Annotated in this window: 64 protein-coding genes, 3 tRNA genes, 1 other RNA gene and 1 riboswitch (1 of these 69 only partly in view); of the genes, 25 read left to right on the forward strand and 43 right to left on the reverse strand. The window is 61.2% G+C overall.

What is annotated here, in order from left to right:
* Positions 1–209: 209 nt before the first annotated feature.
* Genes C8N42_RS00005 through C8N42_RS00025 form a run of 5 tightly spaced genes read right to left on the reverse strand, consistent with a single transcriptional unit; the run spans position 210 to position 4,615 of the window.
* The gene (locus C8N42_RS00005; RefSeq protein WP_107814502.1) at positions 210–728 is read right to left on the reverse strand and encodes a hypothetical protein; all 519 of its coding nucleotides are present in this window, start codon (positions 726–728) and stop codon (positions 210–212) included.
* Position 729: 1 nt separating this feature from the next.
* The gene (locus C8N42_RS00010; protein ID WP_107814503.1) at positions 730–2,457 is read right to left on the reverse strand and encodes a ShlB/FhaC/HecB family hemolysin secretion/activation protein; all 1,728 of its coding nucleotides are present in this window, start codon (positions 2,455–2,457) and stop codon (positions 730–732) included.
* A complete protein-coding gene (locus C8N42_RS00015) occupies positions 2,458–3,276 on the reverse strand; it encodes a tetratricopeptide repeat protein (RefSeq protein WP_107814504.1) in 819 nt (272 codons plus the stop codon).
* Complete coding sequence (locus tag C8N42_RS00020) at positions 3,273–3,755, reverse strand: invasion associated locus B family protein (RefSeq protein ID WP_107815027.1); 483 nt, start codon at positions 3,753–3,755, stop codon at positions 3,273–3,275. The genes C8N42_RS00015 and C8N42_RS00020 overlap by 4 nt, the downstream gene beginning before the upstream one ends.
* 56 nt (positions 3,756–3,811) lie before the next feature.
* Positions 3,812–4,615, reverse strand: a complete 804-nt coding sequence (locus C8N42_RS00025; RefSeq protein WP_107814505.1) for a tetratricopeptide repeat protein — start codon at positions 4,613–4,615, stop codon at positions 3,812–3,814.
* Positions 4,616–5,123: 508 nt separating this feature from the next.
* On the opposite strand from C8N42_RS00025, the gene C8N42_RS00030 reads away from it, so the two are divergent.
* Both C8N42_RS00030 and C8N42_RS00035 read left to right on the forward strand, forming a co-directional pair.
* Entirely contained in the window at positions 5,124–6,368 is a 1,245-nt protein-coding gene (locus C8N42_RS00030; protein ID WP_107814506.1) for a multidrug effflux MFS transporter, read from the forward strand.
* Between the two features lie 77 nt (positions 6,369–6,445).
* On the forward strand, positions 6,446–7,843 hold the full coding sequence (locus tag C8N42_RS00035) for a helix-turn-helix domain-containing protein (RefSeq protein ID WP_107814507.1): 1,398 nt from the start codon (positions 6,446–6,448) through the stop codon (positions 7,841–7,843).
* Positions 7,844–7,861: 18 nt separating this feature from the next.
* Here the strand turns inward: C8N42_RS00035 and C8N42_RS00040 are convergent, their stop codons facing one another.
* From C8N42_RS00040 to C8N42_RS00070, 7 genes are all read right to left on the reverse strand, one after another.
* Positions 7,862–8,719, reverse strand: coding sequence for a DMT family transporter (locus C8N42_RS00040; RefSeq protein WP_107814508.1), 858 nt, complete (start codon positions 8,717–8,719; stop codon positions 7,862–7,864).
* A 96-nt stretch (positions 8,720–8,815) separates the two neighbouring features.
* Positions 8,816–8,892: transfer RNA gene (locus C8N42_RS00045), tRNA-Asp, on the reverse strand.
* A 45-nt stretch (positions 8,893–8,937) separates the two neighbouring features.
* A tRNA-Asp gene (locus tag C8N42_RS00050) sits at positions 8,938–9,014 on the reverse strand.
* A 181-nt stretch (positions 9,015–9,195) separates the two neighbouring features.
* Positions 9,196–9,516, reverse strand: coding sequence for a hypothetical protein (locus C8N42_RS00055; protein ID WP_146168225.1), 321 nt, complete (start codon positions 9,514–9,516; stop codon positions 9,196–9,198).
* A 61-nt stretch (positions 9,517–9,577) separates the two neighbouring features.
* Positions 9,578–9,653 (reverse strand) — tRNA-Val (locus C8N42_RS00060).
* Between the two features lie 76 nt (positions 9,654–9,729).
* Positions 9,730–10,305 carry a thermonuclease family protein gene (locus C8N42_RS00065; protein WP_245889943.1) on the reverse strand — a complete coding sequence of 192 codons (576 nt, stop codon included), beginning with the start codon at positions 10,303–10,305 and terminating at the stop codon, positions 9,730–9,732.
* 303 nt (positions 10,306–10,608) lie between these two features.
* Entirely contained in the window at positions 10,609–10,851 is a 243-nt protein-coding gene (locus C8N42_RS00070) for an HP1242/YdcH family protein (protein ID WP_107814511.1), read from the reverse strand.
* Between the two features lie 187 nt (positions 10,852–11,038).
* Between C8N42_RS00070 and C8N42_RS00075 the strand changes: the two genes are divergently transcribed.
* A complete protein-coding gene (locus tag C8N42_RS00075; RefSeq protein WP_107814512.1) occupies positions 11,039–11,923 on the forward strand; it encodes a DMT family transporter in 885 nt (294 codons plus the stop codon).
* Between the two features lie 62 nt (positions 11,924–11,985).
* Here the strand turns inward: C8N42_RS00075 and C8N42_RS00080 are convergent, their stop codons facing one another.
* Together C8N42_RS00080 and C8N42_RS00085 are read right to left on the reverse strand one after the other, a co-directional pair.
* Positions 11,986–12,861 (reverse strand): glycosyltransferase family 2 protein, encoded by an 876-nt coding sequence (locus C8N42_RS00080; RefSeq protein ID WP_107814513.1) that lies wholly within the window; start codon positions 12,859–12,861, stop codon positions 11,986–11,988.
* Between the two features lie 126 nt (positions 12,862–12,987).
* The gene (locus C8N42_RS00085) at positions 12,988–13,593 is read right to left on the reverse strand and encodes a LysE/ArgO family amino acid transporter (protein ID WP_107814514.1); all 606 of its coding nucleotides are present in this window, start codon (positions 13,591–13,593) and stop codon (positions 12,988–12,990) included.
* 75 nt (positions 13,594–13,668) lie between these two features.
* Between C8N42_RS00085 and C8N42_RS00090 the strand changes: the two genes are divergently transcribed.
* A complete protein-coding gene (locus C8N42_RS00090; RefSeq protein WP_107814515.1) occupies positions 13,669–14,550 on the forward strand; it encodes a LysR family transcriptional regulator ArgP in 882 nt (293 codons plus the stop codon).
* A gap of 50 nt (positions 14,551–14,600) precedes the next feature.
* Here the strand turns inward: C8N42_RS00090 and C8N42_RS00095 are convergent, their stop codons facing one another.
* The 6 genes from C8N42_RS00095 to mgtE form a co-directional block, all read right to left on the reverse strand.
* Positions 14,601–15,341 (reverse strand): YebC/PmpR family DNA-binding transcriptional regulator, encoded by a 741-nt coding sequence (locus C8N42_RS00095; protein WP_107814516.1) that lies wholly within the window; start codon positions 15,339–15,341, stop codon positions 14,601–14,603.
* Positions 15,342–15,478: 137 nt separating this feature from the next.
* Positions 15,479–17,260 carry an SLC13 family permease gene (locus C8N42_RS00100; protein ID WP_107815028.1) on the reverse strand — a complete coding sequence of 594 codons (1,782 nt, stop codon included), beginning with the start codon at positions 17,258–17,260 and terminating at the stop codon, positions 15,479–15,481.
* A gap of 141 nt (positions 17,261–17,401) precedes the next feature.
* On the reverse strand, positions 17,402–18,214 hold the full coding sequence (locus C8N42_RS00105; protein WP_107815029.1) for a TIGR00282 family metallophosphoesterase: 813 nt from the start codon (positions 18,212–18,214) through the stop codon (positions 17,402–17,404).
* Positions 18,215–18,294: 80 nt separating this feature from the next.
* A complete protein-coding gene (locus C8N42_RS00110) occupies positions 18,295–19,065 on the reverse strand; it encodes an aldolase/citrate lyase family protein (protein WP_107814517.1) in 771 nt (256 codons plus the stop codon).
* Positions 19,066–19,101: 36 nt separating this feature from the next.
* Entirely contained in the window at positions 19,102–19,638 is a 537-nt protein-coding gene (locus C8N42_RS00115; RefSeq protein ID WP_107815030.1) for a 5-formyltetrahydrofolate cyclo-ligase, read from the reverse strand.
* Between the two features lie 26 nt (positions 19,639–19,664).
* On the reverse strand, positions 19,665–21,056 hold the full coding sequence (mgtE, locus tag C8N42_RS00120) for a magnesium transporter (RefSeq protein WP_107814518.1): 1,392 nt from the start codon (positions 21,054–21,056) through the stop codon (positions 19,665–19,667).
* 136 nt (positions 21,057–21,192) lie between these two features.
* Here mgtE and guaD point away from each other — a divergent pair, with 136 nt between their 5' ends.
* A complete protein-coding gene (gene guaD, locus C8N42_RS00125) occupies positions 21,193–22,485 on the forward strand; it encodes a guanine deaminase (RefSeq protein WP_107814519.1) in 1,293 nt (430 codons plus the stop codon).
* Here guaD and C8N42_RS00130 read toward each other — a convergent pair whose 3' ends face one another.
* The 5 genes from C8N42_RS00130 to C8N42_RS21455 form a co-directional block, all read right to left on the reverse strand.
* On the reverse strand, positions 22,486–22,998 hold the full coding sequence (locus C8N42_RS00130) for a CAP domain-containing protein (RefSeq protein ID WP_107814520.1): 513 nt from the start codon (positions 22,996–22,998) through the stop codon (positions 22,486–22,488).
* 20 nt (positions 22,999–23,018) lie between these two features.
* Complete coding sequence (locus C8N42_RS00135; RefSeq protein ID WP_107814521.1) at positions 23,019–24,362, reverse strand: 8-oxoguanine deaminase; 1,344 nt, start codon at positions 24,360–24,362, stop codon at positions 23,019–23,021.
* 39 nt (positions 24,363–24,401) lie between these two features.
* Positions 24,402–25,211: a histidinol-phosphatase gene (gene hisN / locus C8N42_RS00140; RefSeq protein WP_107814522.1), complete on the reverse strand. Its 810-nt coding sequence runs from the start codon at positions 25,209–25,211 to the stop codon at positions 24,402–24,404.
* Between the two features lie 182 nt (positions 25,212–25,393).
* Positions 25,394–25,777, reverse strand: coding sequence for a helix-turn-helix domain-containing protein (locus C8N42_RS00145; RefSeq protein ID WP_107814523.1), 384 nt, complete (start codon positions 25,775–25,777; stop codon positions 25,394–25,396).
* A 189-nt stretch (positions 25,778–25,966) separates the two neighbouring features.
* A complete protein-coding gene (locus C8N42_RS21455; RefSeq protein WP_170109148.1) occupies positions 25,967–26,134 on the reverse strand; it encodes a hypothetical protein in 168 nt (55 codons plus the stop codon).
* A gap of 31 nt (positions 26,135–26,165) precedes the next feature.
* Here C8N42_RS21455 and C8N42_RS00150 point away from each other — a divergent pair, with 31 nt between their 5' ends.
* Positions 26,166–27,125: an NADPH:quinone oxidoreductase family protein gene (locus C8N42_RS00150; RefSeq protein ID WP_425430508.1), complete on the forward strand. Its 960-nt coding sequence runs from the start codon at positions 26,166–26,168 to the stop codon at positions 27,123–27,125.
* Positions 27,126–27,271: 146 nt separating this feature from the next.
* Here C8N42_RS00150 and C8N42_RS00155 read toward each other — a convergent pair whose 3' ends face one another.
* Positions 27,272–27,547, reverse strand: coding sequence for a hypothetical protein (locus C8N42_RS00155; protein WP_107814525.1), 276 nt, complete (start codon positions 27,545–27,547; stop codon positions 27,272–27,274).
* A gap of 75 nt (positions 27,548–27,622) precedes the next feature.
* Positions 27,623–28,501 carry a LysR family transcriptional regulator gene (locus C8N42_RS00160; protein WP_107814526.1) on the reverse strand — a complete coding sequence of 293 codons (879 nt, stop codon included), beginning with the start codon at positions 28,499–28,501 and terminating at the stop codon, positions 27,623–27,625.
* Positions 28,502–28,624: 123 nt separating this feature from the next.
* Here C8N42_RS00160 and C8N42_RS00165 point away from each other — a divergent pair, with 123 nt between their 5' ends.
* From C8N42_RS00165 to C8N42_RS00175, 3 genes are all read left to right on the forward strand, one after another.
* Positions 28,625–28,837, forward strand: coding sequence for a YjiS-like domain-containing protein (locus tag C8N42_RS00165; protein ID WP_245889925.1), 213 nt, complete (start codon positions 28,625–28,627; stop codon positions 28,835–28,837).
* A 264-nt stretch (positions 28,838–29,101) separates the two neighbouring features.
* Positions 29,102–29,872, forward strand: a complete 771-nt coding sequence (locus C8N42_RS00170; RefSeq protein ID WP_107814527.1) for a Bax inhibitor-1/YccA family protein — start codon at positions 29,102–29,104, stop codon at positions 29,870–29,872.
* A 66-nt stretch (positions 29,873–29,938) separates the two neighbouring features.
* Positions 29,939–30,364: an EamA family transporter gene (locus tag C8N42_RS00175; protein WP_107814528.1), complete on the forward strand. Its 426-nt coding sequence runs from the start codon at positions 29,939–29,941 to the stop codon at positions 30,362–30,364.
* 4 nt (positions 30,365–30,368) lie between these two features.
* On the opposite strand, the gene C8N42_RS00180 is transcribed toward C8N42_RS00175, so the two are convergent.
* Positions 30,369–30,989, reverse strand: a complete 621-nt coding sequence (locus C8N42_RS00180) for a GNAT family N-acetyltransferase (protein ID WP_107814529.1) — start codon at positions 30,987–30,989, stop codon at positions 30,369–30,371.
* Positions 30,990–31,109: 120 nt separating this feature from the next.
* Positions 31,110–31,277, reverse strand: a complete 168-nt coding sequence (gene rpmG, locus C8N42_RS00185; RefSeq protein WP_009572866.1) for a 50S ribosomal protein L33 — start codon at positions 31,275–31,277, stop codon at positions 31,110–31,112.
* A 218-nt stretch (positions 31,278–31,495) separates the two neighbouring features.
* Positions 31,496–31,669: riboswitch (FMN riboswitch) on the forward strand.
* A 76-nt stretch (positions 31,670–31,745) separates the two neighbouring features.
* Between rpmG and C8N42_RS00190 the strand changes: the two genes are divergently transcribed.
* Positions 31,746–32,633 (forward strand): DMT family transporter, encoded by an 888-nt coding sequence (locus C8N42_RS00190; protein WP_107814530.1) that lies wholly within the window; start codon positions 31,746–31,748, stop codon positions 32,631–32,633.
* Between the two features lie 51 nt (positions 32,634–32,684).
* Here the strand turns inward: C8N42_RS00190 and C8N42_RS00195 are convergent, their stop codons facing one another.
* The 7 genes from C8N42_RS00195 to C8N42_RS00225 form a co-directional block, all read right to left on the reverse strand.
* On the reverse strand, positions 32,685–33,395 hold the full coding sequence (locus C8N42_RS00195; RefSeq protein WP_107814531.1) for a DUF533 domain-containing protein: 711 nt from the start codon (positions 33,393–33,395) through the stop codon (positions 32,685–32,687).
* Between the two features lie 164 nt (positions 33,396–33,559).
* An RNA gene (gene rnpB / locus C8N42_RS00200) (RNase P RNA component class A) lies at positions 33,560–33,956 on the reverse strand.
* Positions 33,957–33,969: 13 nt separating this feature from the next.
* Positions 33,970–34,662 (reverse strand): N-acetylmuramoyl-L-alanine amidase, encoded by a 693-nt coding sequence (locus tag C8N42_RS00205; protein WP_425430503.1) that lies wholly within the window; start codon positions 34,660–34,662, stop codon positions 33,970–33,972.
* Between the two features lie 7 nt (positions 34,663–34,669).
* Complete coding sequence (locus tag C8N42_RS00210) at positions 34,670–35,395, reverse strand: hypothetical protein (protein ID WP_107814533.1); 726 nt, start codon at positions 35,393–35,395, stop codon at positions 34,670–34,672.
* 34 nt (positions 35,396–35,429) lie between these two features.
* Entirely contained in the window at positions 35,430–36,917 is a 1,488-nt protein-coding gene (gene gatA, locus C8N42_RS00215; RefSeq protein ID WP_107814534.1) for an Asp-tRNA(Asn)/Glu-tRNA(Gln) amidotransferase subunit GatA, read from the reverse strand.
* Complete coding sequence (gatC, locus tag C8N42_RS00220) at positions 36,917–37,204, reverse strand: Asp-tRNA(Asn)/Glu-tRNA(Gln) amidotransferase subunit GatC (RefSeq protein ID WP_107814535.1); 288 nt, start codon at positions 37,202–37,204, stop codon at positions 36,917–36,919. The genes gatA and gatC overlap by 1 nt, the downstream gene beginning before the upstream one ends.
* Positions 37,205–37,236: 32 nt before the next feature.
* A complete protein-coding gene (locus tag C8N42_RS00225) occupies positions 37,237–37,899 on the reverse strand; it encodes a ceramidase domain-containing protein (RefSeq protein ID WP_107814536.1) in 663 nt (220 codons plus the stop codon).
* A 66-nt stretch (positions 37,900–37,965) separates the two neighbouring features.
* On the opposite strand from C8N42_RS00225, the gene C8N42_RS00230 reads away from it, so the two are divergent.
* Positions 37,966–38,670 (forward strand): metal-dependent hydrolase, encoded by a 705-nt coding sequence (locus tag C8N42_RS00230; protein WP_107814537.1) that lies wholly within the window; start codon positions 37,966–37,968, stop codon positions 38,668–38,670.
* On the opposite strand, the gene C8N42_RS00235 is transcribed toward C8N42_RS00230, so the two are convergent.
* From C8N42_RS00235 to C8N42_RS00255, 5 genes are all read right to left on the reverse strand, one after another.
* Complete coding sequence (locus C8N42_RS00235) at positions 38,671–39,099, reverse strand: periplasmic heavy metal sensor (RefSeq protein ID WP_146168227.1); 429 nt, start codon at positions 39,097–39,099, stop codon at positions 38,671–38,673. It abuts the gene before it with no gap.
* The gene (locus C8N42_RS00240; RefSeq protein WP_107814539.1) at positions 39,099–39,449 is read right to left on the reverse strand and encodes a hypothetical protein; all 351 of its coding nucleotides are present in this window, start codon (positions 39,447–39,449) and stop codon (positions 39,099–39,101) included. The genes C8N42_RS00235 and C8N42_RS00240 overlap by 1 nt, the downstream gene beginning before the upstream one ends.
* A 3-nt stretch (positions 39,450–39,452) precedes the next feature.
* A complete protein-coding gene (locus C8N42_RS00245; RefSeq protein ID WP_107814540.1) occupies positions 39,453–40,007 on the reverse strand; it encodes an RNA polymerase sigma factor in 555 nt (184 codons plus the stop codon).
* 128 nt (positions 40,008–40,135) lie between these two features.
* Positions 40,136–40,450: a hypothetical protein gene (locus tag C8N42_RS00250; protein ID WP_107814541.1), complete on the reverse strand. Its 315-nt coding sequence runs from the start codon at positions 40,448–40,450 to the stop codon at positions 40,136–40,138.
* 83 nt (positions 40,451–40,533) lie between these two features.
* Positions 40,534–40,941 carry an EF-hand domain-containing protein gene (locus C8N42_RS00255; RefSeq protein WP_107814542.1) on the reverse strand — a complete coding sequence of 136 codons (408 nt, stop codon included), beginning with the start codon at positions 40,939–40,941 and terminating at the stop codon, positions 40,534–40,536.
* Between the two features lie 220 nt (positions 40,942–41,161).
* Here C8N42_RS00255 and C8N42_RS00260 point away from each other — a divergent pair, with 220 nt between their 5' ends.
* Positions 41,162–41,410: a peptidase gene (locus C8N42_RS00260; protein WP_107814543.1), complete on the forward strand. Its 249-nt coding sequence runs from the start codon at positions 41,162–41,164 to the stop codon at positions 41,408–41,410.
* Positions 41,411–41,423: 13 nt separating this feature from the next.
* Here C8N42_RS00260 and C8N42_RS00265 read toward each other — a convergent pair whose 3' ends face one another.
* Complete coding sequence (locus C8N42_RS00265; protein WP_107814544.1) at positions 41,424–41,873, reverse strand: nucleoside deaminase; 450 nt, start codon at positions 41,871–41,873, stop codon at positions 41,424–41,426.
* 200 nt (positions 41,874–42,073) lie between these two features.
* On the opposite strand from C8N42_RS00265, the gene C8N42_RS00270 reads away from it, so the two are divergent.
* The 7 genes from C8N42_RS00270 (at position 42,074) to C8N42_RS00300 (ending at position 49,070) form a co-directional block, all read left to right on the forward strand.
* A complete protein-coding gene (locus C8N42_RS00270; RefSeq protein WP_107814545.1) occupies positions 42,074–42,694 on the forward strand; it encodes an OmpW/AlkL family protein in 621 nt (206 codons plus the stop codon).
* A 119-nt stretch (positions 42,695–42,813) separates the two neighbouring features.
* On the forward strand, positions 42,814–44,160 hold the full coding sequence (locus C8N42_RS00275; protein ID WP_107814546.1) for a pseudouridine synthase: 1,347 nt from the start codon (positions 42,814–42,816) through the stop codon (positions 44,158–44,160).
* 195 nt (positions 44,161–44,355) lie between these two features.
* Positions 44,356–45,258, forward strand: coding sequence for a 5-bromo-4-chloroindolyl phosphate hydrolysis family protein (locus tag C8N42_RS00280; protein ID WP_107814547.1), 903 nt, complete (start codon positions 44,356–44,358; stop codon positions 45,256–45,258).
* A 17-nt stretch (positions 45,259–45,275) separates the two neighbouring features.
* Positions 45,276–46,457 (forward strand): toxic anion resistance protein, encoded by a 1,182-nt coding sequence (locus C8N42_RS00285; protein ID WP_107814548.1) that lies wholly within the window; start codon positions 45,276–45,278, stop codon positions 46,455–46,457.
* A complete protein-coding gene (locus tag C8N42_RS00290) occupies positions 46,457–47,407 on the forward strand; it encodes a DUF2927 domain-containing protein (protein WP_107814549.1) in 951 nt (316 codons plus the stop codon). Before C8N42_RS00285 ends, C8N42_RS00290 begins: the two co-directional genes overlap by 1 nt.
* Positions 47,408–47,420: 13 nt before the next feature.
* Positions 47,421–48,530, forward strand: coding sequence for an SPFH domain-containing protein (locus C8N42_RS00295; RefSeq protein ID WP_107814550.1), 1,110 nt, complete (start codon positions 47,421–47,423; stop codon positions 48,528–48,530).
* A gap of 27 nt (positions 48,531–48,557) precedes the next feature.
* Complete coding sequence (locus C8N42_RS00300) at positions 48,558–49,070, forward strand: hypothetical protein (RefSeq protein WP_146168228.1); 513 nt, start codon at positions 48,558–48,560, stop codon at positions 49,068–49,070.
* A gap of 29 nt (positions 49,071–49,099) precedes the next feature.
* On the opposite strand, the gene C8N42_RS00305 is transcribed toward C8N42_RS00300, so the two are convergent.
* The gene (locus C8N42_RS00305) at positions 49,100–49,339 is read right to left on the reverse strand and encodes a hypothetical protein (RefSeq protein WP_107814552.1); all 240 of its coding nucleotides are present in this window, start codon (positions 49,337–49,339) and stop codon (positions 49,100–49,102) included.
* 104 nt (positions 49,340–49,443) lie between these two features.
* Between C8N42_RS00305 and C8N42_RS00310 the strand changes: the two genes are divergently transcribed.
* The 6 genes from C8N42_RS00310 to C8N42_RS00335 all read left to right on the forward strand — a co-directional run.
* The gene (locus tag C8N42_RS00310) at positions 49,444–50,565 is read left to right on the forward strand and encodes a TFIIB-type zinc ribbon-containing protein (RefSeq protein WP_107814553.1); all 1,122 of its coding nucleotides are present in this window, start codon (positions 49,444–49,446) and stop codon (positions 50,563–50,565) included.
* Positions 50,566–50,625: 60 nt separating this feature from the next.
* Positions 50,626–51,555, forward strand: a complete 930-nt coding sequence (locus C8N42_RS00315) for a carbohydrate kinase family protein (protein WP_107814554.1) — start codon at positions 50,626–50,628, stop codon at positions 51,553–51,555.
* Positions 51,552–51,992 carry a D-aminoacyl-tRNA deacylase gene (gene dtd / locus C8N42_RS00320; protein WP_107814555.1) on the forward strand — a complete coding sequence of 147 codons (441 nt, stop codon included), beginning with the start codon at positions 51,552–51,554 and terminating at the stop codon, positions 51,990–51,992. Before C8N42_RS00315 ends, dtd begins: the two co-directional genes overlap by 4 nt.
* Before the next feature lie 75 nt (positions 51,993–52,067).
* Complete coding sequence (gene tsaE, locus C8N42_RS00325) at positions 52,068–52,526, forward strand: tRNA (adenosine(37)-N6)-threonylcarbamoyltransferase complex ATPase subunit type 1 TsaE (RefSeq protein ID WP_107814556.1); 459 nt, start codon at positions 52,068–52,070, stop codon at positions 52,524–52,526.
* Positions 52,523–53,125, forward strand: a complete 603-nt coding sequence (locus tag C8N42_RS00330; RefSeq protein ID WP_107814557.1) for a hypothetical protein — start codon at positions 52,523–52,525, stop codon at positions 53,123–53,125. Before tsaE ends, C8N42_RS00330 begins: the two co-directional genes overlap by 4 nt.
* Positions 53,122–53,475: the 5' portion of an L-threonylcarbamoyladenylate synthase gene (locus C8N42_RS00335; RefSeq protein ID WP_107814558.1), read on the forward strand. The gene runs 240 nt beyond the window's last position; 354 of the gene's 594 nt are visible here — the first part of the coding sequence; the start codon lies at positions 53,122–53,124; its stop codon lies off the right edge, out of view. Before C8N42_RS00330 ends, C8N42_RS00335 begins: the two co-directional genes overlap by 4 nt.

Consider the following 53,475-nt stretch of genomic DNA (forward strand, 5'->3'; position numbering starts at 1 on the left):
TGTTTGAACTCGCGGCTGAACATCCTTCTTGTCATGTAGATTCTCCAGTTTCATTAACACCTTATCTCGGTGTCCACGAAACCGGCAGCAGCTCAGCGGGCTGAACCGTCAGGACCGCAATCAGGGACCAGGAGATGATCTTCTCTAAACACTTACCCATTTTAAAACCCACACATCCCCAACTCATCAAACACATTAAAATCCCGGTTTTACTCCACGCCCTGCACGGTAACGCTCATAATCCCGGGATATTTCCATGACGTGGAACCAGCGATTGCACCGCTCACAACCGCGGTGAGTATCGCTCCGCCGACCCCTGCATTCGTCGCCGTCTGCACCTGCTTGTCGGTCGCATCGAACGACGCAATCCCGGTGCTTCCAGCCGCCTTGCAAACGACACGCGCAGATGTCGGACGCCCCCGGCTGGCAAATTCCTTGCGTTGCCGGAACTTCGGCACGATGATCTCGGCCGGTGTTGTGAAGCTTGCACGGATTTCATCCGACTCCAAAACACACGCAGCCCCGGAAAACTCCTTTCGCTCCTTTTCCACGCCTGTGAAGCTTCGCACGGTCACTGCGCTCTCACCCGCGACCCTGTCCACGGAAAATCCCGGCTTGTAGTCTGCTTTGATCGGGGCCTGTGTCACTTCAATCGGTTGCACACATGCTCCAAGCAAGGTGACACTTGCCAGAATGCCTCCAAGAGACGCGCGTTGCTTCCACTTCATCTTAAAACTCCACCTTGAAACCAACATAACCGACCGTCTTGTCCGCCTCGAACGCAGGCTGTGCGTTCGGCGGGTTCTCTTCCGGTCGACTGAGTGCATGCGCCACTTGTAAGGTAAGCGTAGCCCTGTTCTGTATTTTGATATCCGCGCCAAGGCTCACCCCCACCAGATAATCCTGCGACCAGTTGCGCAGGGTGGAAGGCTCCACATAGCCGAGATCGAGCCCTGCATTCAGGCGTACTTCGACATCCGCTCCCTTATGGGCATCCCATTCGACCGTGTTGCGCAGGTATATGCCGCTGTCGCCATACATGCTGTCGTCATGGAAACCGCGCACCGAAGACCAGCTGCCGATGGAGAACTGTTCCGTGCCCGGCAGAATGTCGTCCGAGCGTTGCGCCACCAGCGTGCCCCTGTATAGCGCCCCTGCATCGTCCAGCGGATGCTCATAGGTCAGGCGCGCTTTCAAAAGACGGAATTCGGGATCGACAATGCTCTTGTCCAGCACATAGGCGTCGAAAGCATCCAGTCCGAATTTCGTACCGACATCCCAGGTGAGCTTTGCGCCCTGATCAAAATTCTTCTCGCCACGCAGGCCAAGAGAACCGATCGTCAGGCGGCGGCGCTGGGTTTCGATCTCCTGATCGTCGATGAAGGTGCGTGTGCGGGTCAGTTTCAGATCGCCATAGGCATAAACCCTGGCGCTCTGGTTGCGCATGAGCAATCGTTCCGCCGAGAAGGTTGTATAGTGCGAACGTCCTTCCACCGGATAGGACTGATTGAGCCCGGGCAGGATGAAGTAATAGCCGCTAGCCCCCGCGTTGACCCCGAAGGTCCACTTGCCGACCGGCACACCCCAGCTCACCGAATAGGCGTCGGAATAGTTGTCGGCGCGATTGTCGAAAGGTGTGCCCGTCACCCCGAAGCTCAACTGATCGTTCAGCCCCAGCACATTGTCAAAACCCAGGTTCGCCGTGGCCTTCACCACACCTGTCGTCTCGAACCCGGTGTTGTTGACGCTGAGATCGAAATGCCAGGGGCGCGTGTCCTCCACATGGACCTGCACAAAAGACCCTCCCGGCGCCTCGCCGGGGATCAGTTGAAAGCGACCGCTGGCGGATTTCGGCGCATTGATGTTGTCCAGCCCCTGTTCCAGATCGCGCAGGTTCAGCAGATCGCCCCGCTCTCCCGGAAAGGCTGCCGCAATCCGTGCGTCAGCCTGAGCACCATCCCCGTAAACATAGCCCTCAAGCCGTCCCGGAACGATGGTGATCTCCAGCGATCCGTCCATCACATCCTGTTCCGGCACGTAAGCCCGCGTGGTGATATAGCCCAGAGACTGATAATGCCGGTTGATCCGGTTGAGCGAGGCCGCGATATCCGCCGCCGTGGCGCAAGTGCCGATCAGATCGCGATACCCTTCCGGTTCACGTCCAAACGCCTCAAAACCGCTCAGAACGATGTCGCGGATTTCGAAGCAGGGACCGCCGGGAACCGGGGCCAGCGGATCGAACCCCATGTCGAGCGCGCCCTGTGTCGTCCCTGAGCGGCGCTGCTCCGCACGTCTGGCTGTCTCAGCCTCAGCCTGAGCCGATTGCTGTTGCTGAATCCCGCTTTCCGCTGCGCGCAAATCGGCAGGCGGAATACCTTGTGCATGAGCCGGCCCGATACACTGAATACATGCAAGACCAAAGGCCGTGCCCATGGAATATATGCGCGAACCGGCCATTTACTCCGCACCCTCATCGCTCAGGGCAACAAAAGCACGCGCCTTTTGCTGCGCCGCTTCCACATCCTCCTGCGTCATCGCCGCGGTCAGTTCCTGCAACGCCTCCGGCGCGTTCGGGTGCGAGCGTGCCGAGGCCAGATTGAGATACATATGCGCCTCGACCTGATGAGGCGCATCGGTGCCTTCTTCAAGGATCAGACGCGCCATTTCAAAAAGGCCGACCGCATTGCCGAAGGCTGCGGAGCGCTCGAAATATGCCCGTGCCCGCGCCGTATCCTCCGGGCTTTTCGCCCCCATCCGGTACAATGCGCCAAGGGTGTTCAGGGCAAGGATATGATCCTTTTCAGCCGCCTGCCGATAATAGGCGATCGCCTGCCCCGCATCCTTCTCGACCCCCTCGCCCTCGAAATAGAGCTTACCGAGGTTGAAGAGCGCATTGCGATCCCCCTGTTCCGCCGCCAATCCAAACAGACGTGCGGCTTGCTCATAATCCTGCGCCACACCCGCCTCGCCCCGATAATGCATCAGGGCCACACGGTTCAGCGCTTCGACATTGCCGCCTTCCGCCGATTGCCGGTAAAACTGCATGGCTGCAACCGGATCGGCTTCTACACCAAGTCCAAGCTCCAGCATCCGCGCGAGGTAATAGCCCGATGCGGCATCGCCAGCGCGAAATCCCGCGCTGAAAGACTGCATCGCGGCTTCATACTGCCCCGCGTCAAAGGCCGTCTTGCCGTCCTCAAGCGGTGCGGCCAGAGCACCGTGAGAAAAGCTGAGGCTCAGAATAAGGGCTAAGGAAAAAGAAAACGAACGCATCATCCGGAAACCTGTTCTTGGTAATGGTGGTAAGCTGCGGAAAAGCCGCGCAGAGAAACGGGGAATTCGACGGCTTGGGTTTTGGCGGTCCAGACACGCACCTTCGCGTCCAGCCCTTGCCGGAAAGCGTCCAGAACCGCGCCCGACAATTCGAACCCCGCATGACAGCTGGTCCGATCGCAAACCTCATAGAGCACTTTGAACGGGCGCCGCTGATCCACATGGATTTCAATGCCGGGAGCCAGATAAACCCCCAAGGGAACAGTCACCACAGCATAGCTTGCGCCCGCCTCCCGTCCCGGTGAGACACTCAGCAGAAACACCGCCGGACCGTCTTCCCCGGCCGCGGCGCTTTGCAGCATCTGGCAAGTGGAAGTCTCTCCCGGTGACTGGCACAGAACGCGCCAATCTGTGAAGTTTTGTTCATAGGGGCCATCGACAGCGATTTGCGCCGTTGCAACCTGACCCCAAAACACAAACATGGCACACCAATGCCAAAGGAAACCCAACCGCACCATGGTTTAACTGCTCAGTGGGCTTACAGGTTGATCGGGACGGCTTTCCAGTCCCGTGCGAACGCCTGAGCATTTTCCAAAGAGGCGGCATCAAGCTGAACCGCGATTTCATCGCGCAACACACGCGCCTCTCCCAGACCACGCACGGCCGCGAGATTGGCAAACCCGTGTGCCTTCACCAGATCGCGCTCTACGCCCGCCCCGGTCGCATAGGCCTTGGCCAGTTCATGCAATCCCATCGGATTGCCCGCAGCCGCCGTGATCGAGAATTGCGCAAACGCAGCGGTCGCGTCCTGTTCCAGCCCGTTGCCGGTTTGATACGCCTGACCGAGATAATTGATCGCCGCCACATGATCGGCTTCAGCCGCTTGCTGCCAATATTCAACGGCACGAAAGGTGTCTTGCCCCACCCCCTTGCCTTCGGAATACAGCAGACCGCAGTTGAACTGCCCGTTGGCGTCGCCCTGATCCGCAGAGGCACAGATCAGCTCCGCCGCTCGTTTGTAGTCCTGAAGCACGAACTCCCCGTTCAGATGCATCAGCCCCAAGCGGTTTTGTGCAAGCGCGCTGCCTTTGGACACCGCCGCCGCATAAAGCTCCGCCGCGCGACGCATGTCCTGATCCGTACCGAGACCCATCTCGAAAAGGCGACCGATGTAAAATGCGCCATCCGCATCGCCCGCTTCAAACGCCGCCTGAAATTCCTGGACTGCCCCTTGGACGTCGCCCGCTTCAAGCGTTTCAATACCTGTCGCAATATCCGCCATCACAGGCGCCACAAATCCCACACAGAAACCAAGCCCCAGAACACTCGACAACACGCGCATAACATAACCTTATTAACTCATCGCATCTTGCCGTAGTCCAAACAAACACTCCCTTTTAAGGGGAAAAACGTGAATGAAACAGCAGATGTCGCGAAATGATGCGGCTCCGGCATTCCTGAGAATTTTGTTGCATTTCCAAACCACATGAATAAGTGGCGAAACATCGCGCAAACCGAGATCCCCACAGTTCCCGAACCCGAGACCGGTGTGGTTTCCGTCAAAACCTCACGCCCAAGCATAGACGTTTTACGGCTCTGTATCGCCATCCTTAAAAGACCGTTCATGCGAGCGGCCTTTTTCTTGTCATGCTGGATTTTCTGCGGGTGATTATATGTCCCTAAATTAAGTAGCGTCACCGCCGCTCACACGCACTATACAAACAAATTCAATAGATTAAATTTTCCCTCTGAGCGGCAATTGCCTCCTCTGGCAAGGCTGTGCGAAAACGGCAGCGGGCTGCGGGAGATTCCTCGTAGACAGATCGAGACGTCTTTTCCATGGTGGCGCAATGTCGCAAAACCCCAGCTCTCCCTCTAACGGCAAGCCGCCGGTCCGTTTTCTTGACCGACGCACCCCGCCGCACATCCTGACCCTCGTCCTGATGGCCGGGGTTTCCGCCATGACGATGAATGTCTTCCTGCCCGCCCTGCCGGAAATGACCAGCTATTTCGACACGGAATACAGCGTCATGCAGCTCTCCATCGCGATCTTCCTCGCGGTGAATGCGGCGCTGCAACTGGTGATCGGCCCCCTGTCGGACCGGTTCGGACGCCGACCCGTGCTGATCGGCGGTATTCTGATCTTTCTCGCCGCGACACTGGGCGCGATTTTTGCCCCCTCTGCGGAATTCTTCCTTCTGATGCGCGCGGCTCAGGCCGGGATCGTCAGCGCCATGGTGCTTTCACGCGCCATCGTGCGCGACATGGTCCCCGGTGAAGAGGCGGCCCAGATGATCGCCTATGTCACCATGGGCATGTCGCTTGTCCCCATGGTCGCGCCCACAGTCGGCGGGTTCCTCACCCATCTCTATGGCTGGCAAAGCGCCTTCTGGCTGCTGTTCAGCGTTGGTGCCCTGCTTTTGACCATCGTTACATTCGATGCGGGCGAGACCGCGCCGAAGACCGGCGGTTCGATGAAGGATATGCTGCGCGGCTTTCCGGAATTGCTGAGCTCGCAACGCTTTCTCGGCTACGCGCTTTCCGCCGCCACCGCTTCGGGGGCCTATTTCGCCTTTCTCGGCGGCGCCCCCTTCCTCGGCTCGACCGTGTTCAACCTGACAGAGGACAAGCTCGGCCTCTACATGGCCGCCCCGGCGATCGGGTATTTCTTCGGCAACTTTATGGCCGGAAAATTCTCCGCCCGGCTGGGCATGAACACGATGATCCTGATTGGCGCAGGGATTTGTACCACGGGTGTCTGCATTTCGCTGCTGATCTTCCTAGCGGACCACGCGACCCCGCTGAATTTCTTCGCAATGATCTCGCTTGTGGGGCTGGGCAACGGGCTGCAATTGCCCAATTCCATTGCGGGCTCTCTCTCCGTGCGCCCGCATCTGGCAGGCACGGCGGCGGGGCTTGGCGGGTTCATGTATATCGGCGGCGGCGCGGTGCTCTCGGCTTTCGCGGGCGTCGCCCTGACCGAAGAGAGCGGCGGCACACCGCTTCTGGTCATCATGCTCTGCGCGTCGCTCTCCTCCATTGCCGCAGCCCTCTGGGTGGTGTTGCGCGAACGCAAACTGATCCGCGAGGGCTGAGCGCGCTTTCCCCTCTTGCCAGAACGGGTTTGCACTGGCAAACCTCGTTTTGCAAAAGCGAGAAGAGAGGGAAAAGCATGGCCCAGCAGAAACTCTATGCCGGCGCGAAACTGCGCGAGACGCGCACCCGCCTCGGGCTGACGCAGCGCGCTTTTGCCGAAAAGCTGGGCGTTTCCCTGCCCTATCTCAACCAGATGGAGAACAACAACCGCCCGGTGTCGACCGGCGTCGTTCTGGCTCTGGCGCAGGAGTTTGGCTTTGACGTCACCGAACTGTCTTCGGGCGATGCCGAACGCATGGTCACCGACATGCGCGAAGCGCTGGCCGATCCGGTATTCTCCGACGGCGCGCCACCGCTGGCCGATCTGCGGCTCGCCGCCTCCAACGCCCCCGCCCTCGCCCGCGCCTTCCTTGAGTTGCACCGCGCTTATCGCCAGACCACGGAGCGGCTTGCCTCGATGGACGAGGCACTCGGGCGCGAAGACATTCCGACACGCCCCTCGCCTTGGGAAGAGGTGCGCGATTTCTTCCATTACTGCGACAACTATATCGACGCGGTGGATCGGGCAGCCGAGAATATTGCCCGCGGTCAGGGTCGCGGGCGCGATGTGATGAAAACCGCACTCGACATGCTGGAGGGGCATGGCATCACCGTGCGCAGCGGCGAGCGGGAATTGCGCCACTTCGACCCGGAACTGCGCGAGCTGACGATTTCGTCGCGCGCTTCGAGCGCCACGCGGCGGTTCCAGATCCTGCACCAGCTTGCTCTCGTCACGCAGGGCAAGCTGCTCGACGCCACGCTCGATCTGGCCCGGTTCCACTCGGATGAGGCCCGCGAGATCGCCCGCATCGGGCTTGCCAATTATTTCGCGGGCGCGGCCCTTTTGCCCTATACCGCATTTCTGGATGCTGCGCAGGAGACCCGTCACGATCTGGAGATGCTGGCCGAACGTTTCGGCGCGTCCATCGAACAGGTCGCGCACCGGCTCTCCACCCTGCAACGCCCGGGCGCCAAGGGTATCCCGTTCTATTTCGTCCGCGTCGATCAGGCCGGCACGATCACCAAACGCCACTCCGCCACCCGGCTGCAATTCGCGCGCTACGGCGGCGCCTGCCCGCTCTGGAACGTGCACCAGGCCTTCGAGCGCCCTGGCCATTTCCTGCGACAACTGGCGGAGACGCCGGACGGGGTGCGTTACCTGTCGATTGCCCGTGACGTTTCGAAGCCCGGCGGCGCGTTTCATGCGCCGGTGCGACGTTACGCGATCTCTCTGGGCTGCGAGGTCACGCACGCCTCTGAACTGGTTTATGCCGACGATCTCGATGTCACCAAACCCGCGGCCTTTCAGCCGATCGGCATCTCCTGCCGGATCTGCGAGCGGCGCGACTGTCACCAGCGCTCGGTGCCGCCCTTGGAACGTCGCCTGACCATCGACCCGAACAACCGGGGCACACTGCCCTATCGGATTGATTAAAGCGTTTCGCGAAACGCTTCAAAGACGGCGCTTGCCCGTAAGATAAATCCCGCCAAGGATCAGCACGCTGGCGAAAAGAAAGCGCAAACCAAGCCCCTCCCCCAGAAACACCAGCCCGCCAAGGGCGGTGATCAGCGGCACGGAAAGCTGGGCACTGGCGGCCAGAGGCGCGCTCAGATGCGGCAGAACCCGATACCAGAGCATGTAGCCAAGTGCAGAGGTCACGCCGCCCGACAGCACAGCCATGAGCCAGCCGAATGCGCTCAGATGCGGCGGCACGATGAGAAACACCACCAGAACGAACGGCACCGTGCCAATGAAATTGCGCGTGGTCCGCCCGGCCTGTGCGCCCGCCCCCTGCCCCAAAAGACTGTAGATGCCCCAGGCCATACCCGAGAGCGCCATCATCACGGCCGCTGGCAAAGGCGGGGCCTCCAGACCCGGCAGCAAAAGCCAGATCAATCCTGAGAGCGCCATGGCAACACCGATGAGACCGAAAGCACCGATCCGGACACCACGCACAGAGGCCACGAACAGCATGGTCACCTGCACCACGGCGAACAGGATCAACGCGCCGCTGGCCGCCGACATGGCCCGGTAGGACAGCGAAAATGCCACGGCATAGCAGAAAAGCGCCAAAATTGCAGGGAGATCACGGGTTTGGGGCACGAAGCTCTCGCCTCGGATCATGCCGAGCCCCAGCAAGACAAGCGCACCGGAGACAAGCCGCACTCCGGCAAAGGCCAGCGCCCCGGTCGCAGGATCGGTGAGCGCCGCCCTGGTCAGCAATGAATTCCCGGCAAAGGCGATCAGCGTCAGAGCCAAAAGGCCAGATATGCGCAGCCATTCTGCGCCCCGGATATGGTTTTGCGCCATGGCACACCGCCCGTGTAATGCGTAAATCCATAGTGGCGGCCCGTACGGGAAGCACAAGGGACCAAGAGTCGGATGCCGGAAACGTTATGAGAAAAGTGGCGCGGTTGACGGGGCTCGAACCCGCGACCCCCGGCGTGACAGGCCGGTACTCTAACCAACTGAGCTACAACCGCGCAGTGCTTTTTCAAAAGCGGTGCCCCGAAGGGCTATGACAGCGATGGCGCGGTTGACGGGGCTCGAACCCGCGACCCCCGGCGTGACAGGCCGGTACTCTAACCAACTGAGCTACAACCGCTCGCTGCCGATCCGGGACTTGCGCCCCGAAGCGTGAGGGGCGTTCTATGGGGACCGCAGAGCCTCGTCAAGCATGGAATCGCGAAAAAGTGTCGGGGCAGGAGAAAAAACTGTGAACGCGCAATTGCACTCGTTGCGCTCGCTCAGGATGGGCGGGACATTCCCCTTACCGAACCGTGCATTCACCTTTTGCGCCGTCTTTCCTGAAGTCTCTTTTCGAACCCACCCCGAGTCGTTGGCATGGTCCAGATTCCCCAAGCAACGATGAATGGCATCAGGCAGGCACTGACATGTGCCAGATAAGGGATATACCGACGATCCTCGCGCCACCAAACTGGTTCGTAAAGCGTCAAGTAGAGATAGAAAATTTCAAGCGCAACACAGAGCAGGAGCGCTTTCACGACGCCTCCCCTGCTGACACGATTCCTGATCCGTATTCCTTCAACGATCCTGCGCATTCGTTTCTCTTCGATGTCGGGTCCCACGGTAATCTGCACGGTCATGAAATACGCGTAGAACGTCTGAGGCAAGTCAGAGCGTCATGGGCGTACATTTCAGAGAAAATGGTGGGTCGTGAGAGGCTCGAACTCCCGACATCTTCGGTGTAAACGAAGCGCTCTACCAACTGAGCTAACGACCCGGTGCGCTGTCGTCTAAGGGAAAACGCGCCGCCATGCAAGAGGGAGGGCATGTGGTTCTGCGGGGGTATTGCCGGATTATCCCTGTGCTTTGCGCCAGCCCGCCGCACGGGCTTCCGTCTCGGAACAGAACCAGCGTTCGCCCTGAGCCTCGTTGATCCGCGTCTCACCGTACCAGCGCCCTCCGGGCAGATGGTAGAGCTTGCCGGAGCCGGAAATATTGCCCTTGATCGCACAGCTATCGGGCGGGGTTTGTGCCGGTTGCGCGTCACGTTTCTCCGCGCGGTATTTTGCGGGCATCTCACTGCCCGCACGCCAAAGCCCCTGCCCTTCGGTACGGGCAACCGCCTCCAACGCAACATAATCGCGCGCGTATTTCGCATAGGCATAGGCAGCCCCGGCGGCGACCATCGCGGCGTTGATATCCTCCGCCTCCGAAGCACAGACGGCGACCGTGCGGCCATAGCGGTCGGTATCGCGGGCGACACAGCGCACTGTCCCGCTGGCAAGGTTCTCAAGCACCGCCTTCGACCACTGCCCACAGGACCAGCTGCGCCCGCGCATGTCGAAGCAGCTCTGCGACAGTTCCGGCGCGTCGATGCCGTAGAGCCGGATGCGAACATCCCCGATGGAGAACGTATCTCCGTCGATCACACGCAAATCACCGTCCCCGGGCGAGGACAGAGTGACAGGTGCTTGCGCAGATTTTTCTGCACCTTTAAAATCCAATCGGAGCGAGTTCGCGGCAGACACCAAGACCCTATCCTGATCGCTCACAGCCTCGGCCGTTTCGACAGGAAACAGGGTCACCCCAAGACCCATCACGGCCCAAAGAGCCGCAACATATGGTATTATACCCAACCTCACGCACGATTTGTGCGCGATTTGTTCTCCAAATACAAGAGGGCGCGCCTCTTTGCGAGTAACGCGCCCTCCGGTTTAAAAGCGAGGATGAAATCACGCCGGAGCGGTCAGCATCCGGTAAATCTCATCCTTGAGATGCATCCGTTTCTTGCGCAGTTCGGCGAGCGCCAGATCCTCCATCGGATGCACATCGGTTTCAGCGAGATGGACCTCATCGTTCAACGCCTCATATTCCGCGGCAAGGGCCGCAAAGCGCGGATCGGAGGCTTTGAGTTCAGAGATTTTCCCGGCAAGTTCCGGGAAATCGGCGGCGAGTTGGTGTGGCGTATTGGACATGCGTTTCTCCTTATGGCCCGGTCTCATATTCCAGTCTGGACGCAGAGGAGCGCCACCTGCTTTGACCCGGATCAAGAAAACCCCTGCTTTTCACCCCGACACCCGCTCGCTGAGGTGCAAATATGCAGCCGGGCGCTTGCGCTTTGAGTGAGTTGCCATCTTTGGGACGAACGACCACTCTCGCCACATGCGCACCCCCGGTTCCTTCTCCAAACCCACCGCATCCGTGACGGGCATCCTCTGGATGCTGTTCATGACGCTTTGTTTCGTCATGGTGAACGTCTTGGTGAAATATGTCGGCGACGGGCTGCCCGTGCTGGAAAGTGCCTTTCTGCGCTTCCTTCTCGGGCTTATTTTTCTCATTCCGACCCTTGGCGCGGTGCGAAAAGCGCGGTTCACGCCACAGATCTGGAAGCTCACCTTCGGGCGGGCGCTGTTTCATGCGCTGGCGATGTCCTGCTGGTTTTTCGCCATGACCCGCATTCCCATGGGGGAGGTGACCGCACTGAACTTCATGAATCCGATCTATATCACCATCGGGGCGGTGTTCCTGTTCGGGGAGCGCATCGCCCTGCCCCGGATCATGGCGCTGATCGTCGCATTTCTCGGCGGGCTCATCATCTTGCGTCCGGGCTTTCGCGCCATCGACCCCGGGCACCTGTCCATGGTGGTCTCTGCCATGGCCTTCGCGGGGTCTTACCTGATTGCCAGTCGGCTGGCAAAGCTACTGCCCGCCGCCGTGGTCGTGTTTCTCATGTCGGTGACCGTGCCCATCGTGATCGCGCCTTTCGCACTGCTGCACTGGGAGACGCCGACGCCGCATGAGTTGGCGCTGCTGTTTCTCACCGCCGCCTTCGCAACGCTCGGGCATTATTCCATGACCCGCGCCTTTGCCTGTGCGCCACAGACCGTGGTGCAGCCCGTGGTCTTCGTACAGCTGATCTGGTCGGTGAGCTTCGGCTATCTGCTCTTTGGCGAGGCAATTGATCCCTTCGTGATTCTGGGCGGGGCGATGATCATCGCCGCGATTTCCTTCATCACCTGGCGGGAGGCGCGCAAGAAGACTACGTGAGGAGAGCGCCCCAGGCAAAGCCTCTTCCGACACCTCTGTGAAAACGGCAAACTGTCCGGGTGTTATTCCCGTTTCGCACTCTCGCCGGATCGGATACGAAAATACTCGCGCAATTCTTCACGCCGTAGACGATAGTCCATCCGCCAAATTAAAAACCTCTGACGCCCGGAAATTCCGGGTTCCGCAAGAATGCGCTTCAGGGAAGAAAGCGCAGGAAAGAAATATTTCGGAGAAGGAATCCAGAGACGCTTCCTGTCCCGTCCCTTCATGCGGAAACGCCCACCGGCAACCCGAAAGTGCTTTTTTCTTAAAGTCGCGAAATCATTCCGCGCCGGATGTTCAACGCAGACGTTTTCTCCATAGAGAATACGATCTCCAAGGGCCGTGGCACGCTTGTTCCATTCCTTGTCACCGCTGGAAAAAAGCTCTTCGTTAAAGGGGCCGACCCGCTCGAAAAAAGGCCGCTTCACGATCAGGTTCGCCGTGGCCGCATAGCCATTTGGCACATAACGCTCCTGACGCAGATTGAAAATCCGGTCATACAGCTCCGGAACGCTCCATTCCGGGCCGACTGAGGTCATTTCCACATGGCCGCCGATCCGGTTGGCGTCCGGAGCGCGCGCGAACAGGTTTTCCGCCTGTTCCAGCCAGTCAGACTTCGGCCGACAATCGGAATCCGTAAAGCACAACAAAGCGCCCTGCGCCTGCGCCACCGCCGCATTGCGTGCCGCATAGGAGCCGGGTTTGGGCTGATGAACGACCTTGGCATTCGATGGAAGTTTGAAATCCGCAGGCAGATCCGCTGCGGGATTGTTGTTCCCGATCACGATCTCAAAAGCCTCTGCGCCCACTGTTTGCCGGGACAAAGCCTCAAGACATCCGGCCAGTGCGGACCAGTCCTGATACGTCGGCAGGATCACCGAAAAGCGTGGCGGCATTGAAACGACTTTCGTTTGGCGAGGAGGGGCGACCCGATCCACTTGGATACCGTAAAAACAGATCGCACTGCAAATGCCAAACTTCCATCGGCAATATGCCGATACTGTGCGGATTTGCGCCTGTTCTTAGCTGCCCCGGATCACTCCGAACGCGATTGTCCACATCACCAGCGCAATCGCCGCATCGAGCACACGCCAGGCCGTTTCGCGCGCAAAAACCGGGGCAAGCAGACGCGCCCCAAAGCCCAGAGAGAAAAAGAACAGGAAGGACGCAAGGATCGCCCCCATGGCAAACCCCGCCCGCGCTGCGGGAAATCGTGCGGAAATCGCGCCCAGGAGCACCACCGTGTCGAGATAGACATGCGGATTGAGCCAAGTGAGCGCAAGGGCCGTAAGCACCGCCGCTTTCAGGCTTTGCACGCTTTGCCTTGCCGCATCGAGATGCCCGCCGCCTCTATACGCGGCAAGGGCGGCCTTGCCCCCGTAGAAGATCAGGAAGGACGCCCCGCCCCAGCGTAAAATCGGCAAAAGGGGTGGAAAGGCTGCCGAAACCTGCGCGAAAGCAAAGACCCCAAGCGAGATGAGTATCGCATCAGAAAGCGCGCAGACCAAAACCACTGGCAGGACATGAGCACGTCTCACCCCCTGCCGTAACACAAAGGCATTCTGCGCCCCGATGGCGATAATGAGGCTGAGCCCCGTTAGAAACCCGGTAAGAACGGCGTGAAGCATGAGACATCCTTTCCCGGCGTGGATAACTGTCACAGAAAAATTAGACAAATTAATCTTTCTACGATTAAATTAGATATGCTTAATTCTTCCGATTACCCTTCGCTCGCCGCTCTCGCCGCCGTTCTCCGCCACGGCTCTTTCGAAGCTGCGGCGCAAGCGCTTTCCGTCACGCCCTCCGCGGTCTCGCAGCGCATCAAAGCGCTGGAGGAACGCATGGGCACGCCACTGGTGCTGCGCGGCACGCCCGCGCGGGGCACCGACACGGGGCGGCGACTGGCGCGTCACATGGAGGAAGTCGGACTTCTGGAGGCGCAACTTGCCCACGATCTCGGGCAGAGCGGCGGCCCTGCCACACCGGTGCCGCTTGCGGTCAATGCCGACAGCCTCGCCACATGGTTCACCGCCGCCATGGCCGGAGCCGGAGAGATGCTCTTTCAACTGACGCTCGACGATCAGGATCACAGCGCCGACTGGCTCAAACGTGGCGAGGTGATGGCTGCCGTCTCTGCCCGCGACAGACCAGTGCCGGGCTGTGATCTTCATCCGCTTGGCGCGCTGCGCTATTACGCGGTGGCGACGCCGGAGTTTGCCGCACGGCATTTCCCCGAGGGGATCACCCCCGAGGCCCTCATCAAAGCCCCCTCCCTTTTGTTCAACGAAAAGGACCGGCTTCAGGACAACTGGGTGATGGCGCAGACCGGTCGCAAACTCCCGCTCCCCACCCATCGCATTCCTTCGACGCATGGCTTCGTCGATGCGGCCCTTGCCGGGTTGGGTTGGGGGCTAAATCCGGAGGTACTTTTGACCCCACATCTGGAGGCTGGCCGGCTCATCACACTCGCGCCCGAGCCGGTCGACATCGCGCTCTACTGGCATATCTCCCGACTTTCCGCGCCCGTGCTCGCGCCGCTGACCGCCTCGGTCAAACGAGCGGCCCGGGCCGCGCTCATCCCATAAAAAACCCCGCAAAACGCGGGGCTTTTCAAACGCATCCGGAGCGCGCACCCTCAGAGCTGTTCGGCCACGTCGTCCGGCACATCGAAATTGGCCGTCACGGACTGCACATCGTCGTCGTCTTCCAGCGTCTCGACAAGACGCATCAGCTTCTGCGCGGTTTCAAGGTCCACCTCGGTGCGGTTCTGCGGTTTCCAGATCAGTTTGGATTCCTTCGACTCGCCCAGAACCGCCTCAAGCGCGTCCGACACGGCGGCCAGATCGCCATCGGCGGTGTAGATCCAGTGACCTTCCTCGTCGCTTTCCACGTCCTCGGCACCGGCTTCAATGGCGGCCATCATCACCGTATCGGCATCGCCCGCTTCCGGCCCGTAGGTGATCTCGCCCACCCGGTCGAACATGAAAGACACAGACCCCGAGGTGCCGAGGTTGCCACCAGCCTTGGTGAAATAGGAGCGCACGTTCGAGGCGGTGCGGTTCACATTGTCGGTCATGGTCTCGACGATGAAGGCGATCCCGTCCGGACCGTAACCCTCGTAACGGATTTCGTCATAGTTCTCCGCATCGCCGCCAAGCGCTTTCTTGATCGCACGGTCGATCACGTCTTTCGGACAAGACGCCGTTTTCGCCGTCTTCACCGCCAGACGCAGACGCGGGTTCTTCTCCGGGTCCGGGTCGCCCATCTTCGCCGCCACGGTGATCTCCTTGGCGAGCTTGGAAAAGAGCTTGGAGCGGGCCGCATCCTGACGCCCCTTGCGGTGCTGGATGTTTGCCCATTTAGAATGGCCTGCCATGTGGCGCCTCCGAAAATGTCGATAGAGTGAGCTTTCGCGCTTCTATAAAGCAGCCCGCGCCCCGCCTGCAAGGCCGCCACAGGCCTTTGCCCCCGTCTTTCTGATGGTTCAAATACTCAATTTCGCCCAAAATCACCTCAAAGTGGCCAGATCAGCGGGATCACCGCAGAGGCCAGAAGCCCGATGCTGAGGTTCAGCGGAATGCCGACCTTCATGTAATCGGTGAATTTGTAGCCGCCGGGGCCATAGACCATGGTGTTGGTCTGATAACCGATGGGTGTGGCGAACGAGGCGGATGCCGCAACCATCACCGCCACCACCAGCCCGCGCGGATCGAGCCCCATCGAGTGCGCAAGCCCGATGGCAATCGGCGTCACCACCACCGCCACCGCGTTGTTCGACACAAGCTCGGTCAGGAAGGAGGTCATAAGGAAAATCGCCCAGACCACGAAGAACACCGGCAAGCCGTCCAGAAGCGGTGCGATCACGTTTACGATCATCTCCACCGCACCGGAGGCATCGAGCGCCGCCCCCACCGCCAGCATGGCGAAAATCAGCGCAAGTAACCGCCCCTCGACAAAGGAAAACGCCTCGTCCGCGTCAATGCAGCGCGTCACCAGAACCACCGCGACGGCGATCACAGAAAGCATCAGGATCGGTGCCACACCAAGGGCTGCAAAGAGCACAATGGAGAACATCGCAGCCAGCGCAATCGGCGCGTGCGAGCGATGATAGGCACGTTCGGTCGGTTTCGACACATCGCCCATGTCCATATCCGTGGCAAGACGCTGAATATCGGCCGGCGCGCCTTCGAGCAAAAGCGTATCGCCGACGCGCACCACGAGGTCCTGGATCTGCTGGCCGAGGTTCTGATTGCGGCGATGCACCGCGAGCACATAGACGCCGTAACGGCGACGCAGGCGCATCGAAGAGAGCGACCGCCCGACCATCTTGCACCCCGGTGTGATCAGCACTTCCATCGTCGTCGTTTCGACTGCGGAGACCTGATCGACGCGCTTGAGGGATTTGTTGCGCTGAAGGCTCAGAAGTTCGGTGATCTTGGAACGCAACACGATCCGGTCGCCGACTTCGAGGGTCAGCCCCTCCAGCTCATGCCGATAGGATTTGTCGCCACGAACGACGTCGATCAACCGCACGCCATCGCGTTTGAAAAGCTGCACGCCAAGCACCTCGCGCCCAACGAGGTTGGACTCGGGCGGGATCACCGCCTCGGTGAAGAATTTCATCTTTGCCCGGTTCGAAGACAACATCGCCGCCAGACTGTCGCGATTGGGCAAGAGATGCCGCCCGAAGAAAAGCAGGTAGAGCATCCCCCAGGCAGTCACTACCAGCCCGATGGGTGCGATCTCGAAAATCGTGAAAGGCGCAATGCCCTGCGCCCGGGCCACACCATCGACGAGGAGGTTGGTGGATGTGCCCAGAAGCGTGATCGTGCCGCCCATGATGGCGGAATAGCTGAGCGGGATCAGAAGTTTGGACGGCGCAATTCCGAGCTTGCCCGATAATTGCACGAAGACCGGGATCATCACCACCACCACCGGCGTATTGGCAACGAAGGCCGAGAGCACCACCACCACACCCAGCAACATGGCGATGGCGACCGACGGGTGGGTTTCGGCATAATTTCCGGCTTGGCGGGTGAACCATTCGAGCCCCCCGGTCCGCACCAGAGCCCCCATGACGATGAACATCGCCGCAATGGTCCAGGGCGCGGGGTTCGACAGGACCTTGAGCCCTGCCTCATAAGGCAGGATGCCCAGAACGATCATCAGCGCCGCGCCCGAAATGGCGACGACCTCGGTCGGAAAAATCTCACGCACGAACATGGCGAACATGAGGCCCACGACGACAAGCGCGAGCACCGCCTCGGTCGTCTGGCTGAAATGAAACAGTTCCATGGGGCCCCGTGCGCTGTGTTCTATGCGTGCAATATGCCCGCCAAGCCCCTCTCCGCACAAGCGCCAAAACGCCTCGTTCGCAAAACGAAATCCCGGCCAACCGATCAGAAACACGAAGGATTTTCCGTCAGGGTGGCGACCTCAAGGCGCGCTCTGCTCCAGACGCCCGCCTACACGGATCTGTTTCACGCGTGTCGCCTTGCCGGAACGATCATCGGTTTCGACATACACGCCCGAGAGGGTCACTTCGCCCTTGGCAGGCTCGAACCGCCCCTTGCCCATACCCGTCACGAAGCGGCGCAGTGGCTCAGCCTTGTCCATGCCAATGACCGAATTGTAGTCACCGCACATGCCCGCATCGGTCAGATAGGCCGTCCCCCCCGGCAGGATTTGCGCATCGCCCGTGCAAACATGGGTATGCGTGCCAACCACCACCGAGGCTTTGCCATCGCAGAAATGTCCCATGGCCATTTTCTCCGACGTCGCCTCACAATGCACATCCACGAGGATCGCCTGCACCGCACCGCCGAGCTTGTGGTTCATGAACACCTGATCCATCGCCGAAAACGGATCATCGAAGGCGCGTTTCATGAAGACCTGCCCAAGGATTTGCGCCACGAGGATGCGCCGCCCGCGCCGGTCTTCGAATATCCGCACGCCGCGCCCCGGCGCCGCCTTGGCGAAATTGATCGGGCGAATGATGCGGGTCTCGCGTTCGCAGAACTGCATCATGTCCTTCTGATCAAAGGCATGGTCGCCCAGCGTCAGGCAATCGACCTCCGCTTCCAGCAATTCCTTGGCATGGTCGCCCGACAGGCCCATGCCATTGGTGGCATTCTCGCCGTTGACCACGACGAAATCGAGGCCCCAGTCCTTGCGCAACTGCGGCACGCGCTCCATGACGGCCTTGCGCCCGGCGCTGCCGACGATATCTCCGAGAAACAGGATTTTCATGGCGTCAGCCATAGGCCCGCACGCGCCCGCGTGCAAGCGGACCTGTTTCCTTTGTGCCCAAAATACTCGAAAACCCGACGTCAGGCGTCGCGAAACCGGCTCAGAAGCCCCTGCGCGCTGCGCATCAGCATCACCGCGTCGATGCCCAAGGCGGTGAAACGCGTGCCCGCCGCAATCGAGCGTTGCAACATCGCCTCGTCAAGCGTCACGATCCCCGAAGGCACGCCCAGCTCTTTGAGACGGGTAATCGCCCCTTCGACCGCCACCTGCACCTCGGGAGCTGCGAGATTGCCCGGGTATCCCATATCGGCCGCAAGATCGGCCGGCCCGATGAAGACCGCATCCACACCCTCGACCGTGGCGATCTCTTCAAGCGCGTCGAGGGCGGCACGGGTTTCGATCTGGACGATCAGACAAAGCTCGTCCTTGGCCTTGTTACCGTAATCCGCAATCGCACTGTACCGTCCGGCACGCGTCGCACTGTTGTAACCGCGCACGCCTTCGGGGGCGAACCGCATGGCGGCGACGGCAGCGCGGGCCTCCTCGGCGGAATTGATCATCGGCACCATCAGCGTCTGCGCCCCCTGATCGAGGTGGCGTTTGATCAGAGCCGTGTTGCGTTCGCAGACGCGCACCACCGCCGAACAGGTCGGATAGCCTGCCAGCGTCTGAAGACAGGGGCGCACCTGAGGCACGTCGAAGGCGCCATGTTCCCCGTCGATCAGAACCCAGTCATAACCCGCCGCGGCCAGAAGTTCTGTCATGTCCGGCCCGCCGAAGGTCTGCCAGATACCCCATTGCTGACGCCCTTCTTTGAGCGCCTGTTTGAACCGGTTGACGGGAAGTTCCATGGTGTTCTCTCTCAAAAGGTGAGCACGTCGCGCATTCTAAAACGTAAGCACTTCGCGCTCGGTCACGATTGCATCAAGCGGCGCATCGGTCGGCTCGACGGGCAAGTTCGGCAGTTCCTGCGCGGCATAGACCAACCCCACGGCGAAAACCGGGCCACGCGCGCGCAACATCGCCAGAGTGCGGTCATAGAACCCGCCACCATAGCCCAGACGATGCCCCGCACGGTTGAAGGCCAGCATCGGCACGATCACCACCTCGGGCACCACCGGCTCCGAACGTTCCGGGATCAGCGCGCCGAACGCTCCTTCGACCATCGCGAACTCCGGCGTCCAGCGGTCGAACCGCAGGGGGTGCGCTTTTGCCTCCACCACCGGGACGGCGACCGGGCCGCGCCCGTGCAGCACTGTCATCGCCGGGCGTGGGTCGATCTCACTGCCCAGAGGCATATAGCCCGCCGTCACCTTGCCCCGATGCGGGGTCAGAAAGCCCAGAAGCAGTTTCGAAGCCTGTTCGGCGGCCCCCATGCCCCGCGCATGGGCGCGATCACGCACCTCTCTCGCCTGCCGACGCATCTGCGCCTTCACATCCTGAATATTGTTCACAACAGCACCACACCCGCCAAACCAAGAAAAGCAAAGAAACCCACAACATCCGTCACCGTGGTCACGAAGGCGCCCGAGGCCAGAGCCGGGTCGACCCCCACGCGTTCGAGAAGGACGGGCACCCCGATCCCCGCCAGCCCCGCAATCACCAGATTGATCACCATAGCCGCACCGATCACCGCGCCTAGCGCCGGAGAGCCGAACCACAAAATCCCAACCGCCCCCATGATCACGGCAAAGACCAGCCCGTTGGCCAGCCCCACAAGCACCTCGCGTCGGATCACGCGCCAGACGTTCGCTCCCGTGAGGTCGCGCGTCGCGATGGCGCGCACCGCCACCGTCAGCGCCTGTGTGCCCGCATTGCCACCCATGGAGGCCACGATGGGCATCAACACGGCGAGCGCCACGAACCGCGCGATGGTATCTTCGAACTGCGCGATCACCATGGACGCAAGGATCGCCGTCACGAGGTTCACCGCCAACCACGGAAGCCGCTGTTTCACCGTGTCGCTCACCCGGTCGGCAAGAGAGCCCTCGCCCACACCGGCAAGTCGCATGATGTCCTCTTCATGTTCCTCGTCGAGCACGTTCATCGCGTCGTCGATGGTGATCACCCCGACGACACGGTCGTTTTCGTCCACCACGGGGGCGGAAATCATGTGATACTGGTTGAACGCATAGGCCACGTCGGTTTCGCTCTCATCGACGCGAAAGGTGCGAAACCCCGGTTCCAGAAGCTCGATCAAGGGCTGGCTGCGCGGCGCGCCAAGGATCTTGCCCAGCGTCACATGTCCCACCGGGTGCATTTTCGGGTCGATCAGCACCATGTGGTAGAAATCTTCCGGAAGCTCCTCGGCCTCGCGCATGAAGTCGATGGCCTGCCCGACGGTCCAGTGCTCGGGCCCCATGACAACCTCGCGCTGCATCAGACGCCCGGCGGAGAACTCCGGGTAGGACAGGGATTTCTCGACCGCGACCCGGTCGGCATCCTCAAGGCTTGCAAGGATCGCCTCCTGCGCGGCCTCATCAAGGTCCTCGACAAGGTCCACGACGTCGTCCGACTCCATGTCCCGGACCGCTTCGGCCAGAACCTCGGGCCTGAGGACATGGATCACCTCATCGCGGATGCCCTCATCGAGTTCCGACAGGATCTCCCCGTCGAATTCCTCGCCATAGAGCAGAATCAGCCGCCGCCGGTCATAGGCGTTCACCTGTTCGAGCATGTCGGCGATGTCGGCCGCATGCAGCGGTTCCATCAGCTCGATCAGCTTCGCCCGGTCTCCGGTATCGACCGCATAAAGAATGGCGCTGAGCACCCTGGCGCTCAACGAATAGCCATCTTCTTCGAGTTCGGCCTTCTCTGTGATATCCGCGTCTTCTTCGACCATGCCCTGCCCGTTTGCTCGTCACCGGCGACCTTATGACAGCTTGCCTGCGAGAAACAGGGGCAAGATTGATTTACCTTGCCCTTTCCAGCGCCTAATCTGCCCCTGAGGTTAAGAGCGGTTAATCAAAAGGACCCCGATGGACAAGCTGATTGCAGGACAGGTCGTCACCTATCACGGCAACCCTTTCGAGATTCCCGCCGAAGAAGCCGTTCAGGTGCTGTCCGATGCGGCGATCCTGATCCGGGACGGGCATGTCGTCTCGATCGGGGGGCGCGATCACATGCGCGCCAAACACCACGAGGCCGAGTTCTTCGACCATGGCCCGGCGCTGATCGTTCCGGGGTTCATCGACGCCCATGCCCATTATCCGCAAACCGCAATGATCGCGAGCTGGGGTAAACGGCTCATTGACTGGCTCAACACCTACACCTTCCCGGAGGAGGCAAAATTCGCCGATCCCGCCTATGCCCACGACATCGCAGGGCGCTATCTTGACCTGCTTCTGGCCAATGGCACCACCACGGTCACGTCGTTCTGCACGATCCATCCCGGTTCGGTCGAGGCGCTGTTTCAGGCCGCCGAGGACCGGAGCATGCGGATCGTGGCGGGCAAGACCTGCATGGATCGCGACACCGCGCCCGACTTCCTGCGCGACACGGCAAAGGCGGCCTATGACGAGAGCAAGGCCCTCATCGGTCGCTGGCACGGCAACGGTCGGGCCACCTATGCGATCACACCACGCTTCTCGCCCACCTCGACGCCGGAACAACTCGACGCTCTGGGGCGGCTCTGGGCCGAATATCCGGACTGTCTGATGCAGACGCATCTGTCGGAACAGCTCGACGAGATCGAATGGGTCAAGGGGCTTTACCCCGACGCACGCGATTACCTCGATACGTATGAGCAATTCGGGCTGGTGCGTGAGGGCGCACTTTTCGGCCATGCGATCCATCTGGAGCCACGCGAGATCGCCCATCTCAAGGCGATGGATTGTTCGCTGATCCACTGCCCGACGTCCAACACCTTCATCGGCTCGGGTCTTTTCGACATGGGCGCGCGCAAGGGCGAAGGGTTTCGCGTCGGCCTTGCCACCGATACAGGCGGCGGGTCGTCTTTCTCGATGTTGCGCACCATGGCGGCAACCTATGAGATCGGCCAGCTCACCCATACCGCAATCCACCCGGCACAGCTTTTGTGGCTTGCCACCTATGGCTCCGCCGAAGCCCTGCATATGCAGGACAAGATCGGCGCCATCGCACCGGGCATGGAGGCGGATTTCGCCGTCATAGACCTCGCCTCCACCCCCGCCATCGCTCAACGTGCGATCCGCGCGGAAACGATCTGGGAAGAAGTGTTTCCGACCATCATGATGGGCGACGACCGGGCGATCATCGCCTCCTACGTCATGGGCGAACGCGCAGCGCTCTGATCAGCGACAGGGTTTGGCAAACACAGCCACGAACAGGTTGTTCGGCCCGATGCCAATGCCCACGTCCTGCACCTCGCCATTCAGAAGATTGGCGCGGTGGCCTTTCGATTGCATCCAGCCCTGAACCGCCTGCTGTGCGCTCGGATAGCCGACCGACAGGTTCTCGGACACGTAACAATAAGAATAACCCGCCGCCCGAACCCGATCACCGACGGTGGAGCCGTTCCTGCCGGTGTGCGAGAGACCGTTTCGCGCCGCCAGATCACCCGTATGCCACTGCGCCGCCGTGGTGAGTGCTGCGTTGTAACTCAACGGGCTGCGCCCCTGTCTCGCACGTTCGGCGTTGATCAGGGCGATAATCTGCGCCTCCTGTTCCATCGCACCCGGCGTGGCAGTCGCGGCCGTTGTTACCGGGGTGATCGCGCCAAAGCCCGCGCCGGTCTCCGGCCCACAGGCTACAAGAGCCAGCGCCCCAAACATCAGAACACCTGCCCGCATTGTCTTATGTTTCATTCCTTCGATCCCTTTGCGTCTCAACTGTCTCTCAAACCCAGCGCCAGCGCCTTTTGCCGCGCGAGTGTCCCGGCCATGTCGATGGTCGTCACCCAACTGTCGGCGACCACATGGCGCCCCTCGACGAACAGGTCCTTCACGATCATCGGCCCCGCGAGCAAAAGCGCCGCCGGGTCCCAGCTTCCGGCCGCTTCCACATCCGACATATCCCAGACCGCGATATCCGCGCGTTTGCCGGGGGCAAGACTGCCGATGTCATCGCGCCCCAGAACCTCCGCGCCCCCGCGCGTCGCAATCTCCAGCATCTCGCGCGGGCTCATCTTGTCGGCACCGTAATGCACCCGCTGCAACAGCATGCCGGTGCGCGCCTCCATGATCAGGTTGCCGGTGTCGTTCGAGGCCGAACCGTCGACGCCGAGACCCACCTTGACGCCCGCGTCCCGCATCGGGCGGACTGGGGCGATGCCGGAGCCAAGGCGGCAATTCGAGCAGGGACAATGCGCCACGCCGGTCCGGGTCCGGGCGAAGAGGGAGATTTCTTCCCGGTCGAGCATCACACAATGGGCGTGCCATACGTCCGGCCCGGTCCAGCCCAGTTCCTCGGCATATTGACCGGGCCGCATCCCGAATTTTTCGAGGCTGTAGGCAATATCCTCGTCATTCTCCGCCAGATGGGTATGCATCATAACGCCCTTGTCACGGGCGAGGATGGCGCTGTTGCGCATCAGCTCTCGCGATACGGAAAACGGCGAACAGGGCGCGACGCCCACACGGATCATCGCACCGGGGTTCGGATCATGGAAGGCGTCGATCACCCGGATACAATCGTTGAGAATGTCCTCTTCGCGCTCCACAAGACTGTCCGGCGGCAGACCGCCAAGGCTTTCGCCGATGGACATCGAACCGCGCGTCGCGTGAAGCCGCAGCCCGATCGCCCGCGCCGCCTCGATCGTATCGTCAAGCCGTGCGCCGTTCGGGTAGAGATAGAGGTGATCCGAGGTCGTGGAACAGCCCGACAGCGCCAGTTCCGCCAGCCCCACCAGCGCAGAAATTCGCATATGCTCCGGGCCGAACCTGGCCCAGATCGGGTAAAGTGTCCTGAGCCAGCCGAACAACAGCGCATCCTGCGCGCCCGGCACCGCGCGGGTCAGGGTCTGGTAGAGATGGTGATGCGTGTTGACGAGCCCCGGCGTGACGAGGCAGCCGCGCGCGTCAACGATCTGCGCATCGTCGTCGTAAAGCCCCTGCCCGACCGCTTCGATCACCCCGTCCCGGACAAGGATATCGCCACCTTTGATCTCTCGCCGCGCATCATCCATGGTCAGGACGACATCCGCATTCCGGATCAGGAAACAGTGGTGCATCGGGGCCTCCCTGAAGGGCCGCCGGCGCCTCCGGCGGGCTCAATATGTCGACAGTACCGCCAATGCCGCCTCATGCAACTCTTTGCTGGCCGCCGCGAGCACTCGCCCGCCTTCGAGCACCGGTTTGCCCTTCCAGTCGGTGACGATACCGCCTGCCGCCTCGATCACCCCGATGGGGGCGAGGATGTCATAGCTTTGCAGCCCCGCCTCGACCACGAGGTCGATCTGACCGGCGGCCAGAAGCGCATAGGCATAGCAATCCATGCCATATCGGGTGAGTTTGCAGCGGGCAGCCAGATCGTGAAATGCCTTGCCCTCCACCTCGCTGCCCACTTCGGGGAAGGTCGAGAAGATCACCGCCTCTTCCAGCGCCACACCTTTGCGCACCGCCAGAATGCTTGTGCGTTGCGGGCCGGTCAGCGTGGCGGTGCCCAGACCACCGACGAAGCGCTCGCCGATATAAGGCTGGTCGATGACGCCATAGAGCACAGTGTTCGCATTGCGCACAGCGATCAACACCCCCCAGGTCGGCGTACCTGAGATAAAGCCGCGCGTGCCGTCAATCGGATCGAGCACCCAGGTGAGGCCCGACGTGCCCTCTTTGGGGCCGAATTCCTCGCCGATGATGCCATCCTCGGGACGACGCTCTTCGATCACTTTGCGCATCGCCTGCTCAGAACTGCGGTCGGCGACCGTCACCGGATCGAACCCGGCCTCCTTCTTGGATTCCGTACCAAGAGCCGCGCCCCGGAAATACCGGAGCGTGATCTCACGCGCCGCCTCTGCCGCCGCCGTCGCCGTTGCGATGATCTCCGCGCGCACCTCTGCGCTCAACTCTGACGCTGTCATGGTCTCTCCTGCCTCTGGCCTCTCTTGCGCACCGGCTGCGCGGCCCTTTCGCGGTAGACCCTCTGCCCCGGTGGGTCAAGCGAGGCGCCCCCGTTCCAGCACCCCAACCTGCACATCTGCCCAAAAAAGAAACGGCCCCGGCGTCGATGACGCGGGGGCCGGGTCTGGCAGATCGGAGCGGTTCAGGCGACGTCAGAGAGCACGCGTGCCAGTTCGAACAGACGACGACGCTGGTTTTCCGGGATCGCGTAATAAGAGCGCACCAGTTCGAGCGCTTCCTTGTCGGCCAGAATATCGGCCGGAACGGAACCTTCCTCGCAATCCGGGGCAACCTGTGCCGCCATGGGCATGTCCATCCCTTCGAAAAAGAACGCCACAGGAACAGAAAGCGCCTCGGCAATATCCCAAAGCCGGGATGCGGACACTCGGTTCATCCCGGTTTCATATTTCTGGATCTGCTGGAACTTGATCCCGACCTTTTCCGCAAGCTGTTGCTGCGTCATGCCGACCATCCACCGACGATGGCGAATCCGCTTTCCCACATGGACATCCACGGGATGTTTCATACTGACCGCTCCTTGTATCGTGCTGCACGCCCTTAACCTATGCGTGTATAACACGTTTCTTAGGACCGGCCTGATGTCTCAACCTGTCTTTTTGGGCAGGATTTGACCATACTCCCCCAAATAGCTGTAAAAATGAGATTTTGAGGGGAAGAAATAGCGGAAATACCCCCCTGTGACGATCTGGCGCGGTCAAGGCCCCACTAAACCTGCGCGTGTTTTTTGATCATTAATTGCGTTTTGCAATAATACTTCCATTCGAAACATCCCTTCCAAACACACGGAATCGGTTAAAATCGACTCGCCTCCGACACCTTTCGCATGGACAGAGACGCCTGCAATCGCCACAAATTGCGCCATGACACAGAGCCAGCCCCGCCCCTCACAGACCATCCGCGCCTGTCGCATCACAGATTTCGATCAGCCACCTATCCTTGCCGACATACCGCTCGCACCTCCCGCACCGGGCGAGGTGCGCGTGGCAATCCGGGCAGGCGCGCTGAACTTTGCCGATACACTGATGTGCAAGGGCCGGTACCAAGACACGCCGGAGCCGCCTTTCACGCTGGGTCTCGAACTTGCGGGCGAGGTCGAAGCGCTTGGCGAAGGTGTCGAAGGGTTCGAACCCGGCCAGCGTGTCGCGGTCTATTCCGGTCAGGGCGGACTGGCGGAGGCCGGGAATTTCTCCGCCGGGCGCTGCATTCCAATCCCCGAGGGCCTGGGATTTGCCGAAGCGGCAGCGCTTCAGATCGCATACGGCACCTCGCATATGGCCTTGGACTACAAGGCCCGGCTGCAACCGGGCGAGCGCCTTGTGGTCACCGGGGCGGCGGGCGGTGTGGGCCTCACGGCGGTGGAAATCGGCAAGCTGATGGGCGCCGAAGTGATCGCCATCGCCCGCGGCGCCGACAAGCTGGCCATTGCCCAAGCCGCAGGCGCCGATCACCTGATCGACGCGGAGGCCACCGACATTCGCGAGCAGATCAAGGCTCTGGGCGGTGCCGATGTGGTCTATGACGCGGTGGGCGAACCTTTATACGAGGCCTGTTTCCGCGCCACCAACCCGGACGGGCGCATCCTTTTGATCGGATTTGCGGGCGGCGAACTGCCGAAGATGAAACCGAACCATATGCTGGTGAAGAACATCACCGCCATCGGGTTTTACTGGGGCGCTTATCTCAACTTCAACCCCGCCCCCCTGCGCGCCTCTCTGGCCACGCTCTTCGACTGGGCGGCACAGGGCCGGATCAAACCGCATATCTCCCACCGCCTGCCTTTGGAACAGTTCGAGAACGCGCTCGATCTGATCCGCACAAGACAGGCGACGGGGAAGGTCGTTCTGGAACCGTGAAAAAGGCCGAAATGGACGGTCGGCACGCGAAGGGGCGCGAGCAAGCCAGACATCAGACGATTGAGGGAAAGAGAGAGTGGAAAGTATCTGCTTCAGTGATGCGAAGGACTGCTTTGCGGACAAAGTTGCCGTTGGTCAAAAACCGACTACGAGATACGTCCTGATATTTCGGCTAATGTCGCCCGTAAGTCTGGGGGCAACTGTATACCTGTTTCCTCAACCATGTAGTTCAGATGATCCAAGGCTAGGCCGATTTCACCATGATCCAAGTAATCACGCACAATCTTGTCTCCACCCAGTAGGTTAACTTGATTCAAAGGACTATCAGGTTTGGTGAGACCGCTGACCTTCGCATATTTCAGATCAACCAACTTCTGGATTTCAAACGTAGCTTTGTTTATTAATGCGATTACTTTTTCCATTCTCCCGAGATAGCTCCCTCCGCTGCCTTCTCAAAGCACAACATGGCCTCATTCCCGCCATTCGCCGCACCTCCCCTACTGCGCCGCGATCCTTGCACTCCCGTGACTGCGATATGCCTGCCGGATCAGGTCACGCAGGCGTTCCGCCGCCTCGCCCTTCATCTGTTCCGACATATAGAAGTTGATCTTTTTCGAGGCGAGTTCCGGCAAAGCCCCGCCATGCTGGATCGGTTCCGAATAGGGCGGCGCGGTGTTCTCCAGCATCACATGCACCGCGAGATCGGCCGACACGGACGCCTCGATGGTGCGGGACTGGTCGCTTTCAATCGACACCTCCCAAGGGATGCCTGCCCGGTCCAGCGCCTCCTGCACACCCTTGCGAAAGATGCAACGGTGCTCAAACGCAAGACGGAGCGGGCGTTGTCGCCAAGCCGAACCGTTCGGCGCCCCGATCCACACCAGTGGCAGTTCGACCAGCGTCTCGCCACCCGCGTCCAGATCGTCCTCCGTGGTCAGGATCATGTCGCAATCTCCACGGGCGAATTTCTCCTTGAGCTGCATGGTGAAGGAGGATTCGAGATTGACCCGCATCCGCGGATAATCGGCATGGAAATGTTGCAGCACCAGCGGGATCGACGGGTAAACGATGTCATGCGGCACGCCGAGCACGATCTCGCCCTCGAATTCCGTGGCAGTCAGGCGGCTGAACGCCTCGTCGTTCAGTTCCAGCATCCGCCGCGCGTAGGATAAAAGCTGCTCCCCCGGTGCGGTCAGCGCAATCTTGCGCGCACTGCGGTCCAGTAACCGCACGTCGAGGCTTTCCTCCAGCCGCTTGAGCTGCATGGAGACGGCGGATTGCGTCAGGTTCAGCGTCCCCGCCGCACGAGTGACCCCACCGCAATCGGCAACGGTGACGAAGGAGCGCAGGGCAGTGAGATCGAGATTGCGCGGCATATCATGTCCTGTGATGTGTTATTCAACAATCATTCATTTCACTTATTGATCATGATCGGCGATACATATCAAGGGAAATGATTCATTCCCTATCAGAATTCACTATTTGTTAAGGACGACACGATGCCCATCCTGACCCTGCCCCGCCTCTCCGGCGCGCGTCGCGCGCCCTCCCTGTTTTCCCGCTTCATGGCCGCCCGCGAGATCGCCCGCCAGCGTCGCGCCCTCGCCGCGCTCGACGACGCGTTGCTCGACGACATCGGACTGACCCGCGAAGAGGTCCGCGCCGAAAGCCAGCGCCCGGTCTGGGATGCGCCGCGTCACTGGACCAAGTGACCCGGATCACATGACCGCGACAGCTTGTCCCGCCTCCTCGCACCTGCCCCGACAAACCTGACCGCGATGCGCCCCTGCATCGCGGTTTTTCATTGGTTTTCCGATCTTTTCCCGGTTTTCCCACAAATCAGACATAGCTGACAAAAACAGATCGTTTCCTGCCCCGCATGGGTTGAAATCCGCCCCCGGCCTGCCAATATCGAAAGGGACACCTCCGCATGTCGCGGAGGCACAGGGATTTCGACGCACAGGAGACAACATTCAATGGCTGACTACAGAACGATCCACGCTGGTGTCGGCGCACGCTCGGCTGAGATCGACGCCGGCCTTCGCGCCCATATGAACAAGGTCTACGGCACCATGTCCGTAGGCCTTCTGGTGACTGCGCTTGCCGCATGGGCGCTCTCCAACCTTGCCGTGACCTCGACCCCGACCGAATATCAGATCGGCGCGGGCGAATACCTGTCGAGCTTCGGCTATGCGCTTTATGTCTCACCGCTGAAATGGGTGATCATGTTCGCACCGCTCGCCATGGTCTTCGGCTTCGGTGCGGTGATCAACCGTCTCTCGGCCGCTGCCGCGCAGACCTATTTCTACGCCTATGCGGCGCTGATGGGCCTGTCGATCAGCTCGATCTTCCTGGTGTTCACCGGGATTTCCATCACCCAGACCTTCCTCGTGACCGCCGGTGCTTTCGCGGGCCTGTCGCTCTGGGGCTACACCACGAAGAAAGACATCTCCGGCTGGGGGTCCTTCCTGATCATGGGTGTGATCGGCCTGATCCTCGCCTCGATCGTGAACATCTTCCTCAAGTCCACCGGTCTTGAGTTTGCGATCTCCGCCATCGGCGTGCTGTTGTTTGCGGGTCTGACCGCCTATGACACGCAGCGCATCAAAACCGATTACATTGCCCATGCACATGCGATGGACGGTGAGTGGCTGGCGAAATCGGCAATCATGGGGGCACTGAACCTCTACCTCGATTTCATCAACCTCTTCATGTTCCTGCTGCAATTCCTTGGCAATCGCGAGTGATCCGGGCATGATCCGACATATTGAAGGGCCGGTTTCGACCGGCCCTTTTCTTTTGGAGCATGAGACATGACTGACAACTGGCAATTCTGGGCCCTGCTCTCCGCGCTTTTCGCGGCCCTGACCGCGATCACCGCAAAGGTCGGAGTATCGGAGATCAACTCCAACTTCGCCACCTTCCTGCGCACCGGCGTGGTGTTTCTCGCCTCAGGCCTCTTCGCATGGTCGCTTGGCGACATCGAGCCACTGTCCAAGATCAGCCCGAAAGGCGCGGGCTTCCTCGTTCTCTCCGGTATGATGACCGGCGCGTCCTGGGTCTGCTATTTCCGCGCGCTGCAAATTGGCAAGGCTTCGCAGGTCGCTCCGGTCGACAAGCTCTCCGTGGTCTTCGTGGCGATCCTCGCGGCGCTTGTGCTGGGCGAGGAACTGAGTCCGCTGGGATGGGTCGGCGTCGGCCTCATTTCGACCGGCGCCGTGCTTATGGCCATCGCCTGAGCCGTTAAACCAGATCGCGCGCCATCTGGATCGCAGGCAGGTAAACCCCCGGCTTCAGCGCCAGATCGACATCCCCCGAGGCCACGAACCCGTGAGCCTCGTAGAACTCACGCGCCGTGAGGGTCGAGAGGCAGCACATCCGCTCCACTCCCGTCAGTCGCGCATTCTCAAGGATATGCTCCAGCAAAACCGAACCGATGCCACACCGCACGTGATCCGGATGCACTGCGACCCGGCGCATGTGACCGATCTCACGCGGACCGACCCCGCCAAAGGGCGTCGCCTGCGTCCAGCCCCCCGCCGCGATGATCTCGCCCCCGCCGGTCTCAGCCACAAAGAACGTGCCGGAGTTCAACAACCTCGGAGAGGTATGCAACAGCGCCGGCAAGGCGGCATCCAGAATGGCGGCTGCGTAATGCTGTTTCAGAAGCTGACCGTAGGAGGCACGAAAGAGCGCGTCGATCTCCGCGGTATCGGCCGGCATGGCGGCTCGCACGGTGAAGGGCACGCTCTTGCGAATCTCCTGCGCGCCCACCGCCAGAGCTTCGCTCAGGCTCGAAGGGAACGAGCAGGAGCTGTCAGGCCGCTCCGGCTCTCTGAAGTCATCGTCATAACATCCGAACATCTGTTCTCTCCTTTGTTGGATGGTGTAAACCTGATCCGCGGGAGAGAGGGGCCGGTCAAAGAAAAACCGCGCTTCCCTCTCGGGTCACGCGGCTTGCCTGTTCCGGTATTCAAGAAGGTCTTACTTGATCTTGCCTTCTTTATACTCGACGTGCTTGCGCGCGACCGGGTCGTATTTCTTTACGACCATCTTTTCGGTCATGGTGCGGGCGTTCTTTTTGGTCACGTAGAAGTGGCCCGTGTCCGCGGTCGAGTTGAGACGGATTTTGATCGTCGTCGGCTTCGCCATTTTCGTTACTCCAGTTATCTCGTGCGACGGGCGGTCGGGCCAACCCGTGGAATCCTTGAAGCCCGCCTTTTAAGCCTTTGGGCCTCCGAGTCAATGGGCTTTTCTCAGAAAACCACGGCGAGCGCCAGTCAAAAACACCGCACATTGGCCCTGCATCTCTGGGCGATTGCGCAGTTCCGCCTTTGCCCCTAAACGGATCGGGCGGTCAATGAGGCCGCACAACCTCTCAGGGCGGGGTGAAATTCCCCACCGGCGGTGTTTCGGGAGCTTCGTTTCGGAGCCTGCCCCGATCAGCCCGCGAGCGCTCGCGCATCCTTTCAGGATACGCTTGGACAGCAGATCCGGTGCGATCCCGGAGCCGACGGTCACAGTCCGGATGAAAGAGAGATGACAGGACCGCGACCGGGCTTTTCCGAACGCGAGCGCCTGCCCTCGTGCCTTGAGTTATGTGCGATGAAAGGACGACACATGACTCTTATGACAAATCTCGGCCCGGCCCGTTCCGGCGCTCTTCTGATGATCGCGGCAGGTATCCTGTTTGCCATCATCAACCTTCTCACCCAATACGCCACGATGATGTTGCATGTGCCGCCCTCGCGTATGGCCTTCTGGCAATATGCCATCGCCTTGCTGTTTTCCCTGCCATGGGTGATCCGTCACGGCCTCTCCGCGATGAAAACCGGGCATGTCGCCCTGCATCTCACTCGCGTCGGTGCGGGCGTGGTCGGGGTGCAACTCTGGATCGCGGGCCTCGCCCATGTGCCGATCTGGCAGGCGATTGCCCTCATCATGCTCTCACCCTTCTTCGTGACTTTCGGTGCGGGGCTGTTCCTCGGCGAGGAGACCGGTGCAGCCCGCTGGCTCGCCGTCACCGCCGGGTTCATCGGCGGCATGATCATCCTCTCCCCCTGGTCAGACGCGTTTTCACTCTATGCACTTTACCCGGTGGGCGCGGCACTGTTCTGGGCGATCACCTCGCTCGTGACCAAGCACCTCACCCGCAGCGAAAGCCCGGAGAGCCTCACGGTCTATCTGCTTTTGCTCCTCAGCCCGGTGAACTTCGTTCTGGCCCTGAGCGAGGGGGTGGCGTTCAGCGGCGGGACAACCGCGCTGATCCTGATTGCAGCCGGACTTTTGACCGCACTGGCGCAATATGCCATCGCCAAGGCCTATACGGTCGCCGATGCCGCCTATTTGCAGCCCTTCGATCACCTGAAACTACCCCTCAACGTCGGTTTCGGCGTACTCGCTTTCGGCTTTGTCCCGCCGGGCTCCATGTGGCTCGGGGCGGCGCTGATCCTCTCGGCCTCTTTTTACCTGTTGCATCAGGAACGTCGCGCCGAACAGCCTGCGTGACGCAAAAGGGCGGCCAGAGGGCCGCCCTTCTTTATCCAGATCGCGTGAAATTCAAATCACCGGCTTGCCCATCGACTGATGAATCTCCGCCTGTTTCGCCTCATCCAGCATCAGAGATTGCGCCAGCCCCTTGAGGAAGGTTTTCTCACCCTCTGTGTCCACAGAAATCGCCATCAATGCCGCCGCATAGACCTGCGCCGCCGCCATGGTGCCCGCGTCTTTCGCAAGCGCCATCGGGTCGACCGGTGCGTCCAGCTCGGCCTGCACGAAAGCGATCTCTTCCTCGGACGCATCGCTCAACTGATCGAGGATTTTCGTGCGCTCTTCGGCGTCGATCTCCCCATCGGCCTTCGCCGCCATGATCATCGCGCGGATCATCAGCCTGGCGTTCTCTTCCGAAGCTGCGCCCACCGCCGTGCCTTTTGTCACGGATTCGAACATATCCGACATCGAAGTCATCCCCGTCGCCGCCGCCCCCGACATTGCGGAGAACAGCGAACCGAGCCCCGCCTCGGTCGCCTCCGACATATCCGCAGCCTGATTGCCCATCTTGCCCATCATGTCGCGGACCGCTTCGGCGCCACCGGGAAAACCGAACTTCTCCGCCATCTGTCCCATCTGATCGGCCATGCTTCCGGGCGCACCGGACTGGCGCATCGCTTCGCGTACGCCTTCCATACCCCCCATTTTTTTAACTTTTTCGACACCTTTCGCTGCGGCAAAGCCGATCGCGAGCGTGGTCAGGGTCTTAACGAAACTCATTGGGGAAACTCCCTCATGCTGACAAATTCTCCCCGCATAGTGCGACGAAACAGGCGCTCTGCCAACAGGGCAAAACCCGCGCTTTCTTTTGTCTCCAAATATCCTCGGGTGAATTGGCCAAAGGTCAAGAGGGGCAAAACCCCTTCACTGGTCAGAAGTAAATACGACGCGGACGGCCTGTAAGCCGGATTCTGTTCCGAGGCTTGCGCCCCTTCGATAACCATTCCTCTAGGCCGCCTGTTGCCAGACGGCTCAAGCTGCCAACCCGGGTTTCTCGGGCTTGAGCGACCCTGCGGGCGGTCTGCTTGCGCACCCGACCCCGCGCGAAACCCCTATTTGGCATTGCTCCCGGTGGGGCTTGCCGTGCCGGTCCGGTTGCCCGTCCCGCGGTGGGCTCTTACCCCACCGTTTCACCCTTACCCCGACGTGCGGGGCGGTCTGTTCTCTGTGGCGCTGTCCCTGGGGTTGCCCCCGCCGGGCGTTACCCGGCACCGTTGCTCAAGGGAGTCCGGACTTTCCTCCCCTCCCCATAAGGGAAGCGGCGATTATCCGGCCATCCGCGTCGGAATGCGACTTAGGCGGTCGGGCCCTGGCGGTCAATGGGAAAGCGGGTGGCAAGATCGCGGGCAAGCGCCATGTCGCGCCCGTCGAGCGGGCCGTGGTGGCGTGGACGAAAGCGGCTGCGAAACGCCGGGAGAAGCGCTTCAAGCGGCGTTTCCGGGTAGCCGAAGGCGCGTAAATCCTGCACAAATCGAACCTCATTGGGCGTAATTTCATCCGAAACCGGTGGAAACACGGACAATCCCTGCAAACCGAGCCTTTTCCAGTCGAACCGCGGGCCGGGGTCGATTTTGCGTTCGGGTGCCATGTCGGAATGGCCGATGACGCGCTCCGGCGGAATTGCATGACGATCGAGAATATCCGCGAGCAAAAGCTCCAAAGCGTCCATCTGAGCGGCCGCGAAGGGCGCGGTGCCGGGATTGGCCAGCTCGATGCCGATGGAGCGGGAGTTCACATCCGTCACTTCGCCCCATTGCCCGGCGCCTGCATGCCAGGCGCGCATCCCCTCATCGACGAGGCGGAAAACCCGGCCCTGTTCGCAAATCAGGTAGTGCGCGGAAACCTCATGCTCCGGGTTACACAGCCGTTCCAATGCCTCATCGGCGGAGGGCATCGCCGTATAATGAATCACCACGAGATCGGGCCGCGCACCGTCACGCCGTTCCCCGAAGTTCGGAGAGGGCTGATCGTGGATCATCAAAGCCATAGCCGTATTACTGGCGCGCTTTGGCGGCCAGACGGAAGGGGGCCGGGTCCCAGCTACAGGCAAAGCCATCGCCATCCGGGTCAAGACCCTGCGGATTTTTCTCCGGACCGCCGTTTTTCAGGAAATATTCCTGCGCCAGATCAGGAGAGGCGTATTTCGCACAGTTGCGCGCCGCACGCGCATCCGCGCCGGGGATCAACCGGGAATAGAGCGCCTGACCGACGGTATTCGTGGTCGAAAGCGCGAATTCCACGATCGTCCCGGCGTCCGACACCGGTCGTGACGGCAGGTTGGTCGGCTGGATCGTGACATAGGCTTCCTTGTTGGCCTCGACAAAGGCCTTGTCCTCTTCGATGGAGCGTTCGGAGGCGACCGCATCGAAGCTGTTTTCCGCGGAAATCCCCATGGCGTTCGAGACCGCCGAGGGGGTGGCTGTCGAAGAAGGCGTTGACGTCGCTGCGACCGGCGTACTGGCGTTTGCAGGCGTGGTCGCCCCACTTTCCGCTGCGGCGATACCTTCAAGCGCCTCGTTCGAGATCGCCTGCGTATCGAGCCCAGAGGTCGCTCCAGAAACGCGGCTCGTGCCTTCGCCGTTGGCAATGAGTTCGGCCTCTCGCTGGGCCTGATACTCGGCATAGGAGCCAAAGCCCACCCCCGCGCCACTGTCGGGCACGGCGGTTTGGCAGGCGGCCAGAGCGGCCAGTGAGATCAGCACAAAAGAGGCACGACGCATCGCGAAGCTCCGTAAGGGTCAGTCAAACTGTCCCTTACCACCATTTTTCAGGCTTGGAAACAAAGCCCGCCGCGCCCTCAAGCGAATGTGCGATATTCAGCAAATCGCCCTCTTCCCACGGCTTGCCGATAAGCTGAAGCCCAAGCGGCAGACCGGTGGCGGACAGCCCGGCCGGAACCGAAATCCCCGGAAGCCCCGCGAGGTTCACCGTCACGGTGAAGACGTCGTTGAGATACATCTGGATCGGGTCGCTGTCGGAGACCTCGCCCAGACCGAAGGCCGGGGACGGCGTGGCGGGCGTCAGGATCGCGTCCACGCCCTGCGCGAACACATCCTCGAAGTCGCGCTTGATCAGTGTGCGCACCTTGCGCGCCTTGTTGTAATAGGCGTCATAGAACCCGGCGGAGAGCACATAGGTGCCGACCATCACGCGGCGCTGCACTTCCTTGCCAAACCCTTCGGCGCGGGTTTTCTCGTACATCTCGTTGATGCCTTCGCCCTCGGCGAGCGTGGCGCGGTGGCCGTAACGCACCCCGTCATAACGCGCGAGGTTCGAAGAGGCCTCGGCAGGCGCGATGACGTAGTAGGTCGGCAGGGCGTATTTGGTGTGCGGCAGCGAGATATCGACGATCTCCGCGCCTGCATCCTTGAGCATCTCCGCGCCATCGTCCCAAAGCTTAACGATTTCATCCGGCGTGCCGTCGAGGCGGTATTCTTTCGGGATACCGATTTTCTTGCCGCGGATGTCGCCCGTCAGCATGGCCTCGAAATTCGGAACCGGCAGGTCGGCGGAGGTACTGTCCTTCATGTCGTGGCCGCACATGGTCTCCAGCATGATCGCCGCATCGCGTACGGATTTGGTCATCGGACCGGCCTGATCGAGCGAGGAGGCAAAGGCCACGATGCCCCAGCGCGAGCAACGGCCATAGGTCGGTTTGATGCCGACGATGCCGGTGAAGGCGGCGGGCTGGCGGATCGAGCCGCCGGTGTCCGTGCCAGTGGCGGCAAGGCAGAGATCGGCGGAAACGGCGGCGGCGGAACCACCCGAGGAGCCGCCCGGCGTGAGCGGCGTATCTTCATTGCCACGACGCCACGGGCTGATGACGTCGCCATAGGTCGAGGTCTCGTTCGAGGACCCCATGGCAAACTCGTCCATGTTGAGCTTGCCCAGCATAACCGCGCCCGCATCGAACAGTTTCGAGGTTACGGTCGACTCGTATTCGGGCTTGAACCCTTCGAGAATTGCGGAGGCCGCCTGCGTCGGGACGTGTTTCGTCGCGAACAGGTCCTTGATCCCGATCGGCAGACCGCACATGGCGGGGGCGTCGCCGGCGGCAAGACGGGCATCGGCGGCTTTTGCCTGTTCGCGCGCGATCTCGGGCGTGTTGTGGACAAAGGCGTTCAGAACGCCCGCACCTTCGATGGCGGTGAGGCAGGCTTCTGTCAGCTCGACAGAGGTGTAATCGCCATTGCGTAGCCCGTCGCGGGCGGCGGAGAGCGTGAGTTTATTGAGATCAGACATTATTCAACCACCTTCGGAACCGCAAAGAAGCCCTCACGCGCATCGGGCGCATTCGCGAGAATCTTCTCCTGCATCTCGCCATCCGTGACCCCGTCCTTGCGGCGTTTGAGGCGCATCGGCGTGACGGAGGTCATCGGTTCGACGCCCTCGACATCCACTTCGGAAAGCTGTTCGATGAAGCCGAGCACAGCGTTGAATTCCGAGGCGAGCGCGGGAAGCGCGTCTTCCTCGACGCGGATGCGGGCGAGCTTGGCAACCCGGCGGGCGGTATCAATGTCGATCGACATGGGCGGCTCCGTTTTAACTGTCGTCTGAGGCTTTATCGCGCGGACGCTCCGTCTTCAAGGCGGGTTTGACGCATATGCCGGACATAAACATGGATCATCCAACCCAGCATGGTGGCATTGAGGATATGCCAGAGAAAATGCGTACCCAAGGGAAAGGCGTCGCAGATCGGTTCATCGAGCCAGCGCATCGCAATGGAGAGACAGAGGATCGTGGCCCCTATCGCGAGCCCCCGCGCGGTAAAAGGCGCGCGAGTTCGGAGCAGCGCCGCATAGATGAAAATCAACAACGGCACGGAACTGTAGGCGGCACTGGAGCCGAGGCCGAGGTGGGAAAACAGCAGCGTGCAGACGAAGGCGAAGGGAAAGAAGGCGAGACAGGCCAAGACCGAACGCCACAGCCCAAGCCCGAGAAAATCCCGCGACGCCCCGAAGAGATAGAGCAGAACAAACCCCAGAATCGGCAGCGTGTCCGCCATAGCCCCCCAACGCGTCGCCGTGGTGTGAAAGGCAAAGGACCCGAGACCGATCACAAACAAGACCACCGCCAAAGCCCGCGCCATGGGGACATCTTTCGTGCGCGGCCAGATCACCAGCGCGGCAATCAGAAAAGCTGCATTGGTCAGCGCATTGACGGGTTCCGACCAGAAGGTGAAATCCGTGCGCTCGCAATAGGCGTCGATCTGTTCGGCAAACATGGACCTCTGGCGTTCCCGTGCTAGTCTCTGGGCAAATCACTGGGTCAAACCATAGGGAGTCTTTTCATGAAAATCACCTGGCTCGGCCATTCCGGCTTTCGCATCGAGATCGCGGATCAGATTCTGCTGATCGACCCGTGGCTTCAGGGCAACCCGGCCTTTCCCGAAGGCCGCGAAAACGAGGCCATGGAGGGCACAACCGCGATCTTCCTCACCCATGGCCATGGCGATCATGCCTCATCCACCCTGCCCGTCGCCCGCACCACGGACGCGATGATCTATTGCATCCACGAGTTGTCGATCATCCTCGGCGCCGAAGGCGCTCAGGTGACGGGCTTTGGCAAGGGCGGCACGATCACGCTGGGCGAAGGCGAAGATACGGTCGAAGTGACCATGGTCAACGCCGTGCACAGTTCCTCCATCGACTTCAAGGACGGCGCACCGGCCTATGCGGGACAGCCCGCGGGCTTCATGATCTCCGGCGAGGGGCACACGATCTATGTCTCTGGCGACACCGACATCATGGCCGACATGGAATGGTTCGCCGATCTGCATCAGCCCGACATCGGCATCCTCTGTGCCGGCGGGCATTACACGATGGATATGAAACGGGCCGCTTACGTCTGTCAGAAATTCTTCGATTTCAAGACGGTGATCCCGTGTCACTGGGGCACCTTCCCGCTTCTGGCGCAGAGCTGCGACGAACTGGTCTATGCGCTGGAAGACGGTGTGGTGAAGGTGCCCGAGGTGCTGGTGCCGATCGAAATCTGATCAATCGGGGCTCTCCCCGGCCTGTTCTTCGAGCACATCGAGCACCATGGCCTGCATCTGATCGAAGCTTGCGATGAACCGGGTGCGGAACTCGGCCATCGCGGCCTCGGTCGCGGCCTTGTCAAATGGCGCTTCGGTGCTCACGGTCACGACCGCGCGGCGGGCTTCGATGACGTCGCGCAAGCTGGCGTGAAGCGCCGTGTCGCCGACAAAACGACCACGAAGCTCTTTGCGGATTTCGCTCGGGAAAGCGGGCATGTGAACGGCCCCGTCGCCCATGACAACGGCGCGCACCTGCTGGAAGCGCCAGATCACGCCGAAGGTCACGGCATTGCCCAGAAGCGACAGGCCAAGAACCGCGATCAGGGCCATCCGCCCCCAGGCCCGGCGGGGAGAATGGCGATGAGGTTGTGTAACTTGTGCAGACATCAGAACCCTCCCAGCAGGCCAAAGACATCGCCCAGTGCGAGCAACGCGAGGAAACTGTCCCCGACCGCGCCGGAGGACAGGAGATAGCCAGTCCCCACACAGAGCCCCATCAGCCCGGCAAAGCCCATGGCCCATGGCAACGGCTCGGAAAGCACCTCGGCAAGGTGATGTTCGGCCCCCGACGGGGCCTCCGCCAACTGGTTTAGAACAGAGCGCGACAACAAGGCGACATCCTCGTCGCCGGGTGTTTTCAACAACGCAGCGAGGTCGCGGTCGATGGCCTCATCTGCGGTGACATCCGCAGACAGGTTGGGGTTCGTTTTCTGATCCGACGTCTTTTGATGTGTCATGGGTCAGTCCTCCTTTTCCAGTCTGGCCCGAAGCGCGGCACGCGCCCGCACCAGCAATTGTTCCACCGCCCCTTCACTTGTATTCAGCGCCGCCGCGATCTCCGCGCCCGACAGCTCTCCGACCGCCTTCAGCAAGATCGCCTGACGCTGACGTTGTGGCAACGCCCGGATCGCCGCACGGGTCAAGGCAAGTCTCTGACGTGCGTCCAGCCCGGCCTCCGCCCCCGGCGTATCGTCTTCGGGTTCTGCGATACTGTCGATGCCGACGAAGCGCCGAAATCTCCCCCTGCGATTGTGGTCGATACAGAGATTGACCGCGATCCGGTAAAGCCAGCTCGACACCGCGCCTTTCGCGGGATCGTAACTCGCCGCCTTGCTCCAAGCCCGCAGAAACACCTCCTGCGCCACGTCCTCGGCCTCGGTCGCGTTGAGCAGCACTTGCGCCGCATAGCGCCGGATGCCCGCCCCATAAAGCGCGATCAGACGAGCCAGCGCCGCGCGCTCGCCCCGCACCATCGCAGCCATCGCGGCGGCGGCCTCTGCCTGACGTGGGTCCATACCCGATCTCTCGACTCTTTCAAACGGGGCCGCCTAGCCCTGCCCTGTTTTACCAAATACACGTTTCACCGTTCTGAAAAACGGCCCGATCCGTCAGGGGGGGATGGGCGGACCGGGCCTTCCCCGCCTTAGCGGGTGATCTGGACCGTGCGCGAACAGGGACCGGGTTCCCCAGTCGGTCCGACACAGTTCATGGTCGAGGTGGTGCCCTCGCTGGTGGTGGTCCGCTGACGGTTTTTCGATACGGTCTGGCCCTTCGCCGTGGTCGCAGTCGTTGCTGTCTGGCAGACCACCTTGCCGTTTTCGCGCGCGCAATCGCGGTTTTTCTCGACGGTGCCGCCATTACCATTGGTGATCGTCACGTTCTGAGCGAACATCGGCGTAGCGAAAGCCATTGGCAAGACAAAGGCAAGAATTTTGGTGGTTTCGGTGACGTGTCTCATCGTTACGGTCCTTATCAAAGTCAGAGGGGCGATCCGGTTTTCAGGGTGGATCGGCAGGAAAGGGGAAGCAAAACGCGCAGGGCTTAAAAACTGCCCTTTGCCAAGAACTTGTTCACACGTGCCAGTTCATTGCCCGCCAGCACGCCATCGTTGTTACGGTCGGCCCGGTCAAAGCCCGGCGCCTGCGACAGGAACTCGGCCTCGCTCACCATGCCATCGCCATTCCCGTCACGCGCAAGAAGCCGCTTGCCCGTCACATTGCGCCCATCGGATGCAGGCAAGGCCTGCACTTCGGCCACGGTCACGAAGTCGTTGCCATCAGTGTCGAGCGCCTTGAAACTGTCCTTTTGCAGCGCCTGAAATTCGGCGCGGGTGATGGTGCCATCGCCATTGCCGTCATAGGTCAAAACGTCGCTGGCAGCGAAAACCGGCCCGCTCAAACCGCCGGTGAGGCCAAGCGTACAGAGAGCGACAAGATATCGGGTGCGCATGTGATGTCTCCTTTGTGTCGTCGATTACCCTTCATTACGGGGCGCAAAGGCGCGTCCTACGCGACCACGCGTATTTTTCGAATTTTGCAAAAGGCCCGTGACTTGCATGCCCGTGCGGATTTCAGGTACTCCTGCCGCAAGGCGACAATGCCCGACACCCGACATATCCGAAAATCGCACCGCGCCGTTGTGACGCGCCGGTGCCCGCAAAGGTCTTCCCATGCTGGAACGCTTTCTGCTGCGCCATGAGCAGTCGTTCAAAAATCTCGCCCTGATCCTCGGCATCACCTCGACCGTGGCAATCGTGCAGAACTGGTATCCGCTGAACCTGTTCCTGTCCCTGCCTTTCTGTCTGATCTGGATCGCCATGGGATGGCTGCACAGCGAGCGCCAGTTGAAATGGATCAATATCCTTTTCACCGGATTTTACGTCTACGGCATCGGTCGTTACATGGTTCTGGGCGCCTGAGGTTTCGGCCTGATCAGCGCCGGGCGGCAAAGAAATCCTTGAGCAGCGCTTCGGCCTCGGCCGCGGCGATCCCGTCGTAGATCTCCGGCACATGGTGGCATTGGGCGTGGCTGAAGACTTTTGCACCATGGGCGACGCCGCCGGATTTCGGGTCCTGCGCGCCATAATACAGCCTGCGGATGCGGGCGTTCGACATGGCGGCGGCGCACATCGGGCAGGGTTCCAGGGTCACATAGAGATCATACCCCGGCAGGCGCTCGACTCCCAGTGTGCTACAGGCCTGACGCAACGCAACGATTTCGGCATGTGCCGTTGGGTCATTGTCCTGTCGCGTGCGATTGCCGCCCCGGGCCACAACCGCACCGTCGGGCGAAACCACCACGGCCCCCACGGGCACTTCGCCACGCAAGGCTGCGGCACGCGCCTCTTCCAGAGCGATATCCATATAAGAGCGAAACGACATGCTCTTTCCTGCCGCGATTTTCCGGACAAAGGCAAGCCGCTTCCTGTGCAGGTCTTGGCAGGTGTGCGGAAGGCGCGATGACACAGTGTCGCAGAGGCGTCCGATTTGACGCAAATCAAAGTGCCTTCTTTCAGGCCACGGCAACTCTGCCCGCACGCGCGGACTCACCCCACGCAGAAGACAACAATGGGACTTGAATTATGACAAAGACTTCCGTTCTCGCCGCGACAGTGGCCCTTGCCCTCGCTTTGCCGACCCTCGCCTCGGCTCAGGATGCGGGCACGATGACTCTCGGCCTCGGCCTTGGCGGCGTGATGCCGAAGTCCGACAACGGCGGCCTCGACGGCGGCCCCGGCCTTGATGTCGGCGACAACGTGCGCCCGACCATCACCTTCGAATATTTCATCCGCGACAACCTCGGCATCGAAGTGCTCGGCGCATGGCCATTCAAACACGACATCAAAGCCGACGGCATGGGCAAAATCGGCACCACGCAGCACCTGCCGCCGGTGATCTCCCTGCAATATCACTTCGACACCGGTTCGACCTTCACCCCCTTCCTCGGCGCCGGGATCAACTACACCGCCTTTTTTGACGAAACCGCCAAAGGCGACATCGCAGGCCATGATCTGGACCTGAGCGACTCCTGGGGCGTCGCACTTCACGCCGGTTTCGATTACAAACTCAGCGACCGCGCCGCGCTGCGGACCGACGTGCGCTGGATCGACATCGACAGCGATGTGAAACTGGACGGCGTGAAATCCGGCAAGGCCGAGATCGACCCCTGGGTCTTCGGCGTCTCCTACGTCATGTCCTTCTGAAACGCCCCGACAGCGTTCTGAACCTGTATTCCCGGCCTGCATCGCTGCGGGCCGGTTTTCTTTGCCCTTTTCATGTGTCCTGTCTCAGAGTATGAGCGCGCCAACGAAAGGCCATTTCCATGACTGACACGCCCAATTCCCCGAAACCCGCCGCGAAAAAGACCCCTCCGGGTGAGCGCATCGCCAAGGTGCTGTCGCGCGCGGGCATTTCCTCGCGCCGCGAAGCCGAGGAACTGATCGAAGCGGGGCGCGTCACGGTCAACGGGCGCGTCGTCGCCTCCCCCGCGCTCAACGTCTTGCCGAAGGACCGCATCACGGTCGATGGCAAGGAGGTCGGCGAACCGGAACCGCCGCGTCTCTGGCTCTATCACAAGCCCGCCGGTCTCGTGACCTCGGCCAAGGACGAAAAAGGCCGCGAGACGGTGTTCGATCAGCTCCCGAAAGAGCTGCCACGCGTGATGTCGGTCGGGCGTCTCGATCTGAACTCCGAAGGCCTGCTTTTGCTCACGAACGATGGTGAGATCAAGCGCCGTCTGGAACTGCCGGACACTGGCTGGCTGCGCAAATACCGGGTGCGGGTCAAAGGCACCGCGACCGAAGCCATGCTTGAACCGCTGCGCAAGGGCGTGACCATCGACGGCGAGGAATTCCAGCCGATGGAGGTCATGTTCGACCGTCAGCAAGGTGCGAACGCCTGGCTCACCGTCGGGCTGCGCGAGGGCAAGAACCGCGAGATCCGCCGCGCCATGGAGCATATCGGCCTGACCGTGAACCGATTGATCCGCATTTCCTACGGGCCCTTCCGGTTGAACACCCTGCAACCGGGACAGGTCGAAGAGGTGCGCGGGCGCGTGCTGCGCGACCAGCTTGGGCTTGAGACCGGCACAGACGGGCATGGCGCGGCGAAGGCCCGGCGCGAGGTGTCGCGCGGTGGCAAGCCGGGCGGTCCGCGCAAGGAAACGCTGGGCCGCGATGCGCGCCCGAACCGGCCCGTAAAAGACGGAAAACCCGGCGACAAACCGGCGTTCAAAGGCAAATCCGGCGGCTTCAAACGCCATGACGACACCGAGGGAGGACGCCCCGCGCGCGGCGGCGATTTCAAGCCGCGTGGTGAAGGGTTCAAGGGGAAACGCGACGGGGATCGCGATGGCGATTTCAAACCCCGCGGCGAAGGTTTCAAGAGCAAACCGCGTGACGGAAAACCGGGCGGGAAACCCTTTGGCAAGCCCGGCGGAAAACCCGCAGGCAAGCCCTACCGCAAACGCGACGACCGCGAGGGAGATCAGCGTGGCGGCAAGCCCGCTGGCAAACCCGGCAGCTTCAAATCCCACGGCTTCAAATCCCACGGCGGCGGCAAGGGCGGCAAACCGCGCTCGGCCGGGTTCAAGTCTCATGGGAACTCAGGCAGCAGCAAACCCTCCAGCGCGCGCCCGGGTGGCGGCAAACCGCCGAAATCCCGGGGCTGAGTCGGTGTGACGGGGAAAGCGTCTGCGCTTGTCCCCTTAACCCTTTCAAGCGGTGCGATTCCTTTCTATATCTGAAGGCGGACAAGCGCTTTGAGCCGAAAGGGTGATCATGAGTAACAGCGTGTTTTCGAAACTCGCCTACTACCTTCTGGTGGCGCTGACCTTCTATGTCACGATCAAGGCGCAGGGGATGTGATGGCCAAGCGTTACGGCTCCACCTATTCGCCTAAAGGCGATGCCTCGCAAACGGCAGGGCCCGTCGCCCCCGCTCCGCGTCCTTTCGATGGCAAGAAACCGACCCGTGTCGGCGCACGCTCGAACCTGTTGTTTTTCGCCGCCCTGCCTCTGGCATGGAAGGCCTTTCGCGCGGAACCGGTTGTCATGGTCGGCTATCTCGTGGCCTTGGGCGCACTTGTTGGCGCGGCCTTTCTCACCCGCGAGGGGCTGAAAGCCGAAGAGGCCTACGAGTCGCGCAAGGTCGCCCGTCGCCCCGCCATTCCGCGCAAAATCTTTGGTTCCGTTCTGACCGGCCTCGGGCTTGGTCTCGTCGGCTGGTTCGGTTGGGGGCCGATGGAAACCGTCATTTTCGCCGTGCTTGGCGTTGTGCTCCACAGCCTCGCCTTCGGCATTGATCCGCTCAGGAACAAGGGTTTTGATGAGGTCGACCTGTTCCAACAGGACCGCGTCGCCAAGGCCGTAGAAGAGGCCGAGGCGCATCTCAAAGCCATGCGCGAGGCGCTCGATCGCACCGGCGACCGTCAGGCCGAGGACCGGCTGGAGAAATTCATCGCAACCGCCCGCGCCATGTTCCGTACGGTCGAGGACGATCCGCGCGATCTGACGGCGGCGCGCAAATATCTGGGCGTTTATCTGCTGGGCGCACGCGATGCGACGATGAAATTCGCCAATCTCTGGCAAAAGACCCGGAACACGCAGGCGCGGGACGACTGGTTCGCGCTTCTGGACGATCTCGAAGCCAATTTCGACGCCCGTCACAAAGCGTTGCTTTTGGATGATAAGACCGATCTCGACATCGAGATCGAAGTGCTCCGCGACCGGCTGGCGCGCGAGGGCGTTACAAGTAACTTGAAGAATTAATGATCAGGGGAAGTACCATGTCAGATACCGTGCGCCAAAAGGCCGAAGCCGCCTTGAAAGATGTTGAGGAGCTCACCGCCGTCGTGTTGCCCGAACCAAAGGGCGAGTTGATCGACCCGAATGCCGTGGCCGAAGTGCCGCAGGCCGCCGAAATCGCGAAGGCCAAGGCCGAGATCGACATGGGCGACACCAATTCCATCGTGCGCTTCGGCTCCGCCGCCCAGGCCGAATTGCAGGTGATCTCGCAGGCCATGTTGCAGGACGTGAAGAACAAGGATGTGGGCCCTGCGGGCGACAGCCTGCGTTCCATCGTCACCACGATCCGCGGTTTTTCGGTCTCCGAGCTCGACGTGCGTCGCGAACGCAGCTGGTGGGAGAAACTTCTGGGCCGCGCCGCGCCGATGGCGAAATTCGTCGCGCGTTACGAGGATGTCCAGAGCCAGATCGACAAGATCACCGACAACCTTCTGGAACATGAGCACAAGCTCATGAAGGACATCAAGTCGCTCGATAACCTCTATGAGAAGACGCTCACCTTCTACGATGAACTGGCGATCTACATCGCCGCCGGTGAGCTGAAACTCAAGGAGCTTGACGAGACCGATATCCCGGCGCTCGCCGCCGCTGTCGACGCCGCCCCCGAGGCCGATCAGGTGATCAAGGCGCAGGAGCTGCGCGACCTGCGCGCAGCGCGTGACGATCTCGAACGCCGTGTGCATGACCTGAAACTGACCCGTCAGGTGACCATGCAATCCCTGCCCTCGATCCGTCTGGTGCAGGAAAACGATAAATCCTTGGTGACCAAGATCAACTCGACGCTGGTCAACACCGTGCCGCTCTGGGAAACCCAACTGGCACAGGCCGTGACCATCCAGCGCTCGTCGGATGCCGCGAAAGACATCAAGGCCGCGACCGATCTCACCAACGAGCTTCTGACCGCCAATGCCAAGAACCTGCGCGAGGCCAACAAGATGGTGCGCGAGGAAATGGAACGCGGTGTGTTCGACATCGAGGCGGTCAAGACAGCCAACGAGGAACTCGTCGCGACCATCGAGGAGAGCCTGCAAATCGCCGACGAGGGCAAGCGCAAGCGCGCCGAGGCGGAAAAAGAGCTCAAGGACATGGAGGCCAAGCTGCGCGACACGCTCGCCGCGGCCAAGGCCACCGGTAATGCTTCCGGCCCGGCGGTTCCCAACTGATGAAGGGCACGGGACGACAGATTGCGGGATGGAGCGCGGGGATTTTCCTCGCGCTCTCTGCCTGTACGCCCGTCCCGGACATCAAACCGCAGCCCCGGCCCTATTCGCCGGTGCAGCCGACCGTCATGGCCCCTCCCCAGCGCAGCGAAATCAGTTTCGCGCTGGAAAAATACTACGCCCGGATGCAGGCCGATCTTCTGGCGAACAATCTCCTGCGCACCGACCGAGGCGGACCGGACACACCGTTCAACGCCCGGCAACTGGCCGCAAATTTCGAGGCCATCGCGCTCAATGACGAATACACCTCGCTCAATGGGCAATATGTGGCGCAAACCACGCCTTCGAACCTGCATCGCTGGCAGGTGCCGGTGCGGATCGAACTGGAATTCGGCCCGACCGTTTCCGAGAGCATCCGCGCCACCGACCGCACGACGCTGAACAGCCTCGTTTCCCGCCTCGCTCAGGCGTCCGGGCATTCGATCGCAGTGACCTCATCGCGACCGAATTTCCATGTGCTCGTGCTCAACGAAGACGAACGCCGCCAGATCGGCCCACGTCTCGCGGAAATGATCCCCGGCATCGGGCAGGATGCGATCCGCTCGGTGGTGAACATGCCGCGCTCCTCCTATTGCCTCGTGCTGGCCTCAGATCCGGCCAATGACGGCGCCTATCGCTCCGCCGTCGCCGTGATCCGGGCCGAACATCCTGATTTGCTGCGCAAATCCTGTTTTCACGAGGAAATCGCACAGGGGCTTGGCCTTGCCAACGACAGCCCCTATGCCCGACCCTCGATCTTCAATGACGACGAGGAATTCGCACTCCTGACCCGGCATGACGAGCTCTTGCTGCGTATCCTCTACGACCCGCGCCTTGCCCCCGGCATGCACCCCGAAACCGCCCGCCCGATCGCCACGGCAATCGCTTATGAGCTGATGGGCGAGGATATTTAACAAGGAGGCCCCCATGGGTATTTTCGATTTTCTCTCCGGCGAATTCATCGACGTCATCCACTGGACGGACGACAGCCGTGACACGATGGTCTGGCGGTTCGAACGAGAAGGGCACGAGATCAAATACGGTGCGAAACTGACCGTACGAGAAGGTCAGGCCGCCGTGTTCGTCCATGAAGGCCAGCTTGCCGATGTCTTCACCCCCGGTCTCTACATGCTTGAGACCAACAACATGCCGATCCTGACGACGCTCCAGCATTGGGATCACGGTTTCAAATCGCCCTTCAAATCCGAGGTGTATTTCGTCAACACCACGCGGTTTGGCGATCTGAAATGGGGGACGAAAAACCCGATTATCTGCCGTGACCCGGAGTTCGGTCCGGTGCGTCTGCGCGCCTATGGCACCTATACCGTGAAGGTCGCCGATCCGGCTCTGTTCCTCACGGAAATCGTCGGCACAGACGGCGAATTCACCATGGACGAGATTTCCTTCCAGATCCGCAACATCATCGTACAGGCGTTTTCGCGCATAGTCGCGGGCTCCGGCATTCCGGTTCTGGACATGGCCGCGAACACTGCCGACCTCGGCAAGCTGGTGGCCACAGAAATCTCCAAAGTGGTCGCGGACTACGGCCTGACCATCCCGGAATTCTACATCGAGAACATCAGCCTGCCCGAAGCGGTCGAGGCGGCGATGGACAAACGCACCTCAATGGGCATTGTCGGCAATCTCGACAATTACATGAAATTCAACGCTGCCGAGGCCATGGGCGCGGAAAACTCCGCCATGGCCGCTTCGATGGGGGCGGGAATGGGCGCGGGCATGGGGATGGCCATGGCTACGCAGGCGGGTCCCTGGGGCGCCCGCCCCGCGAGCGCGGCCCCTGCCACCCAAACCCCGCCGCCTCCGCCCGTCGAACACGTCTGGCATCTGGCCGAGAATGGCGAGACCAAAGGCCCTTATTCCAAGGCAGAGATGGGCCAGATGGCCGCTAGGGGAGCGTTGAAACGCGAGACCTATGTCTGGACCCCCGGTCAGGACGGCTGGCTCAAGGCCGAAGAGGTCACGGAACTGGCGCAGCTTTTCACCATCGCGCCACCGCCCCCGCCGCCGGGCGTGTGAGCCATGGGCAAGGCCCGGAGACAGGGCGTGCAACACCCGGAGGCGGCTCCAGAGCTGCCTCTTTGGTCTGTGCATGACGCCTCACACGATGGCGGCCTTTGCAACGGACCAACCAATCAGGCACATGTCGCGACCGCCTCGAACAAAGCACGGCAATCGCCGCGACCGACACATCTGCGCTATGCCACGGACACTCCTCCAACAGGGAACGACCGCGCCCTCGCCACGCTGGCGCTTCACTTTCTCGGTGTCGGCACTCTGGAACCCGGACGGCTTGCGGAAAGCGCAAGCTGGGACAGGAGTGCTGCGCAGACCACGGTCGGGCGTGATGAGATTTTGCACCAGCTACAGGCGCTGACACCACCGATCAGTCTCGCCGTCACCCAAATCGTCGCACAGGGCAAGACCACCACCGTCTCCGGACGGCTGACGCGGGACGGCCAGCCTCCCGCCCTGTTCTGCCATGTGCTGCGCTTCACCGATCCGGCACAGGGCCAGATCGCACAGGTGGTCAGCTTCGAACAGGAGGAGAGGACATGACACAGGTCCGTCTCGTTCCCCTGTGCGCCTCAACGGCTAAGGCTGTCCCTGACATACTCGCGCCAGTCGTTGAGATTGAATATCAGGGAGTTGACCACCCGCCGAAACGAAGAAAGATCGGGAGACAGGCCAACAAGCCATTGCCCGGAGGCGCATTGATCGTTGCGCGCAATCTCTTCCGCGGTTTTCTCAAGCATTCCCTTGTCGATACAATCGGCCAAACCTCTCGTCCAATCCACATGGGCACAGATCGCATCACGAATCTGCACATCCGCTTTCGTTTCCGTAACCGTCCTATTCCGCTCTCCGCCGCCATGTGCATTCACGCTCACGATGACACGACACCTTTAATATCCGGTTAAATCTGAAAAATATGGACCCCCAAAGCGTCACCGCCACCGAAGAACACCGCTTCCCCTGCCATACCTGCGGGGCCGATCTGCGTTTCGATCCGGACACGCACATGCTGGTCTGCGACCATTGCGGCGCCCGGGAGGAGATCGACAGCGGCGGTGCGCCAAAGCCCCGCGAGCTCGATTTCCATATGGCGGTGTCCGGTGGGCTGTCTTCGCATGGCGATCTGATTGACGCGGATCAGACCGAGGAGTTTCGCACCTCCACCTGTCCCAATTGCGGCGCTGTTCTGCATTTTGACGACACGGTCCATGCCACCGAATGCCCCTATTGCGCGACCCCCGTGGTCACCGACACCGGCAACCGTCGCCAGATCAAACCCCAGGGCGTCCTGCCCTTTGCCGTGACCGAAGCCGAGGCGCAGGGGGCACTGAAACACTGGCTCGGCTCGCTCTGGTTCGCGCCCAACGCGCTCAAGAAATACGCCCGCAAGGGGCGTCGTCTGAATGGCGTCTACATGCCCTACTGGACCTTCGACGCCCAGACCCAGAGCAGCTATTCCGGCGAACGCGGCACGGATTACCATGAAAGCGTGATGGTCAACGGCAAACGTCAGACGCGTCGTCGGACCCGCTGGCGTCATGTTTCGGGCCAGGTGAGGCGGTTCTTCGACGACGTGCTGGTCGTGGCCTCGACCGCGCTGCCGCTGCAATATGTGCGGGGCCTCGCCCCTTGGGACCTTTCGGGGCTCGAACCCTACCTGCCCGATTATCTCGCGGGCTACACCTCCGAAGCTTACACCTTCACCTTGGAGGAGGGCTTTCGGGACGCGCAGGACCAGATGGCCCGCGTCATCACCCGCGACATCAAGTTCGACATCGGCGGCGACCGTCAGCGCATTCACAATGTCGACACGCGCTATTCCGATGTGACCTATAAACATATCCTGCTGCCGGTCTGGTTCGCCGCCTACAAATTCCGGGGCAAGACCTATCGTTTTGTCGTCAACGGCCGCACCGGGCAAGTGCAGGGCGAGCGGCCCTATTCAGCATGGAAAATCGCTTTCGCCGTCGTGCTCGGCCTGATCGCTGCCGGGGTCGTCGGTTACTTCTACGCACTGCAAAATCAGGGCGGTTATTGAGGCTGTTTTTCCTGTGTCGATAGCGCTATCAATTCGAGAGTTACATCGGAGGAGAAAGCCATGATCCTTTGTGCGGGCGAAGCCCTGATCGACATGTTGCCACGCCAGTCCACCCAAGGCGAGGACGCCTATGCGCCTTATGCGGGTGGGGCCGTGTTCAACACGGCCATCGCGCTCGGGCGACTGGGGGCGGATGTGAGTTTCTTCTCCGGCTTCTCAAGCGATTTTTTCGGCGATCTGCTCAAGGACAAGCTCGCGGAAAGCCATGTGGACACGCAACTCGCCGTCACCACGGATCGTCCCTGCACGGTGGCCTTCGTCAAGCTGGTTGATGGCCACGCGACTTATGCGTTCTACGACGAAAACACCGCCGGGCGGATGCTGACCGAGACCGATTTGCCAGCGCTCCCGGACACGGTGGAGGCGGTGTTCTGCGGCGGCATCTCCCTGCCGGTCGAGCCCTGTGGCGCGGCCTATGAGACGCTCTTCGTGCAGGCTTCCGAACGCTGTGTCACCATGATGGATCCGAACATTCGTCCCGGATTTATCCGCGATGAAGCGCGTTATCGTGCACGAATCGAACATATGCTGGCGCATGCCGATATCGTGAAACTGTCCGACGAGGACCTTCTCTGGCTGATGGGCGACGGCGAGATCGACGCCCATATCGCCGCTCTACTGGACAAGGGTGTCAAGATCGTCTGCCTCACCATGGGGGCCGAGGGCGTCAAGGGCGTGACCAGACATGGCACCACCTTCGTGCCCTCGCAAAAGGTCACGGTCGTGGACACCGTCGGCGCGGGCGACACGTTCAACGGCGGTTTCCTCGCCGGGCTGCAACGGGCGGGCAAGCTGACGAAAGCGGCCATCGCCGATCTCGATGAAGACAGCCTGCGCGCGGCCCTCAGCCTCGGAGCCCAAGCCGCCGCCGTCACGGTCAGCCGGGCGGGCGCGAACCCGCCCTGGTCACATGAATTGGAGGGAAAATGAGAGCCCTTATCCAACGCATTTCCGAGGCCGCCGTGCGCGTCGACGGCGAGGTCGTGGGCCAAAGCGGCCCCGGTCTTCTGGTGCTCGTCTGCGCCATGCGCGAGGACACAGAGACGCAGGCCGCGAAACTCGCCGCCAAGATCGCCAAGATGCGGATTTTTCGGGATGAGGCGGGCAAGATGAACCTGTCCGTGCGCGACATCGGCGGCACAGCGTTGGTGGTCAGCCAGTTCACGCTCGCCGCAGAGACCAAAGGCAACCGTCCCGGCTTTTCCACCGCCGCAGCCCCCGAGATTGGCAAAGCGCTGTACGAAAGCTTCACGCAACGCCTGATCGACGAAGGTGTGCCTTGTGAGACCGGAATTTTCGGGGCGGATATGAAAGTCTCGCTGATCAATGACGGGCCGGTGACGATCTGGCTCGACACGGAAACGTAACCGTGCCTCCGCAAGCCCCCATGGACCTTTCGCCCGCTTTGTCCTAAAGCGCTCTCAACTTGTGAGAGGTCGACCGTGACGGAAAAACACATCACCATCGCAAACGAGGCGGATACGGCGCGGATTGCTTCCGCGCTGGCCGATCATCTGCGCCCCGGCGATGTGATCCTGCTCGATGGCGCCCTGGCGGCGGGCAAGACGTTTTTCACCCGTGCTCTGGTGCGCGCGCTCGGCTCCGACGAGGCGGTGACCAGCCCGACCTATACCATCGCCAACATCTACGAGACCCCGCGCGGGCCGGTGTTGCATGTCGATGCTTACCGGCTCAAGGGCGCGCAGGAATTCTATCACCTCGGTCTCGAAGACTATTTCGACAGCGGTATTTCAGTGATCGAATGGGGCGAACGGATCGGTGACTTTTTCGATGCGCCGCTCTCGATCCGGATCGGATTTGGCGAGACAGACAGCGCCCGTGTTCTGACTCTGACGGCTTCGAACCCGCGCTGGACCCCGGTTCTGGAGGCGCTGACATGACACTCACGCTTTTGATTCAGGCCTCGAACGGCGTGCCCTCTTTGGCGCTCGGGCGCGGGGATGAAATTGTTTTTGATAGCGCCGCAGAAGAGACTCTGAGCGGTTCGCGCGATTACCGGCTGATGTTGGAAACCGGGCTTGCAGCCATTGGCAGCGATCTCTCCGAAATCACGCTCATCGCCTGCGACATCGGGCCCGGGGGCCTCGGCGTCACCCGCACCGCAGCCGCCTTTGCCAACGGTCTGAGCTTTGCCCGCAGCATCCCGGTTCTGCCCCTCCCCGCGTTCGAGTTGCTCGGTGCCGAAGTGGCGCGGGACAAACCGATCGCGATACTGCGCCGCGCGGCCCGTCCGCATGTGCATTTCGGCATTTATGCCGATGGAAAACTTGCACTTTACGAACACTGTACCGAGCAAAATGCGCTGGATCAGCTCTCCGACATGGAGGATTACGATCTTGCCGGCAACATCGAGGTGGCAGGGCATATAGCCCCCGTGACCAACAAGGCGACGATGGAAACCATGTTGCGGCTGGCTCTGAGCGCCCCCACACCCGGTCCTGAATCGCGGGCCTGGCCGATTGTGGAGGTGCTGGAATGATCCCGTCAGCCGAAGATATTGCCGAGGTATTGGGACAGGGCGGCGTGGTGCTTTTGCCGACGGATACCGTTCTCGGTCTTGCCGCCTCCCCCGCCTTTCCTGAGGCGGTCGACAAGATTTATGCACTCAAGAAACGGCCCCGGCAAAAGAATCTGCCGATCATGGTCGCCGATGCGGACCAGATTTTCGAACTCGGCGGCGATGTCTCCTTTGAGGCCGCGAAACTACTGGCGAGCCGCTATGTCCCCGGCGCGCTGACACTGGTCCTGCCAGTCGATGCCCAACGCGCGCCCGACTGGCTCGACGGGCGCAAGGAAATCGCGGTGCGCATTCCGGACAACGATCTGCTT

Origin of the sequence: Celeribacter persicus, assembly GCF_003050785.1 — a bacterium.
In the GTDB taxonomy this organism is placed as follows: Bacteria; Pseudomonadota; Alphaproteobacteria; order Rhodobacterales; family Rhodobacteraceae; genus Celeribacter; species Celeribacter persicus.

Excerpts from the sequence above, each read along its gene's own strand:
- C8N42_RS00005 (WP_107814502.1), bottom strand. The coding sequence starts at position 728 with ATGAAGTGGAAGCAACGCGCGTCTCTTGGAGGCATTCTGGCAAGTGTC.
- C8N42_RS00010 (WP_107814503.1), bottom strand. The coding sequence starts at position 2,457 with ATGGCCGGTTCGCGCATATATTCCATGGGCACGGCCTTTGGTCTTGCA.
- C8N42_RS00015 (WP_107814504.1), bottom strand. The coding sequence starts at position 3,276 with ATGATGCGTTCGTTTTCTTTTTCCTTAGCCCTTATTCTGAGCCTCAGC.
- C8N42_RS00020 (WP_107815027.1), bottom strand. The coding sequence starts at position 3,755 with ATGTTTGTGTTTTGGGGTCAGGTTGCAACGGCGCAAATCGCTGTCGAT.
- C8N42_RS00025 (WP_107814505.1), bottom strand. The coding sequence starts at position 4,615 with ATGCGCGTGTTGTCGAGTGTTCTGGGGCTTGGTTTCTGTGTGGGATTT.
- C8N42_RS00030 (WP_107814506.1), top strand. The coding sequence starts at position 5,124 with ATGTCGCAAAACCCCAGCTCTCCCTCTAACGGCAAGCCGCCGGTCCGT.
- C8N42_RS00035 (WP_107814507.1), top strand. The coding sequence starts at position 6,446 with ATGGCCCAGCAGAAACTCTATGCCGGCGCGAAACTGCGCGAGACGCGC.
- C8N42_RS00040 (WP_107814508.1), bottom strand. The coding sequence starts at position 8,719 with ATGGCGCAAAACCATATCCGGGGCGCAGAATGGCTGCGCATATCTGGC.
- C8N42_RS00055 (WP_146168225.1), bottom strand. The coding sequence starts at position 9,516 with ATGACCGTGCAGATTACCGTGGGACCCGACATCGAAGAGAAACGAATG.
- C8N42_RS00070 (WP_107814511.1), bottom strand. The coding sequence starts at position 10,851 with ATGTCCAATACGCCACACCAACTCGCCGCCGATTTCCCGGAACTTGCC.
- C8N42_RS00075 (WP_107814512.1), top strand. The coding sequence starts at position 11,039 with ATGCGCACCCCCGGTTCCTTCTCCAAACCCACCGCATCCGTGACGGGC.
- C8N42_RS00080 (WP_107814513.1), bottom strand. The coding sequence starts at position 12,861 with ATGCCGCCACGCTTTTCGGTGATCCTGCCGACGTATCAGGACTGGTCC.
- C8N42_RS00085 (WP_107814514.1), bottom strand. The coding sequence starts at position 13,593 with ATGCTTCACGCCGTTCTTACCGGGTTTCTAACGGGGCTCAGCCTCATT.
- C8N42_RS00090 (WP_107814515.1), top strand. The coding sequence starts at position 13,669 with ATGCTTAATTCTTCCGATTACCCTTCGCTCGCCGCTCTCGCCGCCGTT.
- C8N42_RS00095 (WP_107814516.1), bottom strand. The coding sequence starts at position 15,341 with ATGGCAGGCCATTCTAAATGGGCAAACATCCAGCACCGCAAGGGGCGT.
- C8N42_RS00100 (WP_107815028.1), bottom strand. The coding sequence starts at position 17,260 with ATGGAACTGTTTCATTTCAGCCAGACGACCGAGGCGGTGCTCGCGCTT.
- C8N42_RS00105 (WP_107815029.1), bottom strand. The coding sequence starts at position 18,214 with ATGAAAATCCTGTTTCTCGGAGATATCGTCGGCAGCGCCGGGCGCAAG.
- C8N42_RS00110 (WP_107814517.1), bottom strand. The coding sequence starts at position 19,065 with ATGGAACTTCCCGTCAACCGGTTCAAACAGGCGCTCAAAGAAGGGCGT.
- C8N42_RS00115 (WP_107815030.1), bottom strand. The coding sequence starts at position 19,638 with ATGCGTCGGCAGGCGAGAGAGGTGCGTGATCGCGCCCATGCGCGGGGC.
- mgtE (WP_107814518.1), bottom strand. The coding sequence starts at position 21,056 with ATGGTCGAAGAAGACGCGGATATCACAGAGAAGGCCGAACTCGAAGAA.
- guaD (WP_107814519.1), top strand. The coding sequence starts at position 21,193 with ATGGACAAGCTGATTGCAGGACAGGTCGTCACCTATCACGGCAACCCT.
- C8N42_RS00130 (WP_107814520.1), bottom strand. The coding sequence starts at position 22,998 with ATGAAACATAAGACAATGCGGGCAGGTGTTCTGATGTTTGGGGCGCTG.
- C8N42_RS00135 (WP_107814521.1), bottom strand. The coding sequence starts at position 24,362 with ATGCACCACTGTTTCCTGATCCGGAATGCGGATGTCGTCCTGACCATG.
- hisN (WP_107814522.1), bottom strand. The coding sequence starts at position 25,211 with ATGACAGCGTCAGAGTTGAGCGCAGAGGTGCGCGCGGAGATCATCGCA.
- C8N42_RS00145 (WP_107814523.1), bottom strand. The coding sequence starts at position 25,777 with ATGAAACATCCCGTGGATGTCCATGTGGGAAAGCGGATTCGCCATCGT.
- C8N42_RS21455 (WP_170109148.1), bottom strand. The coding sequence starts at position 26,134 with ATGGCGCAATTTGTGGCGATTGCAGGCGTCTCTGTCCATGCGAAAGGT.
- C8N42_RS00155 (WP_107814525.1), bottom strand. The coding sequence starts at position 27,547 with ATGGAAAAAGTAATCGCATTAATAAACAAAGCTACGTTTGAAATCCAG.
- C8N42_RS00160 (WP_107814526.1), bottom strand. The coding sequence starts at position 28,501 with ATGCCGCGCAATCTCGATCTCACTGCCCTGCGCTCCTTCGTCACCGTT.
- C8N42_RS00165 (WP_245889925.1), top strand. The coding sequence starts at position 28,625 with ATGCCCATCCTGACCCTGCCCCGCCTCTCCGGCGCGCGTCGCGCGCCC.
- C8N42_RS00170 (WP_107814527.1), top strand. The coding sequence starts at position 29,102 with ATGGCTGACTACAGAACGATCCACGCTGGTGTCGGCGCACGCTCGGCT.
- C8N42_RS00175 (WP_107814528.1), top strand. The coding sequence starts at position 29,939 with ATGACTGACAACTGGCAATTCTGGGCCCTGCTCTCCGCGCTTTTCGCG.
- C8N42_RS00180 (WP_107814529.1), bottom strand. The coding sequence starts at position 30,989 with ATGTTCGGATGTTATGACGATGACTTCAGAGAGCCGGAGCGGCCTGAC.
- rpmG (WP_009572866.1), bottom strand. The coding sequence starts at position 31,277 with ATGGCGAAGCCGACGACGATCAAAATCCGTCTCAACTCGACCGCGGAC.
- C8N42_RS00190 (WP_107814530.1), top strand. The coding sequence starts at position 31,746 with ATGACTCTTATGACAAATCTCGGCCCGGCCCGTTCCGGCGCTCTTCTG.
- C8N42_RS00195 (WP_107814531.1), bottom strand. The coding sequence starts at position 33,395 with ATGAGTTTCGTTAAGACCCTGACCACGCTCGCGATCGGCTTTGCCGCA.
- C8N42_RS00205 (WP_425430503.1), bottom strand. The coding sequence starts at position 34,662 with ATGGCTTTGATGATCCACGATCAGCCCTCTCCGAACTTCGGGGAACGG.
- C8N42_RS00210 (WP_107814533.1), bottom strand. The coding sequence starts at position 35,395 with ATGCGTCGTGCCTCTTTTGTGCTGATCTCACTGGCCGCTCTGGCCGCC.
- gatA (WP_107814534.1), bottom strand. The coding sequence starts at position 36,917 with ATGTCTGATCTCAATAAACTCACGCTCTCCGCCGCCCGCGACGGGCTA.
- gatC (WP_107814535.1), bottom strand. The coding sequence starts at position 37,204 with ATGTCGATCGACATTGATACCGCCCGCCGGGTTGCCAAGCTCGCCCGC.
- C8N42_RS00225 (WP_107814536.1), bottom strand. The coding sequence starts at position 37,899 with ATGTTTGCCGAACAGATCGACGCCTATTGCGAGCGCACGGATTTCACC.
- C8N42_RS00230 (WP_107814537.1), top strand. The coding sequence starts at position 37,966 with ATGAAAATCACCTGGCTCGGCCATTCCGGCTTTCGCATCGAGATCGCG.
- C8N42_RS00235 (WP_146168227.1), bottom strand. The coding sequence starts at position 39,099 with ATGTCTGCACAAGTTACACAACCTCATCGCCATTCTCCCCGCCGGGCC.
- C8N42_RS00240 (WP_107814539.1), bottom strand. The coding sequence starts at position 39,449 with ATGACACATCAAAAGACGTCGGATCAGAAAACGAACCCCAACCTGTCT.
- C8N42_RS00245 (WP_107814540.1), bottom strand. The coding sequence starts at position 40,007 with ATGGACCCACGTCAGGCAGAGGCCGCCGCCGCGATGGCTGCGATGGTG.
- C8N42_RS00250 (WP_107814541.1), bottom strand. The coding sequence starts at position 40,450 with ATGAGACACGTCACCGAAACCACCAAAATTCTTGCCTTTGTCTTGCCA.
- C8N42_RS00255 (WP_107814542.1), bottom strand. The coding sequence starts at position 40,941 with ATGCGCACCCGATATCTTGTCGCTCTCTGTACGCTTGGCCTCACCGGC.
- C8N42_RS00260 (WP_107814543.1), top strand. The coding sequence starts at position 41,162 with ATGCTGGAACGCTTTCTGCTGCGCCATGAGCAGTCGTTCAAAAATCTC.
- C8N42_RS00265 (WP_107814544.1), bottom strand. The coding sequence starts at position 41,873 with ATGTCGTTTCGCTCTTATATGGATATCGCTCTGGAAGAGGCGCGTGCC.
- C8N42_RS00270 (WP_107814545.1), top strand. The coding sequence starts at position 42,074 with ATGACAAAGACTTCCGTTCTCGCCGCGACAGTGGCCCTTGCCCTCGCT.
- C8N42_RS00275 (WP_107814546.1), top strand. The coding sequence starts at position 42,814 with ATGACTGACACGCCCAATTCCCCGAAACCCGCCGCGAAAAAGACCCCT.
- C8N42_RS00280 (WP_107814547.1), top strand. The coding sequence starts at position 44,356 with ATGGCCAAGCGTTACGGCTCCACCTATTCGCCTAAAGGCGATGCCTCG.
- C8N42_RS00285 (WP_107814548.1), top strand. The coding sequence starts at position 45,276 with ATGTCAGATACCGTGCGCCAAAAGGCCGAAGCCGCCTTGAAAGATGTT.
- C8N42_RS00290 (WP_107814549.1), top strand. The coding sequence starts at position 46,457 with ATGAAGGGCACGGGACGACAGATTGCGGGATGGAGCGCGGGGATTTTC.
- C8N42_RS00295 (WP_107814550.1), top strand. The coding sequence starts at position 47,421 with ATGGGTATTTTCGATTTTCTCTCCGGCGAATTCATCGACGTCATCCAC.
- C8N42_RS00310 (WP_107814553.1), top strand. The coding sequence starts at position 49,444 with ATGGACCCCCAAAGCGTCACCGCCACCGAAGAACACCGCTTCCCCTGC.
- C8N42_RS00315 (WP_107814554.1), top strand. The coding sequence starts at position 50,626 with ATGATCCTTTGTGCGGGCGAAGCCCTGATCGACATGTTGCCACGCCAG.
- dtd (WP_107814555.1), top strand. The coding sequence starts at position 51,552 with ATGAGAGCCCTTATCCAACGCATTTCCGAGGCCGCCGTGCGCGTCGAC.
- C8N42_RS00330 (WP_107814557.1), top strand. The coding sequence starts at position 52,523 with ATGACACTCACGCTTTTGATTCAGGCCTCGAACGGCGTGCCCTCTTTG.